Consider the following 55051-nt stretch of genomic DNA (forward strand, 5'->3'; position numbering starts at 1 on the left):
CCGGCTGACCGCGGTTCTGTGCGGACGGGACAGATTTGCATTTTCATGGAACAAAGAAGGTCAGGCGTCCTCAAAGTCGCGCAGGGCGGCCATCTCGAACGGGCGAAGCTCCCGATGTGACAGTTCGCGCGCGGGATGAGCGGGATCGGCCAGCTCGGGAAAGAGGGTGAGCAGCTCGTCATAGAGCGCTTTGTCCTTGGTCATGTGGTAGTCGCCCACGAACAGGCTTTCGCACGGCGTGCCCTCCGCAAAGATGATCTGGTGGCGATCGAACATCAGGTGGAAATAGGTCACCAGCGGGCGGGGAGAGCGGCGGATCTTGCCGCCGTCGCACAGGTGCACCGCGGCACAGAGGACGGCGTTGGTTTCAAACAGCATCTCGCAATTCGGGTCTTGCAGCAGCATGCGGTGGCGCGGCGAGACGTAGAGCGCGCGGTCATTGTCGAGGGCACCGGGCGCGAAGCGGATGGGGGCGAGCGGGCCGTCGCCCCGCACGGTTTTGTGGCCGACCCAGCGCAGGGTCTGGGCCCCATCTGTCATGGTCAGGACAGTGTCGCCGGGTTTGAGATGCTCAACAGCGACCGGCCCACGATCTGTTGCCACGCGCGTTCCGGCGGCGAGGCAGATGACCGAAATATTCTCGGTCGGGATGTTGAGGTAGGTGAATTGGCGGGTGGAGCCATCGGGCAAGGTGACAATGACTTGTCCGCCCGTGGGCGAGAACGGCGAGATGGTCGCGCCCTCGGGGATGATCATGGAGTTCACGCCCGACCCGCCTTGCACGAAGGTTGTGTTGACGGATGTGACGATCAGATCGTCCCCTTCGCCCCCGTCGAGATTGCCGGAGCCGTCCTCGCCGAACAGGGTATCGGCCCCCGCCCCGCCGGACAGATTGTTGTTGCCTTGCCCGCCCCGCAGGATGTCATCGCCTTCGCCGCCAGTGATGTTGTTGTTGCCGATGCCGCCGATGAGAGTGTCGTTGCCGCCCCCGCCGTCGATTTGGCCGCCATCGCTGCCGTCATCGGTGAAAGTGTCGTCGCCCGATCCACCGACATATCCGAAGCTGTCCAGACCGACGGAGCCGCCGATGATATTGTCGGCGTCATTGCCGCGGAAGGCGACGAAATTGCTGAAAGAGCCGCCCGCAAGGTTGCTGTCGGCGAACGTCGTGGCGGTGTTTGTGGTGGTGTCGATGAAGGTGATCGAGGTGCCATCCATGATGATCTGCACGGTATCCGGCACATCTACGGCGTTGATTGTGCTTTCTGCAGACACATCCTGGGCCGCCCAAAAGGACGGATCGAAGATATTTCCAGCGTTCAGATTCAAGAAAACAGGCATGGTCACATTACCCCTGTGTCATGCCCCCACCGATAGCGAAGGTAAGGGCATCTATCCCGGGGAATAATGTGGCGGGTGCTGCACGTGTGGGAGCGGCAGAGGATTGCCGAAGATCGCCGGGCCGGGCGGTGAACCGCCTAAATTGGTTAACAAGGTAGCGGGAGAACAGCTTAAATTATGTGCGTTTTCCCTGCTGAATGCCGATGAGCAGCACCGGTATCGCGCACGCGGCGACAGCGGACGAGAGTGGGACAATGGCCCGAAAGCGGTGAGTTCGGCGATGAGCCGGGACGTGCGCATCGAGGCGGGCGGTTGATCATCAAGGCGTTCCAGAGACGGTTGTGGCTTGCGTGTTCCGATGGAACGAAGAGGCTTGGGGCACACTTTTGCCCCAATCCTGGCGCATAGGCTGAGTCGAACGCTTGGAAACAATGCGCGAGGGTAGATTTGGCTTGGCGCGTTACACAGCGGACAGGTTAGGATCGCGACCACGGCGATTAGCGTGCATATCCTTAACGATGGATCAGGCTATCCGAGCGAACAGGCCAGATGTTGGGGCTATCGCCAGGATCTGCACCAGCGTTTTCACCCGAATCGCATCCGGATGCGAAGTCAAGTCAGGCCGACTTCTTGCACGAAGAAGAGCGGCAAGAACTTGCAGAGCTCATGGGCAATCGAGGCGCAGAAGATGAATGCGGCTGCGAACCAGAGGCCGTTGACGCGGAGCTTAAGTCAACGGGAGGTTTGGGCGGTGCGGGTGCCGTGATGTCTGGGGCAGGCCCACCCGCCAAACCAACGCCCATGTGACCGCGAGCGCACGGCCAGTTGAAGACTGCGTGCGGCCGATGCTGCCTGCGAGCGTGAAACTGGCAGCTGGGCCGATCATCCATGCGGCGGAGGTGGTCGCGCGCATCCAGGCGTTGAAGGTTTGGCGCGGAATGCCATGACATCTGTCAATATCACCCGTGGCGAACGTGCCGGCGCTTGAACGTGTCGCGGAGGCCGAAGCCGAGAACGTCGAGAGTGAGCATGACTGGCAGCGTCGGCGAGACAACCATGGACAGGCTGCGTCCAGCGCATACTGCCACGCGACAGCGATGCACGATGATCGGAAAGACGCCGCGCCTCGCCGTCGATGGCGTTTTGCGAAGTAGAGCGATTCGAGGGCTACGGCGAAGGAGACGGCGAGTCGCGGCATGGACGCTGAGCATCCGAGGGCGGCTGTCCCAGGCCTTCGACGCATGAGAAGGGCATGAAGGGCACGATTGCGGAATTGCAGAGTGTGCTGGTGAACGCTGCAGAAGGAATGCGGCGAGCGGCGCGCGGCGGGGCTCATGTGGCATCGCGCGGTCTGCTGACCGAGCGCAAAAAAGCCCCCGACCGCTGAGGGCCGGGGAGTTTGGGGACACGTCTGAGGGACAGAGATCTTCCCTTTCGGGAAGGAGGGGAGAGAGCGCCGGGGGAGGAGAGAGAGGGCAGGGAGGAGGATTTGGCGCTCTCTATTCTTGAAACTTTGTGGTCCGGACGCCCAACCTGCAGGGGAAACGGGGGCTAGGGTCGATTGGGCGTCCGGGGTTCCGGCCCCCAAGGAGTGTTCCCGTGGGGCCGAACTGAGGGCTGGGTGCGAGGGAAAACCGTTCGCTTTACCAGCCGAAGGTGAAGACGAGGTCGCCGTCGTTGCCGTTCTGGGCGATGGCGCCGTTGGTGTTGTTGCCGAACTGGAAGAGACCGCCGGCATTGCCGCCACCGCCCTGTACGAGGGAGCCGTTGTGGCCGTTGCCTTCCTGATGGACGACACCGATGTCACCACCCGAGGCTGCGTTGGTGAGAATCTCAACCGCGTCTCCGCCGTTGGCGATCTGGTATCCGATCAGACCCAGCGCGATCAGGTCACGCTCTTCCTGGGTCTGGGCCGAGATGCCGAAGCTGATCTGGCCTTGGGCGGCGGCAGGCAGGGCTGCAACGGCGGTGGTGGCGGCGAGAGTGGCGGCGATAATGACTTTCTTAAACATGGGCTTGGTTCCTTTGAAAAATGTGGTGTTTGAAAAATTGAAGGGGTTGGAAAAGGGTTTCGTGTTTAGAGGTCGGCGGGGCAGCGATATTCACGCCCGTCGATGGTGAGGGTCAGTTCCGCGTTGAGGCTGGAGGCCGAGCCGGAGGTCATCATGCGACCCAGCGTTACGGTCTCACCGGCGCGGGCCGAGAAGGGTCCACCCTGATTGAGGCGGGTGCCGGGGCCTTCAACGCGCAGGCTGTAGATGCCGGAGACGGCCTCGGATGCCTGAACGACGGGGGCCAGCGTGAGCATGGAGCCCTGGGCTTCGGCGGTGATCACGCATGCGACCGGTGCTGCGGCTTGGGCATGGGCGTCGCGGGTCAGGTCGGCGGGTTCTGCCGAGATCGCGGTGCAGCCCAGGACGGCCGAGCTGATTGCGGCGAGGCCCAGAGCGGTGCGGGATTTCGAAAACTTGGTCATTGGCCTGTCCTTTTCAAAAAATCTGGTTGGTCTTGGAATGAGGATCCGGGGGCGGGGTGAAGGGGAGAAGGGGATCCCGCCCCCGGAGGGTGTCGGCTTAGTTCTGGATGATCACGCCGACGTTGCCGTTGCCGATCTGAGTGGCAGTGGCGTTGTTGCCGTTGCCGACCTGGATGATGCCCAGAGCGTTGCCGTTGCCGGCCTGAACGGCGTCTGCCGTGTTGTTGAAGCCAAACTGGGCCGTGCCGACTGCGTTACCGGAGCCATACTGCTCGGTGTAGGAGCCGTTGCCGACGCCCTGCTGGCCGATAGCGGTCTGGTTGCCGAAGCCGTCGGTGAAGGCGATGGCTTCGTTGCCAATGCCGTCCTGGTAAACGCTGGTGTTGTTGCAAGCGCCAAGCTGCGTGATGCCTGCGCCGTTAACCCAACCAAACTGGGTCAGAGCAGCGTTGCTGCATGCGGAAGCGGAAGAAGCGGCGATAACCATCAGAGTGGCGGAAACGGCAGCGGTTTTGATGAGTGCGAATTTCATGGGTCGAAGTCCTTAAATAAAGTTTTGGTTCAGGTGTGTGTTTCAGGTTCAGGTGTTATTGGCCCGGTTGGGGGTGTGCCCCGTTGAGCCGATGACCAGAACATGGCCCCCAACCGCCCCGTCAGACAATTTCAGCGAAAAGAAAGGTCATAACAGGGGTATGTTATCGGATGTCATTGGATTAAGTAGCTGAAAAATAACAATTAAAAATACACCTCGACGCGGCTGACGTAACGTCGAAATACTTGCCCAATAGCACTCTGACAGGGCCATGAAATGGCGATGTTATCGGGTGTCATCGGCGCAGGTAAGGTTTCCCCGCAGTTCTTGGCCGACCATGTAAGGGGAAAGATTCGGATAAAGGGACCCTTAAGGTAAGGCTAGCCTTACCTCTGACGAATGATTCGAATCGACTTGGATTTTCGGCTTAGCCCGGAAAGGTCTCGTGGAGAATCCTCCAGGCGGGCAGAAGCGGTGGAATCATCGCATTGAGCGTCTTGAGAAGGCCGGCTTCTTGCCAGCCGCCCGGCAGATCGGCGGACAGGGCGAAGGCCTTGCGCTTGAGCAGCTCCGCATGGGGATGGTCCGGGTCGAACGGTTTAGGCACGCGCTTGAGCGGGTCCGGCCCCCAGTCGGAGAGCGTTGCACCGGATGCGTCCATCGCGTCAGTCAGGTTGTCGCCATGACGGTCAACCATATTGCGGTAGGCGGTGAGGCTGTCTTTTTCGAGATGCATTAGCCCCATGCCGAGGATGAGGTAGTCGGGCGAGGCACCGAAGAACCACGCGGGCGTGGGGGCTTGGCTGGGCTGGGACCAGAGCAGATGCAGGTGCGTGTTGTACGGCGTCTTGTCCTTGGAGAAGCGCACGTCACGGTGGATACGGAAGACTTTGGGCTTGTGGGCGCGGCCGGTGTGCTTGGCGAGGTCTTCGGCGAAGAGGTCTGCGAGAAGTTCGGCGGGCTTCTTGATCTCCGCAGTGTAGGTGGCTTTGTGGGCCTCGTAGAAGTCGCGGGTGTTGTTTGCGCGCAGGTCGGTGAAGAACCCGTTGGCGCGGGTGATCATCTCGGCGAAACCGTCAGACATATGGGGGCCTCCGTTTTGGGGGAGGGTAACGCGTGTGGCGAGACAAGTCCCGCCCTACGGTTCGGTCATGATGGCCATTGTGGGAGGCGCCGCGCGGTGATGGCTAGAAGTCGAGGTTCTCCACACTCAGCGCATTCGCCTGAATGAACTCCCGCCGGGGTTCCACCACGTCGCCCATCAGCTTGGTGAAGATGTCGTCCGCCTCGGCGAGGTCCTCGATCTTCACTTGCAGGAGGGTGCGTGCCTCTGGATCTAGGGTGGTTTCCCAAAGTTGGTCGGGGTTCATCTCACCCAGACCTTTGTAGCGCTGCATTTGCTGGCCCTTGGCGCCTTCGTCGAGGATGGCCTGCAGGAGTTCCGTGGGGCCGTGGATCAGTTGCTCGCGGTCTTTGCGGGCGAGGGTTGAGGGCTCGCGATAAACGCTGCGCGTGTCTTGGGAGACTTCGCTGAGTTTACGCGCCTCGCCGGAGCGGAGGACAGCCCCATCGAGGGTGCGGATTTCTTCCACGCCGCGCAGGACGCGGGACTGAGCCGGATGCCATGATCCTGGGTGATGCGCCCTTGCCAGCCGCGTTCATATTCAACGGCCACTAGATCGAGCCGTTTGGCCACGTCATCGGCCACGCCCTGCAAGTCGCTGTCGGCCTTGCCGGGGTCGAAGGCGCCCGCGATGGCGGCCTGTTCGACGATGTGGCGGGGGTAATGGGTGGGGAAGGCATCGAGGATGCGCTTGAAGTTGCGTGCGCCCTCGACGACGCGGGCGAGGTCTTGGCCTGCAATCTCCTCGCCGGAGGGCAGGCGTAGAGACGCGCCTTCGATGCCTTGGGCGACGAGGTAATCCTCTAGCGCGGCCTGATCCTTGAGGTAGACCTCGGACTTGCCGCGGCTGACTTTGTAGAGCGGCGGTTGCGCGATGTAGAGATTCCCGGCCTCGATGATCTGGGGCATTTGGCGGAAGAAGAACGTCAGCAGCAGCGTGCGGATATGTGCGCCGTCGACATCGGCATCCGTCATGATGACGATCTTGTGGTAACGCAGCTTCTCGATGTTGAACTCATCCCGGCCGATGCCGGTGCCGAGCGCGGTAATGAGCGTGCCGATTTCCTGCGATCCGAGCATCCGATCAAAGCGGGCGCGTTCGACGTTCAGGATCTTGCCGCGCAGAGGCAGGACAGCCTGATTGTGGCGCGAGCGGCCCTGTTTGGCGGAGCCACCGGCGCTGTCACCCTCCACCAGGAAGATTTCGGATTTGGCGGGGTCTTTCTCCTGACAATCGGCCAGTTTGCCGGGCAGCGAGGCGACATCCATCGCCGTCTTGCGCCGGGTGAGTTCGCGCGCCTTGCGGGCGGCTTCGCGGGCGACGGCGGCCTCGATGATCTTGGTGACGATCACGCGCGCCTCTTGCGGGTGCTCTTCAAACCATTCCTGAAGCTTCTCGTTTACAAGTCCTTCGACTGCGGGGCGAACCTCGGACGACACCAGCTTGTCTTTGGTCTGGGAGCTGAATTTCGGGTCGGGCACTTTCACGGACAACACGCAAGTCAGCCCCTCGCGCGCGTCGTCGCCGGTGAAATTCACCTTCTCTTTCTTCGCGATGCCAGAGGATTGCGCGTAGAGGTTGATCGTGCGGGTCAGCGCGCCGCGAAAGCCCGCCAGATGGGTCCCGCCATCGCGCTGCGGGATGTTGTTGGTGAAGGGCAGCACGGTCTCGTGGTAGCTGTCGTTCCACCACATGGCGACTTCGACGCCGATTTCGTCCTTTTCACCGGTAATGAAAATCGGCTCTTCCATGGCGGAGGTTTTGGAACGGTCGAGGTAGCGGACGAATTCGCGCACGCCGCCTTCGTAGAAGAGATCGCTTTCCAAAGCGTCCGCGGGTCGTTCATCGCGCAAGATGATGCGGACGCCGGAATTCAGGAAGGCCAGCTCACGCAGACGGTTTTCGAGCGTCTTGAAGACATAGTCGAGGTTCGAGAAGGTTGATGTGGAGGCCATGAAGCGCACTTCGGTGCCAGTTTTGCCGCCCGCGTCACCGACAACCTCCAGATGCTTGACGGTATCGCCACGCTCAAAGCGGGCGATGTGTTCCTTGCCGTCGCGCCAGATGCGCAGTTCCAGCCAATCGGAAAGCGCGTTGACGACCGAAACGCCCACGCCGTGCAGTCCGCCGGAGACTTTGTAGGAATTGCTGTCGAATTTCCCGCCCGCGTGCAGCTGGGTCATGATGACCTCGGCGGCGGAGACGCCTTCTTCCTCGTGAATGCCCACGGGAATACCGCGGCCATTGTCGCTGACGGATACGCTGCTATCGGCGTGGATCGTGACGGTTACGGCGTCGGCGTGGCCGGCCAAAGCCTCATCAATACCGTTGTCCACGACCTCATAGACCATGTGGTGCAGGCCCGAGCCATCGTCGGTGTCGCCGATATACATGCCTGGGCGCTTTCGAACCGCCTCCAAGCCTTTGAGAACCTTGATGGAATCGGCGCCGTAATCTTCCGGTGTCGGGGTTTGCTCTGCCATGTGATTTTTGTCCCGTTTTGTTGCGCAATATATACGCATTTCGGGGCAGGATGTCACGCGATTGGCACAAGATTTGGGGGAAGTGCAGCAGGCCCAGTGCAATAGGGAACCGGCCCCCTGCGGACACAAAAAAACGGGGCACGATGTGCACCGTTTTTTCCGCCTTCCGCGCTGGCTGCCATGTAGCCGGAAAGCCTACTGGAGTTCTGATATCAGTGTGCTGTTTCGGTCAGCGCCGGTTGTTCGAAGAAGGCCTGCGCCTTGGCCAGCATCTCGGCGTCTTCGCGGCGCACGGCTTCAAGTTTGGCGTTGTAATGGGCTGCAAGCGCCTCGAGGCGACGACGCCGCGCAATCCTTGCGAGGCGCTCCGTCGGGGACGCGGTCACTGCGGGGATGCAGAAATCGTCGAGGCTGGGTGCTTTCTGAAGCACATCCTGGAACATGGATTTGAGCTCAGACTGGGTGACCGAGGATTTGCGGTCATCGGCGATTGCGCTCGGTGACCATTCTTGGCGGTCGAAAGCAAGATCGAACATGTTGGGACCTTCGTTGGTACTATGCCGTGCAGACGGGGCAGCTGCAGATTGAGGCCACTTTCGCTGTTGAAGGCCGGGTGGGGTATTGCCCCCATGGTCGAAAAGAGCGGTTTACACCCTGGGTTGGTAAGCGGCCCGAACGGAGTGTCGAGATCGGCCTTGGCGCCCAAGTTCTGCCATATTGCGCCCTTTTCCGAGCCTGCATCTACACGGTCCACCCTAGGGTAGAAGGCGCTTATTTTTATGGTGAAAATTGTGTTTTATCGTGCGTTTTGGGGTCAACACAGATCCGCCATATCTCCGCCCAATTAGGATGCGAGTGTTTAACGGAAGATTAAGAAAATGTGCCGTCCATACAGAGATCCGGCAGATCTCCGGTGCCCGAAAGAATCGATGAGTGGAATGACGTTTGAGCACGACATTTTGCGGCGCAATGGCCGCGAATACACACAGCGGTCGAGGAGTCTGACCCCATGAATGCAGCTGCACATCGGTTGTTCATGTTCGCGATTCTCGGGTTTCAATTGGCCTGTTCGGCAATCTTCCTTGCCAGCCTTCTCCGTGGATCGCTGACCTCTGGCGCGCAGCACTTGCCATTTGTGGTTGAGGAGAGCGTCATGATCCTGGCCAGCATTAGCCTGACCTTGGGACCCGCGATCACGGTGCTGTTCATCCGCCGCAACCAAGCGGTGATCGAGCGGCTCGACCAGCAAATTGGCGCGGTTTCCGGAAACTACCAGCTTCAGGTGGAAGCGCTGTTCCGAGATTGGGACCTGTCCACATCGGAATCCGAGATTGCGATTTACGCCATGAAGGGCTTTTCGAACGCCGAGATTGGCGCGTTGCGCGGGACGTCAGCCGCCACGGTGAAAAGCCAGATGAATGCGATCTACCGCAAGTCGGGCTTTGCCAACCGCCAGCAATTGATTGCCTTCCTCGTCGAGGAGTTGCTGCAAGGTGTCGACGCAGTAAAGGACCGGCCGATGGAGCAGCCAACGGCCCCGCGCGCGCCCTTCGTATTGGCGCACGCGAGTTGAATCCTGGCCTTGGGTGGTTTCACGTCAAGCTGACTTCATCCACGCCACTGCCGTCGACCCCGTCGTAAACCGAAAAAGTCTGCGCACGCGGCCCAAGCTCGGTGAATAATTCTGGGCCAGTCCCGGTCATCCATGCCTGTGCCTCGAGCGCGCAGATCTCATCAAACAGTGAAGCGCGACGATCTGCGTCCAGATGCGCCGCGACCTCGTCCAGCAGAACCAAAGGCGCCGTTCCGGTCTCGGCCTTGAGGGCGCGGGCATTGGCAAGGATGAGCGAGATCAGCAGCGCCTTCTGCTCACCCGTTGAGCATTGTTTGGCAGCGACACCCTTGTCGCGATAGATGGCGGCCATATCCGCGCGGTGAGGGCCGACAAGGGTGCGCCCGGCGGCAATGTCGCGGGGGCGAGAGTCGGCGAAGGCGGCCTCAAAATCCGCCACGCTGCGGCAGGGTGTTTCGACCTCGATATTGAGGTCTGCGGCTGGAAAGGCGGTTGCGGCATCGTTCTGCGCGGCCGCGATGCGGTTCAGGGCGAGTTCACGGCCTTCCACAATCCGAATGCCGGTTTCGGCCATCTGAGCTTCCAGCGCGCGGTACCAGGCCGGGTCGCGGATATCGTCCTTGAGCAGGCGATTGCGTTCGCGCATCGCCTTTTCGTAGGTCAGCACAGCCTCGGCATGGTCAGGCAGAAAGCTGAGCGTAATGCGGTCAAGAAACCGTCGCCGCCCATCTGCCCCCTCCATCCAGAGCCGATCTTGTGAGGGCACCAGCCAAACGATGCGCAGCAGCTTTGCCAGCGCCACCTGCGGCGCGCTCTTTCCGTCGATCTGGGTGATACGCGCTTGGGAGGGTTCAGCGGTCAGCGCGATCTCGTGCCCTATGCCCGCGCCTTCGATTTCGGCGCTGATCTTCCAGCCGATCGCCTCTGGCCGCCGGATGATGTCGTCGGCGGAGGCGCGACGCAGACCGCGCCCGGGGGACAGCAGCGACACCGCTTCCATCAGATTGGTTTTGCCCGCCCCGTTGGGGCCGAACAAGGCCACAGGCCGCCCGTCCAACTCGAGACGTACCCTGCGATGGGAGCGGAAATGCGAGAGCGCTAGTGTTGCGACGAACACCCTGCTCATCGCGCCACCGTGCTCATCTTTGTTCTAAAAATATGCCCGCCGGAGGCGTCGGCCATTCGTCAAACGCGCATCGGCATGACGACGTAGATCGCGCTTTCGTCATTGCCTTCGCGCATCAGCGTGGGCTCAGCCGGGGAGGAGAACATGAAGACCGCATTCTCGCGGTCCACCTGGCTGGCGATTTCCAGCAGGTATTTCGCGTTGAAGCCGATCTCCAGCTTTTCGTCGCCGTAGGCCACGGCCAACTCTTCCTCTGCATTGCCAGCGTCGGGCGCATTAACGGACAGGACAAGACGGTCTTCGTCCAATGCCATCTTCACCGCGCGGGAGCGTTCGGATGAGACGGTCGCCACGCGGTCCACAGCCTTGGCGAAATCGCCCGCGTCGACTTCCATCCGGCGGGTGTTCCCCATGGGGATCACGCGCGTATAGTCGGGGAAGGTGCCGTCGATGACCTTGGAGGTCAGTGTAATGTCGGGTGTGGCGAAGCGGATCTTGGTCTCGGACACCGAGACGGCGATTTGCGTGTCGTCATCGTCGAGAAGCTTGCGCAGCTCACCCACGGTTTTGCGGGGAACAATGACGCCCGGCATGCTTTCCGCGCCGTCCGGCAGATCGCTGTCGATGCGCGCGAGGCGATGGCCGTCGGTTGCTACGGCGCGCAGGGCTTTTCCGTTGTCGCCATCTGCGATGTGAAAATACACGCCGTTGAGGTAGTAGCGAGTCTCTTCCGTCGAGATTGCGAATTTCGACTTGTCGAAAAGGCGTCGCAATACGGGTGCGGTGGACGAGAAATTCGCGGCGTATTCGGTCGATGCCATGACCGGGAAATCTTCGCGGGGCAGCGTCGCCAGCTGGAACGAGGAGCGGCCTGCTTCAATGGTCAGACGACCTGCGGCGCTGTCCTCAGACAGGCTCACCAATGCGCCGTCTGGCAGTTTGCGGACGATTTCGTGGAAGGTGACCGCCGAAACCGTCGTTGCGCCGGCGCGTTCGACTTGGGCGGGGGCTTTGTCGACCACCTCGATATCCAGGTCCGTGGCGCGGAAGCTGACACTGTCACCCTCGGCCTCGATCAGCACATTGGCGAGGATCGGAATGGTATTCCGACGCTCCACAACGGATTGCGCCTGAGAGACCGCGCGCAAAAGGGTGGCGCGTTCGATGGAAAGCTTCATGTCCCTGGCTCCGACAGATGGCGGGGCCGCGAGACTGACCCGGACCCCGTTCTATGGCAAGTTGTTTATGCAGAATTCGCCTTGCAAGCGGGCGGGGTCAACCCCGCTTCGCGTCAGGCTTCCAACATGCGGCGCAGAAGTTCCGCATCTTCGGCAATCTGGCTGTCGATTTGCATCAACTCTTCGATCTTGCGCACGCCGTAGAGGATCGTGGTGTGGTCGCGTCCACCGAACTTCTTCCCGATTTCGGGCAAAGAGCGCGTCGTAAGCTTCTTGCAGAGATACATGGCCATCTGGCGTGGGCGGGCGATGGCACGCTGGCGGTTCTGGCTGATGATGTCGACCTGGCGGATCTTGTAGTAGTCGCAGGTCTTCTTGAGAATCTCGTCCATCGTGACCTTTCGGTCGGAGGCGCGGAGGATGTCGGCGAGGTTATCGCGGGCAAAATCCTCGGTCACTTCGCGGCGCACGAGATCACCCGTGGCGTAGAGACGGTTCAGGGCGCCCTCGAGTTCGCGGATATTGGATGCGATCTTGCGGGCGAGGAATTCCAGCACGCCGTCTGCAAACTCAACATGCGGGTACTTCTGGCTGAGGATGGCCGCCTTGTGCTGAAGCACGGACAAGCGCAGTTCGTAGTCCGTTGGGTGGATGTCGACCACCAGCCCGCTTTGCAGACGGGATGCGATGCGGCTGTCGAGTTCTTCCATATCAACCGGCGCACGGTCGCCGGAGATGACGATCTGTTTGCCCATTTCCACCAGCGCATTGAACGTGTGGAAGAATTCCTGCTGGGTCGAAGTCTTGCCAGCGATGAACTGGACATCATCGACCATCAGCACATCAACGTTGCGGAAGGTTTCCTTGAAGTCGAAGGTGTTCTGCTCGCGCAAGGCGCGGACGAACAGGTGCATGAATTGCTCGGCCGACAGGTAGAGAACCTGCGCGTCAGGGAATCGTTCCTGTAGATCCCACGCGATGGCGTGCATCAGGTGCGTCTTACCAAGGCCAACCCCGCCGTAGAGGAAGAGCGGGTTGAACGTGACGTCGAGCGTTTCAGCCACGCGGCGGGCCGCAGCGTGGGCCAGTTCGTTCGGTTTGCCGACCACGAAGTTGGAAAATGTCAGCGCCGGGTTAAGCTTCGTTCCAGGCAGGTCAGTGGAACGAGCGGTTGCGATTTGCGGGCGTGGCGCTGGTGCGGGCTGAGGTGCTGGCACGGCGGCGGGTGCGGGGGCTGCTACGGCTGCGGTTGCAGAGGCCAACTCCAATTCCGGGGCAGGTGCGACGGGCTGTGGAGCTGGTGTATTGGCCGCGGCTGTAACCGGCTTGCGTGCGCCAACTGCGAATTCAACACGATCCGCGCTTACACCATGGGACGCGAGGTGGCGCAGGATCAGATCGCCGAAGTTGTTGGACACCCAAGAGCCAATAAAGCTGGTCGGCACGTTAAAGTGCGCCGTGCGCTCGTCCACGCGGTCAAAGGAAATCGGTTCAATCCAAGCTGAAAAGTTGTTCTTCCCGACAACTTGCAGCAATTCCTGACGAACTTGGCCCCATGTTTCGTTTGTCATTCCCTCGTCCAGTCCTTTTTGTCTCGCCCGAGTGTCTGGCTGCGCCCGGTGCATATCCACAATCCGCCTGCAAGCCCTCCGCCACGTGAGCAAACAGCACCGCCCGCCGCTGGATTCCCAACGGTTAAAGGTGTCGTTCGCGCTGTACGTGCACGTGGGAGGATGTTTAGGACGCGACTGGATTGCACGAGCATTTCCCCTCACGGGTTATGACGTGTTTCCCTACACTCCCTTTCCAAAGCGCCGGCCCTGTCCTGCCGGGACGTCTGAATGCTGTCCGTCATCCATACCGTCTTTGCTTTGAACCGGGGCATTGCGCCCCTCATCCGCCCCCCAAGGCGTCTGACTCGCTAGGAGAAGGTATCGGGAGTCGCGCGCGCCTCGCAACATCTCTTAATGCTTGACTCTGCCCCTTTCGAAAATCGAATCTCCCGGGCCGTATTAGACCCTTGTCTGCGTTACGATTTTCCAGAAGAAAAAAGGCGCCCCGGTGACGGAGCGCCTTCAAAATAAGGGTCATATGTGGGCGATTACGCGCCCATTGCCTTCACACGGGACGCAAGACGCGACATTTTCCGTGCGGCGGTGTTCTTGTGCAACACACCTTTGGTCACACCGCGCATCAGTTCGGGCTGGGCGGATTTCAGCGCTTCGGCGGCCGCAGCCTGATCGCCGGATGCGATAGATTCTTCAACCTTGCGGAGGTGGGTGCGGATGCGCGAACGGCGGGCTTTGTTTACGGCAAAACGACGCTCGTTCTGGCGGGCGCGTTTCTTTGCCTGGGGCGAATTTGCCATGGTGTTTGATCCTTCGTCGGAACGGTTGCAACGGTTTACGCGCGGGAGAGTCCCGACCCCGGGTTCACTACCGGGCAGAATCTGGCCGAAGCGGGCCTCACACGCATGTCTGGCGCGGCGTTTAAGGGAAACGGCGCGGGCTGCCAAGCCCTTACTTGTCGCGGAATTGCGGTTCGCGCTTTTCGATGAAGGCGGACATGCCCTCAGATTGGTCTTCCGTCGCGAAGAGCGAATGAAACATGCGGCGTTCGAACAGCAGGCCTTCGGAAAGGCTGAGTTCTTCGGCGCGGTTGACGGCTTCTTTCGCGGACATGGTCGCGATCATGGATTTTTCGGCGATCTTGGTGGCGGCACCCATCGCCTCTTCCATCAGCTTTTTGGCGGGTACAACGCGGCTGACGAGCCCGGAACGCTCGGCCTCTTCGGCAGCCATGAAGCGGCCGGTGAGGTGCATGTCCATGGATTTGGATTTGCCTACCAACCGGGTCAGGCGCTGCGTGCCCCCATTCCGGCAATGACGCCAAGGTTGATTTCAGGCTGCCCGAACTTCGCCGTTTCCGCTGCAATGATGAAATCGCAGGCCATGGCCAGTTCGCAGCCACCACCCAGGGCATAGCCCGCGACCGCCGCAATGACTGGCTTGCGGATACGTTCAATATTGTTGGCGGCCTCGGCAAAGAGGTTCTCGTACACCACATCCGTGTAGGACTTCTCGGCCATCTCGGTAATGTCTGCCCCGGCGGCGAACGCCTTCTCGGAGCCGGTGATGACGATGCAACGCACTTTGTCGTTAGCGTCAGCTTTCGCGAGCGCTTTGCCCAACTCGTCCAGCAACTGCGTGTTCAGCGCATTGAGGGCATCGGGACGGTTCAATTTGATGAGGCAGATATGATCTTCGACGTCGACGATCAGGGTCTCATAGGCCATGGATTGGTGCTCGGGCGCTGTTGAAACGAGCCTTGAGGCTTAGCACCAGTGGCGGTGGGTTCAACTACCTTTGACAGGCCGAGCAGTAGAAACTGGACCGCCCCGATTGGACCTTGCGTTTGATTTTCTCTTGGCAATCCGGGGTTTGGCAGGGTTCGCCTTCGCGTCCATAGACCGAAAAGGTGTGTTGAAAATATCCCAGTTCGCCATTTGCTTGCCGGTGATCGCGCAAGGAAGACCCACCTGCTTCGATAGCTTCAGCCAATACATCGCGGATGATTGGGACCAATTGGGCGACTCGGGCGGCTGAGATGCGGCCCGCGTGCCGAAGCGGCGAAATTCCTGCGCGATAGAGGGCTTCGCACACATAGATATTGCCCAATCCTGCGACGATGCGCTGATCGAGCAGAACGGACTTCACTGGCGACCGCTTTCCGTCGAACGCCGCAATAAGGTGCGCTTCGTTGAATGCGTTTCCAAGGGGCTCCGGCCCCAGATCGCGGATCAGCCAATGACTGTCCTGCTGAGCCGTTTCCATCAGATCCATTGCGCCAAATCGGCGGGCATCGTTGAAGGTGATACGCGCACCCGCTTCGGTGTCGAGCACGACATGATCGTGTTTCTCAGGCGTCGGGTGATGATGATGAAATTGTCCTATCGGATCACCCGATACTGTCATCCGACCCGACATACCCAAATGAATCAAAAGCGTCTCGCCGGTATCGAGGTCGGCAAGGATGTATTTCGATCTGCGACGGAGGGATTTGACGGTCGCGCCGGTCAACCGTTCGGCCATACGGTCGGGGAAAGGCCAACGAAGATCGGGGCGATTTATAGCTGCTTTCGTGATGCGGGCGCCTTCGAGCGCGGGCAGAAGGCCGCGACGGACTGTCTCTACCTCTGGAAGTTCAGGCAAATCGGGCTTTCCTTGTGTGGCATCAGGGTGCGTTGCAGGCCCCCGGCTGGCCTCTATAAGAAGGGGTGTTGAGGTAAAAGGACAAGACCCATGGCGGATGACAATCGGACCCATTTTGGCTTTCAGGATGTTGCCGAAGATCAGAAGGCCGGAATGGTCCATGGGGTCTTCACCAATGTGGCCTCAAAATACGACGTGATGAATGACGTGATGAGCGTTGGCATCCACCGCATCTGGAAGGATGCGATGATGGATTGGCTGGCCCCGCGCGATGGGCAGATGCTGCTGGATGTGGCGGGCGGCACTGGCGACATCTCGTTCCGGTTCCTGAAGCGTGCGCCGAATGCCCATGCGACTGTCTTCGATATGACGCAGAGCATGTTGGACGAAGGCGAAAAGCGCGCCGAGGCGGAGGCGATGGCCGACAAGCTGGATTGGGTGTGCGGAGACGCGATGGCGCTTCCCTTCGCGGACAACAGCTTTGACGTCTACACGATCAGCTTTGGCATCCGGAATGTGGTGCGGATCAATGAAGCACTGGCCGAGGCCTATCGCGTGCTTAAGCCCGGCGGGCGATTGATGGTCCTTGAGTTCTCGCAACTGCCCAATGACGGGATGCAGAAGCTTTATGATCTGTACTCCTTCAACGTGATCCCGCGCATGGGGCAGGTGATCGCCGGGGATCGGGACAGCTACCAATACCTGGTCGAATCGATCCGGAAGTTCCCTGATCAGGATAAGTTTGCCGGCATGATCGGCGATGCCGGGTTTGAACAGGTCAGATATCGTAACCTGTCGATGGGAATCGCGGCACTGCATTCGGGGTGGAAGCTCTAGGTGCGCGGCCCTCACAACATTTGGCGGCTGGCGCGGACGGGCGCCACATTTGAACGCACGGGCGCCATGGGCGCCGTACTGGAGGCGATGGAAGCCCCGCGTGCAATCCGCATTGCGGCGCGGGTGCTGGGTTGGCCCTTGAAGTGGTTTGGCTTGCGCGGTGATCCGTTGATGCCACCGGTGCCCCGCGCGCTGCAGGCGCTGGGGCCTGCGTACATCAAGTTCGGACAGATCCTATCGACCCGACCCGATGTGGTCGGCCCTGAAATGGCCTTGGAACTACAGGTTCTGCAAGACAAGTTGCCGCCCTTTCCCACCGCCGACGCACGGCGCGTTGTCGCCGCGGAGTTGGGGCAGCCGCTGGAAGAGGTGTTTAGCGATTTCTCCGAACCAGTGGCTGCGGCGTCCATCGCGCAGGTTCACCGGGCAACTCTGAGGGATTCTGGCCGTGATGTCGCAGTGAAGATCTTGAGGCCGGGAATTGACCGTGCGTTTCGCAAAGACGTGGACGCATTTCACCTGATGGCTACGCTGATCGAAACGCTTTCGCCGTCATCGCGGCGGCTGCGGCCACGGGATGTGATTGATCATTTCGAAGGCGTTGTCCTGCAGGAGCTGGATCTGCGTATTGAGGCCTCCGCCGCAGGCGAGTTCTATGCCAATACCGAAGCCGATGAAGGCTTCGTTGTTCCAAAGGTCGAATGGGGCATGTCCTCCCGGCGGATGATGGTGTTGGGGTGGGCTGAAGGCCTGCCGCTGAGCGATTTGGACGCGATTAACGCCGCGGGGCATGACAAAGCCGGGCTGGCCAGCACTGCATTGCAGATGTTTCTGCGACATGCGCTGCGCGACGGGTATTTTCACGCTGATATGCATCAGGGCAATCTGAAGGTTGCGCCGAACGGCGATCTGGTGGCGCTGGATTTCGGCATCATGGGCCGGCTGGATGAATATACGCGGAGGGTCTACGCGGAAATCCTGATGGGGTTCATCCGCAAGGACTACCGGCGTGTGGCGGAGGTCCATTTCGAGGCGGGCTATGTTCCCGCGGATCGGGATGTTGCCGAATTTGCGCAAGCGCTGCGGTCTGTGGGCGAGCCGATCTTTGGCATGGAGGCCAGCAAGATCTCCATGGGGCGGCTTTTGGCGTTTCTGTTTGAAGTAACGGAACGGTTCGGCATGGAGACGCGGACCGAGCTGATCCTGCTGCAGCGGACCATGGTGGTTGTCGAAGGTGTCGGTCGGTCGTTGGACCCCGATCTGAATATCTGGGCCGCCGCGCGTCCGGTGGTCGAGGAATATATTGCGCGCAACATCGGGCCGCAGGCCGTGGCGCGCGATCTGTGGCGCACGGCGCTTGTCCTGTCGCGCTTTGGCCCAAGACTTCCGCAACTGGCGGAGGCGGCCTTGATCGCGCAGGCTCATCCCGAGCGCCCGAAACGAAAGAACCGTTGGCCAGAGCGGGTTTTGATCGGCTCTGCGGGTCTGGCCCTCGGGTTGGCCGCCGCCCTGATTTGGGCGGCGTTCTGATTAATCTGGACTGCGCAGGCCTTGCACGGTTTCCGATGGAATGCTGACGCCGTTGGACATGGTCACCCAAACTTCACCGTTCAGCGTCTGCGCCTCGGTGATTTCGGCGAAAACGAAAGCGTAACGTTCTTCAAGCACCTCTTCACCGCGCCAACTCTGCGCTGACAGCGTGTAGGTGCCGTTGGGCAAAGGTTGGCCATTGTTGTCGAGGCCCGTCCATTCAAAGGGATCTTGGCCGAGGACGGCAGGCGTGTTTGCAACGACGGCGCCGGTTTGGTCCCGCACAATCAGTTCCACCCGGTCTGCCAGAGGCGAGGGCGCGAGTTGGACCGTCGTCGATTGACCGGCGAAATTCACGGGCATCTCGGCCCGCGCTTCCATCCCGATCCATCCAGAGAGTTGCCCCATATTCATGGCTGTGAATGCCCCCTGAAGTTCACGCAAGAGGTCGTTCGTCTGAACCTGTTGTTCCACGCCCGAAAAGGTCGCGAGTTGTGCCGTGTATTCGGTTGAGTCGGCGGGGTTCAACGGGTCCTGGTTGCGCATCTGGGTGGTAAGCAATTGCAGAAACATGTCGAAGTCAGACGTGATGGCGGATGCCGTTTCTGCGGCAGCTGCGTTTGCGCCAGACGTTGCGTTTGCGGGGAGTGATGAGAGTATTTCCATTGCGATATTCCTAGAGTCTCAAATCCATGGCACCGGTTGGTGTCACCGATTGCGAGTGTGGTGTTTCGGGGGAATGGGCTGCCGGTGTTTCGGATGCCTGTTTGCCTGGGCGTTCAGGATCATCTCCGCCAGATCGGCCGTTTGAGCGATCTTGAGAGATGCTGACGGAAGGCGCATCAATCCCGGCCTCCGAAAACTCCTGGTTCAGGAGATCAAGATGGCGACGCATCAGTTCGGCCGTCTCTGGCCGCTCGGCATGGATCGTCAGGGTGAGGACCCCCGCAAGCTCAACCAACTGCATCCGCACCCTACCCAATTCGGGTGGATCGAGAGCCAGTTCCAACGGTTGACCTGGTTCTGCGTTTCTATCGCTTAGGGCTGCAGCAATCTGTTGCGCCACCAGCATCGGCGTATGGTTTGGGCCATTCGGCGAAAGCGGGACGGCGGTTGCAGAAAAGCTTGAAGCTGTGGGCGCGTTCGCGCCAATCATCTGCGCATCCAGAGCGAGTGCGATTTCCTGTTCCGATGCGCCTTGGGGCATAGCCGTCTGCGCCGAAGACGATACCACTGTCCAGGTCATGGGCGGGACCTGCATGCGAGCCTGAGGAAGAGATGTGGGAATTCCCTCAGAACCTCTCGGGGCGATCGGTGAGGAAGTGAGGAAGGGTTTTTGCACGTCCGGCGGGTCGGCCAAAATCGGGAGGGCGGTCACCTGGATTTCCGGTTCCACAGTTTGCAAAACCGTCAGTGGGATGCCTGCCGGCGTTGGCCGAGCTGGCATGGGATTTTGCACGGGCGACGAAAGCCGAGCTGTTGCAGCCAGATCTCTGCTGGGCGGCACCGGCCTAGGCACATCCGACTTGGTGAATTGCTGTGGAATCTCGGCTTGGTCTGCGGGAGGCACGACCTGCGCTGCGCTTTGATCTTGAGTGCGGATCAGCTGTTCTGTGGGCTGACGCGTGGTGACTGGCGCGCCATTGCCTTCGACCATCGGACGCGTCGAATCTGGCCCGAGCAACATTCTGTTTGATGGCTGAGGGCGTTCTGTTTTGGGTTGCAGCGGCTCTGCGCCATCGGGCGTGGTTGCTGTCGGCGCGGTATACGCAGCGATCGGAATAGGGTCCGCAGAAGCAGGGTTGCCCATGCCGGGTCTCGTGGTTGAGGGCGCGTTAGCAGTCGTCTTGAGCGCATTGGGTGCCACTGGACGTTCTACAGCAAGCCGCGCTTCTGAGAGCGTCGCCGCCACACTAGTCTGCGGCATTGGAGGTGCCAGAACGCCCAAAGGGGACGACCCTGAGGCGGGCCTTGCCGTGGCTGCAGAAAAGACTTGTTTTGGCAGAGTCTCAAGCTCCCCTGCGGCGACTAGGAAAGCCTCAGGGGGCAGAACATTTCCAGTGCCTGAGGAATTCTGAGCGGGAATCTGTTGATCCGCCGACACCGCCGGTTCGGTGGAGGTCTGAGCCTGCGCGATTTGCGGTATCTGCGTCGGCTCATCAGCCAATCGGATTGTCTGCTTTGGCACTTCTTCCGATGGTGCTTGCGAGACAGTCACTGCCATTCGCGAGCTGGCGCTGTCTTGGATTCCAATTGGGAAGGGAATTGCTGCTGTGGCCGCGTTTTCGGCGCTGCTTGCGAATTCACCCTCTCCGAAAATCGCAATGAACGGGACTTCCGAAGGAAGCGCGTCCGCACTGGTCACGCGTGAGGCGTTAGACGAACCACGATTGGCGGTCATGAGGCTTTGAAACAGATCATCCATTCTGGTTGTCCGTCTGATTTCGGTTGCGCCATGCCTAGGGTTGCGACCCTTACGAATTCTTTACGTCCCTCTGGCAAGCTCGAAAAAAATCCATCGAATGTGAGAGAATTCCATGACGACGGACACCATGATTGTGACTGCGGGCGCACCCGCAACGACACACGCGACGCCACAGCACGATGCCCTGCGCGAAGTTGCGCAGGATCTGGAGGCCGCCTTTCTGGCTGAGATGCTGAAGCATGCGGGCTTCGGAGAGGCGCGCGATAGTTTTGGCGGCGGTGTTGGAGAAGAACAGATGACTTCGCTCATGCGGGCCGAACACGCGAATGCGTTGGCAGCACAGGGCGGAATTGGGTTGGCAGAAACGATCTTCCAGTCACTGGTGCGTCAGGCTGAGGCCGGGCAATGATGGGACTAAGCCGGCCTGCCTCCGATGTATTGACGGAATTGCTGGATGCGCAAAAAGCAGCGTTGCTGTCTGGCGACATAGCGGCGCTCACCAAACTTGAAGCACCTCTGGAACAGGCATTTGAACGGTTGAAAAGGCAGACGATTTCTGAACCGGTGATGTTGCGTATCAGGGAAGCGGCACGGCGCAATGCGGTGCTTTTGAAAGCTGCAAAATGCGGGCTTGCTACGGCCCGCCTGCGGGTTAGCAACCAGATGTCGTCTGGCCTGACGGTCTATGACGCGCAAGGAAACAGCCGATCGACGTCCGATGCTTCGTCGAGGTTGCTTGCCCGGCGTTAAGGCTCAGTTTTCGTTCAAATCCAACCGATTGAAATGGCCCTGATTAGGACCTTGTTCACATGTTTGGAGGCAAACCAGCATCGCACCAAATCGGTGGCGTAGGCTGACACACCCCAGCCCGCAGACGTCAGAAAGACGGTTCATCCAGCGCACGAAATCCTGCGCTGCCTGTAATCCGGCGTGAAAAGCACGCCCCGGAACTTCTAGGAAAGGGACACTATGTCCAGCATTCTGACGAACTCGAGCGCGATGGTCGCGCTTCAAACCCTCAAATCCGTAAACTCGAACCTGCAGCAGACCCAGTCCGAGATCTCGACGGGTAAGTCCGTGGCCTCGGCGAAGGACAATTCGGCTGTTTGGGCGATTTCCAAGGTCATGGAATCCGATGTCAAAGGTTTCAAAGGTATTCAGGAGAGCCTGAGCTTGGGCGAGTCGACCGTCGCCGTGGCGCGCAACGCGTCCGAGACCGTGACGGACCTTTTGACCGACATCAAAGGCAAGATCGTTGCCGCGCAGGAAGAGAACGTGGATCGTGAGAAGATCCAGACCGATATCAATGCCTTGCGTGATCAGATCGGTGCCGTTGTAGGCGCGGCTCAGTTCAACGGCCTGAATCTGGTACAGGGGACAGAAGAAGTTAATATCCTGTCGTCTCTGGACCGTAGCGGATCTGGTGACGTGTCGGCATCGAACATCCGCGTCGATCGCCAGGATCTGACCTCGACTGCGGGCGTAAACGGTGTGGGCACCGGCAATGACTTGTCGGCGCAGATCGTTGATGCGTCCGGTGGGTCGAGCGCATTTGGCGGCTCCACGCTAACGAATACCGGCAATTCAGCGGTCATTCAGTTTGCTCAGACGACCGGTTGGGACACGGGAGACGCGACTTCGATCACGATTGCTGGCCAGACCGTAACCTATACAGCGGCCGCGGATGACCAGACCGAGACCAACGCACGCGACGCGTTGCTGTCTAGCCTCCAGGCCCTGGACCTCGAAGGCATCACGTTTGCCTCTACCAGCACTAACCAGATCACCGTGACATCGACACGTTCGTTCGATGGCGTTGATCTGTCTATGACCGACACTGTCACGGGCGGGAATGGCAACAGCTTCATTCAGTCCATCAACGGGACACCCACGGGTAACACCACGACCGAGTCGGGCACGATCGAGCAGCGTGCGGAAGAAGTGTTCTTCACCACGGCGACAGCGCCTTCGGAAGGCAATTCCTATCAGGCTTCCATCGGTGGCACTGCCTATTTCTATACGGCAAGCGCCGGTGAAACGATGGAGGATGTTGCACGAGGCCTGAAGACGGCCATCGATGCTGCCGGCGTTGAAGGCGTGACCACGCAAGTTGCGATCAATGACAGCACCGGCGAAGTCAGCCTGAAGGTCGATAACTCGTCTTCAGCTAGCTTGGCCTTCGCAACTGCTGCCGCAGATGGCGGCGAAGCGTCTGGCGGATTGTTCGGTTTGGATGCCATCGACGTGACAACGAACGAAGGTGCAGATTCGGCACTCGATAACATCGAGACGCTGATCCAGAACTCGATCGATGCTGCAGCATCGTTTGGTTCGGCTCAAGGGCGGATTGAAACGCAATCTACTTTTGTTGGCTCACTGGTAGACTCGCTGAAGTCCGGCATCGGCACTCTTGTGGATGCTGACATGGAAGAAGCTTCGGCGCGACTGCAGGCCCTTCAGGTTCAGCAGCAGCTTGCGACGCAGTCGCTGTCGATTGCCAACCAGGCGCCGCAGAACATTCTGTCGTTGTTCCGGTAACAACACTCGGGTCGGGGCGAATGTTTTTGCGTCCCGACCCAAATCCAAACAATTGATCCCCAAGCGGCCCAATGCACGCAGACCAATGGAGCCGTGCCGACACGCCTTAAGGAGCATGTCCTGTGATTTCCACCTCGCTCGCCCAATCCGCCTACGCCGCAAGCTCTGCTCCGGTGCGCTCGGATCGCGGTACCGAATATGCGGCCTTTCAATCCGTCACAACCAAATTGAACAAAGCCACGCAGCCGGACGCCACAATGGCAGAACGTGCAGCGGCTTTGCACGAAAACCGAAAACTATGGACCATTCTGGCATCAGATCTTGCCGATGAAGGCAACGCATTGCCGCAGACCCTGCGTGCACAGTTGTTCTATCTTGCTGAATTCTCTCTTCTCCAGTCGCGGAAGGCCTTGGATGATGCTGATGCGCTAAAGGCTTTGGTGGACATCAACACCTCCGTCATGCGCGGTTTGGCAGGCCAGGAGGTCGCGACATGAGTGGTCTTGTTCTTAAACTCGGCCCGAAAGAACGGGTGCTTGTGAATGGCGCCGTCATCGAAAACGGTGACCGTCGGACGCGTCTGGCGATCATGACCCCGGGCGCGAATATCCTGCGTTTGCGTGATGCCATTCACCCTGAGGAAGCCAATACACCCGTCCGTCGTGTCTGTTACATCGCCCAACTCGTTTTATCCGGCGACGCGGACATTTCGGAAGCAAAAACACAGCTGTTGCGTGGCATCGAGCAATTGAGCCAAGTCTTCACAGACGCCGACAGTCGGGCGCTTTTGTCACGTGCAACGCAGCATCTGGTTGAGGATCAGGTGTACCAGGTTTTGAAGTCGTTACGCGGTTTGCTCGCGCGCGAGGAGCGCCTTCTGGCCGCGGGCCGGTCATGACCTTTCAACCTGTTCTTCCGTTTGGCGGCTATTCCGGGTGGAGGTTCCTTCAATCGAACCTGGAAAGCCAACAAGCACAATTTGCCCAATCGCCGGTGCAGGATAGGGATCGAGACTACTTCCGCGAAAATATTGGGAAAGTGACTTCAGCTGAAGAACTGGTGTCTGACTACAGGTTGTTGCGGGTTGCCCTTGGCGCTTATGGCTTGCAAGACGATCTTCCGAACCGCGCCTTTATCGAGAAGGTGTTATCCGATGGCGTAAGTGCGGGTGACGCCCTTTCAAATCGGTTGGCCGACAAGCGATATCGCGCATTTTCAGAGGCCTTCGGGTTTGGCGGCACCCTGCCGCCAAGCACGCAAAGTCCAACATTCGCGGATCGAGTCTTGTCGCGATTTGACCGGCAATCCTTTGAAGTTGCCGTTGGCGCAGTCGATAGCGATATGCGGTTGGCACTAACCGCGTCACGGGAAGTACCCGAAATCGTCGCGGCGGGTGGAAGTGACGCGACCGCGTGGTTGACTGTGATGGGCAATCCACCTTTGAGGCAAGTCTTCGAGACTGCGTTTGGGCTGCCATCAGCCATTGCTACGATTGACATCGACAAGCAGATTGAGGCCTTCCGCGAAGGTGCGGAGCGGACTTTACGCTCTGCTGATTTCTCTCAATTTGCAGAGCCTGAGGTGCTCGATGATCTTTTGAAAGCCTTTACGATCCGGGCACAGGTCAATGCAGGCATCTCGTTCACCACGCCGGGCGCTACGGCGATCACTTTGCTGCAAAATCTCGCGTAAAAAGCCCATAACGGAGGTCTTAGCCGGACGGCCGCGTCGCAGCGGCCATCGACAGGATTTTTTCGAGCTGAGAAAAGCTCTGCTCGATACCGTCTACAGTCCGTTCTGCGACGAATGCGTCCAGATCCGGCCAGATTTTTACGGCCGCATCCGTCGTCGGGTCAGCACCAGTCGTGTAGAGCCCGGCTTGAACCATCATCTCTGCTTTGTCGTAAGCTGCAATCAGTTGGCGAGCCCGTTGAATGGATTTGTTTTCGTCTTCTGTCGCGGCACCTGGCAAAGATCGGCTCACGGATCGCAAAACATCGATTGCGGGAAAACGCCCACGTTCTGCGATGTCCCGAGACAGCACAATATGACCATCGAGCACGCCACGTGTCACATCCGCAACGGGCCCCTCCATGTCTGATCCTGCAACGAGTACCGAGAATATTGCTGTAATATTCCCCTGAGCGCCTAGGCCGGGCCCCGCACGTTCCGCAAGGCCCATGACAGACTGTGCCATTGAAGCCGGAAAACCGGATGGTCCGAACGGTTCGCCCGCCGCCGCTGCAACGTCGCGCTGCGCTTCAGCAAAGCGCGTGATCGAATCCGCCAAGAGCAAAACGTTGCGACCCTGATCGCGGAAGTATTCGGCCACGGCCATCATTGCATAGGCTGCGCGGGCGCGTGTCGGTGCGGGCCGGTCGGACGTTGCTGCCACCACGACGGCGCGTGATAGGCCTTCAGGTCCGAGAGTATCAGTCACAAAATCACGAACCTCGCGCCCGCGTTCGCCAATTAAGCCGATAACCACAACGTCTGATTGCATCTGCTCTGCAAGTGCGGCGATCAGTCTGGATTTGCCAACACCTGATCCGGCGAACAGGCCGACGCGCTGGCCTTCCACGATCGGCAAAAGGGTATCAAAGACGGCATGTCCCGTTTCAAGCCGCTGGCCGAGGCCGCGGCGCCCTGTCGGTGAAGGGGGCGCGCATATCAGTGGATAGCGGCTTAGCCCGTGGTGCAGTGCCCGGCCGTCCAACGGTTGGCCGTCGGGATCAATGACGCGTCCAAGCCAACTTGAATCAGGAGAAATGATTTGTGGCCCGATATGCGAAACTCGTGCGCCAAGTCGGAGCCCGTCTGTTGGTCCTTCGGGCATAATCCGGGCGCGATCCCCCTCCATCGCAAGAATCTCACCTGTCAGATTTGCTCCGAAACGCACCCGATCACCGAGCGCGGCAACTCTGTTTAAACCAGTTACCGAGACACTCGATCGCCCCAGGGCCGTGACCTGACCAACGGCTTGAGACGCGGAAATACCTTTCAATTGCGTGCGTAAAAGGCTGATGGCGTCGGTGTCTTGCATGACGGTTTCTCCGGTCAGGTGGCGCAAAGCGACGCCTCAATTACGGAATGTAAAGGAATCAGTCTTAAGCCTTCGTGTAGCCGAGATGGGAGAAACCCGGATGTTCGATAGGCTTGAGATTTTTCAACTCGCGGGTGGCTTGGCCCGCCATTCCGCAGCACGTCAGGCTGTGGTTGCCCAGAATATCGCGAATGCCGATACGCCCGGATACCGCGCAAGGGACGTCGCGGATTTTTCCGAGACCTGGCGGAACATGACTGCCGAAAATCGCCTGGGTCGCGGTGAAATGCCGATGCGCGTGCTTGACGCCGGAACGCCGGCGTCGCCGAACGGAAATACAGTTTCTCTTGAATTCGAAATGCTTCGCGGGATCGAGGCGCAGCGCGCGCACGACCGCGCACTGCGCGTTTACGGATCGGCCCTGTCGATCCTCCGCACAAGTATTGGACGATAGGCGCAGCCATGACGGATTTCTCCAACGCATTATCGGTCGCCGCTTCTGGCATGAGGGCACAGGCGCAACGCCTGACCCACGTGTCTGAAAACATCGCAAATGCCGATACGCCTGGATATCGCAGAAAGGTCACCAGCTTTGAGGCAGAGCGTGCGATGGGCGCCACCGAAGGCGCTGTGCGCCCTGGTCCCGTAAGACTGGATCAAACCGCACTCCCCGTCATCTTTGACCCGACGCATCCCATGGCGGACGAGACCGGAAGTTACGAAGGGTCGAATGTCGATCTTGTCATCGAACTTGCCGATGCGCGCGAAGCGCAGCGGTCATATGAGGCCAATCTGCGGATCTTCGACCAGATCCGCCAGATGTCGTCTTCCCTAAACGAATTGCTCCGACGTTAACCCCCCAACATCTGAGGAGAATCCCGGATGGATATTCGCCAATCCCTTGCCGCGCAGGCCTATCAGCCCTTGCGCCAGACAACCCAGCCCGCTGAAGCGCCAGAGGGCAATGCGTTTACGCAAGCCGTTTCAGGTTTTGCCGAGACAGTGGCCCAAGGTGAGGCACAGGCTCACGCCGCGATGACGACAGGTGCTGATCCGCACTCTCTGGTCACCGCACTGGCGCAAACCGAGCTTGCCGTTGAAACGGCCGTCACCATCCGGGATCGGGTGGTCGAAGCCTACCAAGAAATCCTGCGGATGCCGGTGTGACCGCATGGATGAAATGATCTTCTTCGACACGATGCGCCAAGGTCTTTGGGTTTCGGTCGCAATCTCGACCCCGATCCTCGCTGCGGCGTTGGTTTCGGGCATTTTGGTTGGCCTTTTCCAGGCTCTCACAAGCGTTCAGGAAATGACGCTGACGTTTGTGCCGAAACTTGCAGCCATCGTGGTCGTGTTTTGGGTGTCGATGGGGTTCATGACCCAATCGCTCACCACCTATTTCGCCGACACACTCATTCCGATTATTGCGGGGATGTAGGCAATGGATAATCCTGGATATTCGTCGCTAACTCGGCTGTCTGGCCTTGCCCGTGAGATGGCGGTTGTGGCCAACAATATCGCCAATATCTCGACCACCGGCTTTCGTTCTGAGGGCTTGATATTCGCGGAACATATTGCGGCAACCGGTCGGAACGAACCATCGCTCAGTATGGGCACCGCGATTGGTCGATCCATCTCGGCACAACAGGGCGCCCTGGAGCAAACTGGCGGAACCTTTGACTTTGCCGTCGAAGGCGAAGGGTTCTTCATGGTGGAAAATGCAGCGGGGCAGGCGTTGACCCGTGCCGGTGCATTTATTCGAAACGACTTTGGAGAGCTGGTTACACCCGAAGGCGCCCGATTGCTCGACGCAGGGGGCGCACCGATATTCGTGCCACCCGATGCGCGCGGTGTTGCGTTGGCGCCGGACGGTACGATTTCTGCAGATGGTCAGCCGTTGACGGTGGTCGGACTCTACATGCCCATCGATCCGCTTGAATTGTCACGACAATCCGGCACGGCCTTCACAGCCGAAAGTGGGTATGTGCCCGCTGAAAACGCGCGGGTTGTGCAAGGCTTTCTTGAACGATCGAATGTGAACGCGGTCGCCCAGTTCTCACGCATGATCGAGGTGCAGCGTGCCTATGAACTCGGCCAGAGCTTCATGGAATCCGAAGATAGCCGCATCCGTGATTTCCTTCGCACCGCTGGTCAACGTGGCTAATCCAGAAAGGATTATTAAATGAGAGCTCTTGATATCGCCGCCACTGGCATGAGTGCGCAGCAACTGCGCGTTGACGTCATCTCAAACAATATCGCCAATATGTCGACGACCGGATATTCCGCTCGTCGCGCGGACTTTGCGGATCTGCACTATCAGCAGATGACCCGTGCCGGCGCGATCAATGCTGCAGATGGAACGGTGGTTCCGGCAGGAGTTCAAGTTGGGCTGGGAGTGCGTCCCACGGCGGTTACGGTGACGTGGCAGCAGGGTACCGTCGCCGCCACCGGTGGGGACCTTGACGTTGCCATTGAGGGACGCGGATATCTGGAAGTGACGCTTCCAAGTGGGGAAAGCGCCTACACGCGAGACGGGGCACTCCAAAGAACCGGCGATGGCCTGATCGTTACGGCAGATGGGTTCGAGGTTAATCCCGGTATCACAATTCCTGCAGACGCGCGTGCCATCGAAATCAACGCATCTGGTGAGGTGTACGCGAGTTTCTTGGGCGAAGTTGAACCGCAGCTTTTAGGGCAACTGAACCTCGTCGGATTTTCCAACGATAGCGGACTCGAAGCCATTGGATCAAATCTGTTTCTCGAAACGGGTGCCTCTGGCCCGCCCTTGGTCGGACAGCCGGGCGAGGATGGTCTAGGCACCCTGCGGCAGGGTTACGTGGAACAATCCTCAGTCGATTCTGTCCGTGAGATTACGGACCTTATCGAGGCGCAACGCGGCTATGAGTTGAATGCCAAAGTGCTGTCTGCGGCGGACCAGATGCTCGGCGCAACCACTCAGGTGCGTTGATGCGATGGCTGTCAATCATATTGGCCCTCGCAGGCCCGGTGAGCGCAGACGAAACCGTCATTGCCGCGGGCACCATCCGAGGTGCCACGCTGATCGGGCCCTCTGATGTTGCGACAGTCGAAGGCGCAACGCCAGGAGCCCTGTCCGATATGGCTGAAGCGGTCGGGATGGAGGCGCGGATTAACCTGTATCCGGGACGACCGATCCGGCCCGGCGATCTGCGTCCGCCCGCCATCGTTGAACGGAACGAAATCGTGTCGCTGCGCTACAACCACGGCGGCCTTCTTATCATCACCGACGGACGTGCCTTGGATCGAGCCGCGGAGGGCGAAAGCCTGCGCGTCATCAATCTGGCCTCCCGTCAGACAGTCACAGCCGTCGCTTCTGCGCCCGGCCTTGTAACCGTTGGACCAAGACAATGAAATTTGGATATTCAAAACTGCTTCTTATCGGATGCGCTAGCCTGGCCATCAGCGGATGCGCACGTTTGGGGCAGATTGGGCAGGAGCCCGAATTCACCTCACCGGCAAACGGAAACGAGGTGTTTGCAATGAATGTCGCGCCGATTCCCGATTCTGCGGATGTTCCCGACAGGGCCGAAGGGGCTTCCCTTTGGACGTCCGGGCGCGCGTCCCTTTTGGGTGATCGTCGTGCCGGGCGTCGCGGTGATATCTTGACGGTGGTCATCGAGATCAACGACAGCGCCGAATTCCAGAATTCTTCTGAGCGTGAACGCACCGGTTCTGAAGAGCTCGGAATTCCCAATCTTTTTGGTCTGCCGCAACGCTTGGATGGTTTGCTGACGCAGGGCGGCTCTCTCGGAGAAGCGGTAGAGTTCGACAGCAGTAGCCGTTCCGCTGGCGAAGGGTCGGTACGCCGGAATGAAGAATTAACGCTTCGGGTGGCGGCGACCGTGACGGAGGTCCTACAAAATGGTGTTTTGCGGATTGAAGGAAGCCAGGAAGTTCGCGTGAACAATGAAATTCGGGAACTTCTCGTGTCGGGCTATGTCCGACCCGAGGACATCTCGCGTCAGAATTCCATCGAATATGACCGCATCGCAGCTGCCCGTATTTCCTATGGCGGGCGGGGCCTTATCACCGAGGCTCAAAGACCGCGTTACGGCCAAGAAGTCGTCGACACGATTCTTCCTTTCTAACGCCGGAGAAGCAGCATGATGCGAAAATTACTTCCAATACTTTTGCTGCTGCTTGGTGCTGGTGGCGGAGTTGGTGCCGGGCTGGTCGTGGGGGAGGCGAAGAGGTTACCTCTGCCGAAGAGAACACCGAAGAAACCGACGAAGCGGCCCAAGAGGGCGAAGGCGATGAAGGCTCTGACGAAGAGCAGGAAGGTGAAGAAGATCAGGAGGCACCTGAACCTCCGCGGGTCGAACAGACTGGGGAAGGGACGGAATATGTTCGCCTGAACAACCAATTTGTCGTCCCAATTGTGCGCAATGGCGCCGTTCGATCATTGGTCGTTCTGGGGCTCACGATCGAAGTGACGACCGGCCAAAACAACTTGGTTTTCGACCAAGAACCCCGTCTGCGCGACAGTTTCCTGCGGGTATTATTTGCCCACGCCAATGCAGGCGGGTTTGACGGAGTCTTTACGGAAGCTGAGGCGATGGAACCATTGCGGGAAGGCCTTCGGGAAGCAGCGCAAGGCATCCTTGGGCGGGAAAACGCCTTTGATGTCCTCATCACCGACATAACGCGTCAGGACGCATAGGCGTTGGCTTAGCGACGATTTCAGCGGTCGAGCTCTGCCTTGGCCGCCGCTTCCTCGGTTTCAATCAACTTTTCCAATACCAAGTCGCGTCCGACCACACGTGCTGCGGTGGACTTTTCTCGTTCATAGACCGCCCTGGCCGAAGCAAGTTTGCGCAATTCGGCGGCTTGCTGGACCCGCAACCGCTCCGCCTGTCGCTGCATTGTGGCGGAAATTGCAGGGTCTGCTGTTGATCGCATCAACTGGTTGCGGTGTTCAGCCAGGCTTGCGGCTCTATTCTCCAACTCATGAACCTTGGCACCAGCCAATTTGACGGGCGCCAAGGCCCTGTCCGCAAGCAATGCCGTAATAGCTTTCAACCGTTTCAGTCTTTTCCCTGGTCGCTCATCGCGTTGCTTTCGCTTTTTTGCGTATCAGGTCGGCAAACCGGATCGCTGCCGCGACTGCGCGATACTGCTCAGGCAAGATGGGCCCGCCGATTTCGATACTGGCATGTAAGGCGCGTGCTGTGGGAGGATCTGAATAGATCGGGACGGCAGCTTCTGATGCGGCCTCCCGAATGCGCCGCGCGATTTCATCGGTGCCCTTGGCGACACATATAGGCACGCCGCCATCGCTGCGGTCCCACTTCAACGCCACTGCATAGTGGGTCGGGTTCACAACGATCACATCAGCATTGGGGACATCCGAGATCATCTGGTTCATCGCGATGGATTGCCCGCGTTGCCGCCGTTCTTGTTTGAAATGCGGATCGCCCTCCGAGCTTTTCGTTTCATCCATGAGTTCCTGCCGGGACATGCGGTTTCGCAGTTGCAGCTGGCTCCACTCCCAACCCCAATCGGCGACGCCGAATACGGCCGTCATGCCGGCAACCACAGCCAGAAAGTCCAACGACAATTGCCCCAGCATTTCAAGGATTTGGCCGGGCGAGGCGTAGATGGCGACCAAGATCGTCTCGGCCCTTGCCCAAAGGTAGATTGCCAGAAAGACTGAGACCAGGAACAGCTTTGTTGCAGACTTGGCGAACTGAAAAAGGCCCTGTCGGCCGAATTTTTGCTTTGCGTTTTCCAGGATGGAAATTCGGTTGGCTTTTGGGGCCAATTTTGAGGGTGTGAACAAAAGTGCTCTCTGCCCGAGAAGCGATGCCAGCAGAAGAACTGCCGGAACCAAGGTTAGAGCCGCGGCGGAAATCAGCGAACCACTGAGAAGTCCAGCGGCCTGCAAGGACGCACCAGGGCTCAATAGACTGGGCGCGAGCGTGTCTGCGCGGCCAAGGCTGGTCTGGGTCATCGCGCCGATTTCTTCCATCATCCAAGGCGCGATCAATACACCGGCCAGCAGGAAGCCACCGTAGACGATTGCGGTGTTCAAATCGGCCGATCTGACGATTTCACCCTTTTTGCGCGCTTCCTCTAGTTTTCGAGGTGTCGGGTCAAAGGGCTTATCGGATGCACTCTGATTTTCGTCCATCAGCGCGCTCCAAGCGGAGCGGCAACGGCGCCCTCGAATGCAGCGAGCCAAACCGGAAGAATGAAGGGGGTAGTGATCATGAGCAGGACCAACCCGCCCCAGGTAATCGCCGGCGCACCGACAAACGCGACCATCAATTGCGGCATCGCTTTGTTAATCACACCCAGAGCAACGTTGTAGAGTAGGGATGCGATCAAAAACGGCGCGGCGAGCGACATGGCCAAGGAAAAACTGTTGCGCACTTGGTCCACACCCCAGCCAGCAACATCACGCGGGCCCGGAAGGTTGCCGAACGGGAGGATCTCGTACGATTGGATGAAGGTTTCAACCAGATGGATATGAAAACCTGAAAGCACGGCCAATGTGATGCCGCCGAGCATGAGAATTGCGCCCATCGCGGGAAGGGGATCGGGTGTGGCCCCGCCCATGATCTGACTGAGTGACGTGGATTGCGCGGCGATGGTGCCGGCAATTTGAAGGGCATGAACAAGGAGTCGCAACGCTAGCCCCAAGAGGAGCCCCGCAATCGCCTCGGAGAGGAAAGCTGTGGCCGGTGGCACGATGCCATCTAGCACCAATACGCCATGTAACGCCGGTGTCAGAAAGAGCGTGATTGCCAACGCCGCGCCCAGGCGAACCCGGACCGGGATCATTTGTTCGCCGAAGCCGGGCAAGACGAGAAAGCACGCGCCTACTCTCAGAAAGATCGCAACAGCGGTGGCCAGCCAAGTTTGCGAAATAGACAGGATATCCGCAAGAAGGTCCGTCATGGAGCGGCCAAGCCCACAAGTGATGGTTTGGCTTCCAAACCGATTTCTTCGAACGACAGAACGGGGTTGGGAATGCCGCGCGCGATCAAGACGGTGCGCAAGAATCGCCGCCTGATCGCAGAGGTTACGATCGCCGGGTATGTCCCCTTCGCGCTTGCGGTCGCAACTTTCTCACTCACGGACTTTGCCAGAGCGTTGAATTCGTCGGGGGCAATGCGACCTCCGGCAACCCGGCCTCGCCGCCGATTTGATACCGCAAGAAGATGTCTTCCCACTCGTTGGCGAGTTGGACGAGCGGCAGCGTGCCATCGCTTCGTTTCATCTCGGCTATCAGTTGGAAGCCGAGGCGTTGGCGCACATGCTCGCAGATCATTTCCGGTTGCGCGGACGATCCACGCGACTCGGCGATCGCCTCAAGTATCAACGGCAGATTGCGGATCGAAACCTGTTCGGCCAATAGCAGCCTGAGAATGGTGTGCAGAAGGTCGAGTGGCACCTTGTCTGGCACCAACTCGTTCAAAAGGCGCCGGTTCTCTTCCGAGCGTGTTCCATCCGACAAGGTCACGAATGCGTCGAGTTGGCGTTGTAGCGTCTTGAACGTCATGAGCCGCGACAAATTCCGCTTTAGGACTTCCAGTAGATGCGTGGCCAGCACCTCTGATGGGGACACCACGGTCATGCCGGCAAGTGCCGCACGCTCGCGATCAGCGGGGTTAATCCAGCGAGCGGGGGCGCCATAAACAGGCTCGGACGTGTCCTGACCATCAGGAAGATCGATGGCACCATCCTGCGTAAGCATCAGAACCTGGGCTGGCTTGAGCGTCGTCGTGGCATGCTCAACCCCGAGAAGGCGGATAGAATATGTACCTGGTGGCAGATCGCCGCGATCGGTCAGCCGCATCTCGGGAAGCAGGACTCCAAATGCGCGCGCCACGTGTTCGCGCATGCTTTTTATGCGTGCGTCCAAACCGGTTGCCGGATCCAACGCCAAGCTGACGAGGTCGGGCGCGAATTCAATGTGGATGTCGTCCACGTCAAGAAGATCACCTGTCGAATTCGTTTGGTCTTCTTCGGGCAGTACTGGCGTCGCGTCCGGGACATTCTCTGCATCCAGGGTTTTTGGCGCCACCAAGCAGCGGTTCCAAGGGCTACAGCGCCCAAAAGGAATGGTGCGATCGGAAGTCCGGGGACCAGAGCAAAAATCCCCATGAGCACGCCCACTGTAGCCAGCGCGGAGGGGTATTTGCCCAACTGTGTGAGTAGCGCGGTGTCGGTTGCGCCTGTTGCGCCCCCGCGCGCCAGAAGTAGCGCTGAGGCAATGGCAATGATGACGGCCGGGATTTGGCTGACCAATCCATCACCAACTGTCAGGATCGTATAAGTCTCGAATGCTTGCCCGAGCGGCATACCGTGCATCGTCGTGCCGATGATCAACCCAACAACAAGGTTAAGGAGTGTGATCAAGAGCCCTGCAATCGCGTCGCCCTTCACGAACTTTGACGCACCGTCCAGGGAGCCGAAGAATGTCGTTTCAGCTTGCTCGCGTTCGCGCCTCTCCTTGGCTTCGGCATGGTCGATTGCGCCAGCGGCCATATCGCTGTCGATGGCCAATTGTTTGCCAGGCATTCCGTCCAGCGCAAATCGTGCGCCAACCTCCGCCATGCGGGCCGCGCCTTTGTTTATCACTATGAAATTGACGATCAGAAGGACACAGAAGATCACCAAACCCATAACCACGGAGCCACCGATAACGAACATTGCGAAACCTTCGATGACGCCACCGGCGGCATCGGTCCCCGTATGCCCTTGTCCGATTATCAATTTTGTCGACGATACATTCAGCGACAAACGAAGCATCAATGATGCCAGAAGCACGGTCGGGAACGCTGAGAAATCCAGTGGTCGCTGAATAAAGAGCGTGACCGTGAAAATCAGGATGGCCAGTCCAAATGATGCGGCCAGTCCCAGATCGAGAATGAAGGATGGCACTGGCAGAATCATCATCACGATCACGGCCATAAGCGCGAGCGCAAACAGAATGGTCGGCTGAAAGAGAGACCGTGCGGACATCAGGAAAGCACCCTTCGAATATGGGTCTGGCTAAAGTCAAACGTAGCTGAGCAAGGCACGGTGAACGGCATTCAGCGCTTCCCGTTGAGGTCTGTCATTCAGGGCGTGGTCGCGCCAATAATGCCCCAACCACTTCCCTTAACGTTTGGCTGTCAGCCAGCGTCGCGACGATTGCGTCCAGAGGCTCCAGCGCGCCGTCGGTCTGCTCGGCTGGGTTAGCTCGTGCGACCATTCGTGCGGCGATTGCGTTATGTGCGCCTGAAGCAATTTCGGAGAGATCTTCCCAATCTCCGGAATCCCAAGCCTCCTGAACCGGATCGGTGTCGATGGCTCCATCGTCGTTTCGTGCAGGAAGGATAAGCGGCCGCCGCACATCGCGCAGGATTTGGGCAGCTTCGAACAAACCCTCTTCGCGCAACAATGCGATTGCTGCGATCTGAGCGCGACCAGCATCTGAACCTTCTGGCCGCCACCTGGCCCCGAAGGAATGTGCGAGAACCAAGAGAGTTGCCGTGTCCTCGACTGTGACCCTATCGGCGATCAACGCAGTGAGTGCGTCCTCAAAAACCTCTTCGTCACGGTTGGAGTTGCTTAGTATGGCAAGTGCGGTGTCGATCGAGCCCAAGGCGGCGTGGCCCAGAAGCACCTCTCTCCAAAGAACGTTCGTTTCCGGTCCCGAGCCGTTTTCCCGAAGCAAGGCCTCGGCCGCCGTTAAGCGTTCTGGTGGAGGTCTGACCCCGACGCTTCTGTCGAAGGCGAGGGCTTGTGCCATCGTGGCGATGGCATCCGAGGCGTTTCCCATCAACATCTCAGCCAGTGCGTCTCGGGTGCCGTTAACTGACTCCGGCACCGAAATCCCGAGGTCAAGATCGAGAATGCGTAACTCGCCAATAGGGATGCGGCCACCACGATGGAGAATATCTCGGACGTTGCGAGCAGCAGGTCCGTGGCGATCACGATGCAGCGCGCGCGCCAGTCGCGGTCCCAAAAGATCTCTAAGTTGAACAGGTAGCTGTGCGTAGGCCCTTTGAATTGCAGCCAGATCTTCCGATGTAAGATCGACTGCGACCGCGCCGTCGATGTAGCGCCACAGCAATTCACCCTCGGAGCAATCCGCAGGAGAAGCCACTTCCGGAAAACTGGTTTCGTCTGACCCATCGACGAGAGCGGCTACATGCAACAAATCATCGGACGGTTCTTCAAGTTGCATTAACCAATGATGCGCTTCGGCACCAAATCCATAGTAGAGGTAGTACAGCGCCAAGGCCTCAACGCCATCTTCAACCAATGCGTCGCGATCATCGTAAAGGCCGAGGCGAAGTTCACCCAGACCCTGCTCAAAGCTCGTGGCATCGGCCCAATCGCGTGCATCAAATGCATCGGTCGAGCAGGATTCCTCAGTCATCGCCGGTGAAAGCGGTCTGTCGGGTTGGATACGCGGATCAAGAGCTGTTTGCGTTCTGATCGGGTAGTTGTCTGGTCCAGTACCTTGGTCGATTTCTTGATCGGCGGCTATGGCGCTTGGTTCCGCTTCCGGTGTTTCGACCTCATCGGGCTCCTCCACCGCGGGCTCGGAAACCTCGATCGGGTCCGCAAATGTTTGCGGCTGATCCAACGCCGCATCCAACAGGCCTGAGGCCGCTGCCCGGGCCAACTGTTCAGCCATGATTTGCGCCGCTTCCTCCAATTGCGGGTTTGGCCGTTCCTCAGCGACTTCAACGGTGCTGGCTGCCTCCAATGGAGCCGGTGCCTCGGGCGACGTATTCAGAATAGGTAGCTGATTGGACCCACTCAAAAGGGATGCGAGGTTTGGCAAGGCGTCGGCCGCACGTGTTCGTTCTTCTTGCCGGGCCGCGTCCGCTGTCTCGGCTTCTGGGATTTGCGGGTCTGGGAGATCGGGGGGTCCGATATGTCGACGACGAGATATTGCCCTTGATGCCGAAAACTGCTGATCGGGCAGTCGCACGACAGCAGAAGGGTCAGGTTGGTGTCCCCGTCCAGCGATGCCAATCTCGTCCTTTGGATCAGGTCGAACGCGCCACCGGTATCAAACCCATCTACGGCGGGATTGATTTCAATGTCCCAAGTGCGGCTGTTACGTTCAACGATATTCCAAGAACGATCCGCACCGATTGGGATGACCAGCCTGGTGAATCCAGCATGGTCACCCGATTGGACTCGGAGCGTTTGTGCATTGGCTGATTGTGCCAACGCCAAGACGCCAATTGCCAGAATGACCCCCTCATGCGGCTTGCTTGAGGCCACGCAATGCCTCCTCCAGAACGTTGAAGCCTGGTCGGACATGGTGCGGCGCGTTTTGGCGGCCGACTTCGATACAGATGTTGGTTGCGTGATTGTGGAGGTTCGCGATCAGCACTTCCCGGATCATCAAATAGAACTGGTGGTCCTCTTCTATGGCACCTTTCATTTTTGCGGCGAACGGTCCGACGAACCCGTATGCCAGAAAGACCCCCAAAAAGGTGCCGACCAAAGCGCCCCCGATCAGACCACCGAGCACTTCCGGCGGTTGGTCAATTGACGCCATCGTTTTGATCACGCCAAGCACCGCGGCCACGATACCCAAGGCCGGAAGGCCATCGGCAACAGTTTGCATTGCATGGCTGCCGTGCATCTGGTGATGGATGTTTTGCTCAAGCCGTTTGTCGAGCACTTCCTCCACTTGATGGGGATCGTTGTAGTTCATCGCAGCAGCGCGCAGCGTGTCACAAATCAATTCGACCGCCTCGTGGTCCTCAAGGATCTTGGGGTAACGCGAAAAAATCTCTGACTCGATCGGGTTCTCGATATGTTCTTCCACCGCAACAGCGTTCTGACGCTGCAAACGGATCAATTCGAAGAGAAGGCAGAGAAGCTGATGGTAGTCTTCATCTTTCCAGGTGGGACCCTTGAAGACCTTTTTCAGCCCACTCAACGTCGCTTTGATGGTGCCTTTGTCGTTTGAGATCAGGAACGCACCAAGCGCTGCGCCCATGATCATCATCATTTCGAATGGCAGAGCTTTGATGATGATGCCGAATTTGCCCCCGGCCAGCTTGTAGCCGCCGAACACCATTCCAAAAACGACGAGGATACCAACGATCCCAAGCATTGCGGATTCTCCTGCAGTTTTAGTTGAAGTGACAGCAAACCCTTAAGATTCGGTGTCGGTTTCAGGCTGATCGAGCGTAGGTGCGGTGGCGTTGCGAGTCGCGATCACCACTGAAACGGAATAGGCATAGGCTGGGTCAAGTTCGGCCATGATCGCAGCACTCGCTGCGGGCGACATCCTTGTCAGGAAACCGGCTGCAAAGTTCGGATCCATTTGGGAGAATAGAGCTGCTGTTTGATCTGGTCCCATCGTTTCATAGACTTCTGTCAGCCTTTGGAGATCGCTCTCTGCAGCAGTATCCGAGACCTGGATGAGTGCTTCCAGGCGGATCTCGGTGGCCTCCAGTTCCGCGAGCCGTTCTTCTACCAGAATTTGTGCGGCTTCGACCGCGCGCTCACGATCTGCCAACTCTTCTTCGCGAGCGAGCAAGCGATCACGCAGCATTGTGATCTCATCCATCGCTGACCGTATGGGCGAGGTTGGTCCGACGACTGTAGATTCGGGCACTGGATCTGATGCAGAGGCAGCCGATACGAGCTCAAAATCCATCATACTAAGGCGCAAGCCAATCGAGATCGCGAATACCGCTCCAAGCGTGACAAGAACGCCACCACGTTTGAGCCGCTTCATTTTTTTCGAATGCTCATGGTTAACTCGCCAGTGATTTACGGTGGCGAAACAGCGTTGGTGCGGCTGGTTCAGACCCCTTATCGGCCAAGGTCGGCGCGCGTCTGGTTCCAAAAATTGGCGTTACATCCGGCCGTTTTTCAGAGTCGGCAGCAAGGTGTTCAGTGCTTGGCTCGGGGTCACCTTCCGCCTCCGTCGCCAAAGTCACGGGCGGAAGACCCTGCGCGACGATAGCCTCTTCAGCAAAATCGTGGCAGGCGGCAATCATCATCTCTAGCTCTGTCGAAATGTCGCGAGCCTGATTCACCAACTCATACAGCTGTTGGCCCGCTCCGTCTGAACCTGCTTTCGCCTCGCGCAGTGCAGCTTTCATTTCATCGACTTGGCTGGACATGACCGCAATTGCGCCGCCAAGGCCCTTGTCGAAACTTGTCAATCGGTTGAGGCGTCGCGAAAGAACGATGCAATAGCCCATCGCACCCAAGCTTGCGAGAATTACGAGGATGTCAGCACCGTAGGTTAGGAAAATAGCCATTCAGTTCACCAGAAATTGTGTGACTAGTAAGTCTCTTACCCGGCCCGACCCCGTGACCACTTGGATGCGCCGCAGCATTTGTGCGCGCAAACGGGCCAAGCTTGCCGGTTCACTGAGTTCCGAGACGGAGATTACGCGGAGGTAAGAATTCAGTACATCCATGACACGTGGGCTGAGTTGGGTGATTTCTTCGAGGTGGTTTGGATCCACCTCAAGTGCCGCCGTAAAGATTAGGTTGCGCCCAGACTCTTCCGCGCCAAGCGAAACAACGAGCGTTTCAAGTTCCACGAATGCGACGTCGACTGTCGCGGGCCCATGACCCTCATCGCCATAGCCGTCATCTGCTTCTGCATGTTCGCCATCTTCATTTGAAGCGCTGCTGAGTGGCCCTTGGGTCACTGCCCAGAATCCCCCACCACCGCCCAAGGCAGCCAAAAGAACGCCAATGAGGAGGGGCACCAATAACCCCTTCTTCTTCTTGGGTTCTTCCGTTTCGTCGACTTCAGCCATGATTCTCACGATCTTGTTTCGTTCTCCCTCGTTTTAGCGCCAAGGCACTAACTGATTGTTAAGCCTGTGGAGGCTAAGACCGCTGCCAACGGGCCAGAATGGGTCGATGAAAATGGTGCTGCGGTGAACAGGCTGCTTGAGCTTTGGAATGAACTGGATGGACGTCGCCGAGGTTTCTTGGTCGGCGGTATCGCGGCGTTGGCAATTGCCCTGATAATCCTGACACGTATCGCGGCGCAGCCGTCATTGGCATTGCTTTACAGCGGGCTGGATCCGGCTGCGGCGGGCGAAGTTGTGGAAGCCATTTCTGCACGCGGAGTTGCCCACCGTGTCGAAGGCGATCTCTATCTTTGTCGACAGTACGGAGCGCGACGCACTTCGTTTGGCGCTTGCAAGTGAGGGTCTGCCTGCGAACGGCCCGCAAGGGTACGAACTTTTGGACACGCTCTCCGGCTTCGGAACCACTTCCCAGATGTTTGACGCGGCCTATTGGCGCGCAAAAGAAGGCGAGCTTTCGAGAACTATCGTTGCTTCGCCGGCGATCCGTGCTGCCCGCGTACACATCGCCAATCCTTCCGCTGATCCTTTTCAACCGACTCAGGAAGTAACGGCCTCTGTTGCCATTCGGCCTGCTGCGGGCGGTCTGGCTCCGGGCCATGCGCAAGCCCTGCGTTATCTTGTTGCGTCGTCGGTGCCGGGCTTGAGCCCTGAAAACGTAACGGTCATTGATGCTGATTCCGGACAGGTCCTTGGGGGCGGGAACAAATGACGCCAGCGGCTGATGCTGCCGGCCGCGCTGAGCAACTAAGGGCCAATGTTGAACGTCTACTGGCGGCTCGTGTTGGCCCTGGAAATGCTGTGGTTCAGGTGTCCGTTGAGTTGGAGATGGCGCGAGAAACAGTGATGGAACGCGTCATCGATCCGGACAGCCGCGTGATCGTCGCAACCGAAACCGAGGAGCTCGACAACGCCACGCGTGACGGTGCAAATGCCGGCATCACCGTGGCGTCGAACTTGCCCGATGGTGAGGGTGCCGCGGGGGAGGGGTCGTCCGCACAAACTACCGAGTCGCGCGAGCGTGTGACGTTCGATTTGTCCGAACTTCAGCGTGAGGTCGAACGCGAACCAGGCGCAGTGCGCCGAATAACCGTTGCCGTTCTTTTGAACGGTGTGGACGAGACTGGCTCAGACGGGATTGTTGAAACCGTCCCGAGAACAGACGAAGAGATCGCCGCGCTTACGGAATTAGTGCGGTCTGCCGTGGGATATGACGAAGCGCGTGGTGATCTTGTCACCATCCAATCAATGGCATTCGATGAAGCCGCAGTCGTCGATCTTAGCGAAGAAAGCTTTGTAGATCGGTTCAATGTCGACATAGGGCGGATCGTACAGACTGGGCTATTGTCGCTGGTCGCGCTTGCCATCGTCTTCGGATTATTGCGCCCATTGCTTGCTTCACCACGAAGTGGGAACGACGCTGATTTGGAACTGCCACCTCTTGAACCGACCCAGGGACTACCGGCGCTTTCTTCAAGTGAGCCGTTCGATCCCGAAGCAATCTCAATGCCTGTCGACCCTGCCTTTGCAGAGGGCGATGCTGACGCGTCGGATGGATCCGTGACCGGCGAGGGCAGTAACTTCGGCGCCCCCGAAAATATCGGCGACGCGTTTGACCGGGCGCTTCCGATGATGATGGCCGGGGCAGTGTCAGAGGAAACTGCACAGCACCTAAATCAAATGGACCCTGTCGAACGTTTACGTCTCCTCATTCAAGAGAGGGAAGAGGAAACAGTAGAAATCTTGCGCAATTGGATGAATGAAGATGACGGGGCCCCGCAATGATCAAGTCTCTGATTCTGGATGATTTTTCTGCGAATTCCACAAGAGGCGCGGATATTGCGCAGCCGCTCCCGCCGGTGGGCGCACAGGACGAAACTGCATCACTGGACGCATATGAAGCGGGATATAAAAACGGATGGGCCGATTGCGCGGCTGCAGAGGCCGAAGAACGGAAATCAATCGGCGCTCATCTCGCGCAGAAATTGCGCGACGCGGAGCTGACATACGACTCGGCGCGCAGCGACATTCTTGGGTCGCTCGCGCCCTTCTTCGAAGAGTTGGTTGAAACACTGCTTCCGCGCCTTGCCGCAGAGGCGTTGGCACCAATTGCTGTCGACGAGTTAAGCAGACTTATTGAGCAAGAAACCGTTTCTGAAATCGAGATCTGCGCAGCACCTAGCGCGTGCGAACAGCTTCAACACTTGCTGGATGCGCAGGGCTTTCAAAATGCCCATGTGCGCGCCGAACCGGCCTTTTCAGAAAGCCAGATTTCCCTACAGGTCGGGTCCGAACGCAGAGAAATCGAGCTTTCTGAAGTGACAGAAAAGATCGCGACCGCGCTTCGAGCGTTTCAAAACCAGATCGATCAACCCTCTCTTTCAAAAGGAGCTGCCTAGTGACGGAAACTTCCGCGACCGGCCGCGCATCGGCCCTTCATTCCGTACCGATTGAAATCCGGGTCTGTGTTGGGAAGGCCCGTCCAAAGCTGTCCGACATGCTCGCGATGGATCCTGAAACCGTCCTTCCGCTCGACTCCCGCGTCGAGGACAAAGTTGGTCTTTGGGTTGGCGATAAGCTGATTGCGGAGGGTGAGCTCATCGAACTGGAAGGAGAGCGAGAAGGTCAGTTGGCCGTACGGGTGACCGAGCTCGTGGATCGTAGTGATGCCACGACCTAATCCTCTCTTCGTTGCCGGATTATTTTGTACGTTTGCGCTTCTGCCTAGCGTAGCGGGTGCGCAGGAAATCACGCTTGATCTTGGCGACAGCGGCAGCCTAACGGCCCGAACGTTCCAACTTATTGCGTTGATTACCTTGCTAAGCCTCGCGCCCGGCCTGGCGATCATGGTGACCTGTTTCCCGTTCGTGGTGACTGTGCTTTCCATTTTGCGCCAAGCGATCGGACTGCAGCAATCGCCCCCGAATATGCTGATCGTCAGCCTGGCACTTTTTTTGACGTACTTCGTCATGGCGCCAGTGTTTGACGAGGCCTATCAGGTGGGTATTGCGCCTTTGATTGCAGGCGAACTTTCCGTTGAAGATGCAATGCCACTCATCTACGAGCCGTTTCGAGGTTTCATGATGAATCGGGTCGATGCTTCCACATTGGCAAGCCTGGCGGAACTGCGACCGGGGACTGAACTTGGCGATCCCGAAGCCTCGGTTTTGATCCCGGCGTTTATGCTCAGCGAAGTGGAACGCGCTTTTCAGATCGGTTTCCTGATCTTCCTCCCCTTTCTGGTGATCGATCTCGTGGTTGCGGCGATTCTTATGTCGATGGGCATGATGATGGTGCCGCCGGCCATCGTGTCGCTTCCATTCAAGCTGGCATTCTTTGTGGTCGCTGATGGATGGGCACTTATCACTGGTGCGCTCGTCCGCAGCTATTTCTAGGCAACCCCTGCACATAGGAATTTTCTCATGACCGCCCCAAGAAAACCGGCCGCTAGTCGGACATCTTCCAAACAAGAAAAGCTGAGTATTCTGGCGACAATTCTGGGGCCAGACGCCATGGCCAAGCTGGACACCGGACAGAGTGGCACAAAGTCCGTTCGAGAAAGCGCTTCACCGGAACTGGACCCGGAACGAGTGAAATGGCACAGGAATCGACTGTTGGCACGGTTTCGGGCGAGCAACGCCTCTGACCAATCTGCCGTTGGGCCAGCGCAACTGCCATCGGACCAAGAAGGGGCCGCGCTGCTTCGAGGAAAAAAGCAAGGCAAATTAGATGATAGGGTTGTCGCTTTATCCGATCCAACCTCACTCGCGCACGAACATCCTGCAATCATCGCGCGGATTGTGTCTGGTTTGCAGCGGGCCGAACGAGTGGAGGCCCTGAGAGCCTTGCCGGGGCCGCTGGCACGCTCGGTGATCAAACGGATCCGCTAGGAACTGAGCCAGCAACGGTCCAGAAAAAACGCGCGGTAACACTTTGGACTGTGTAGATCAATGTCACTGATTTGTCGTAGTGAACAGCGTTTGCCTCAAACGGTTCAAAGGATGGTCGGGCCATGTGAGTTTTCTTGGCCAAAAATGATCCTGACGGATACTTCGGTGCATTGAGTGCGTAATCGGAGCTGCGGTTGTGTGGCCCTCGCCAGCAGTTCAGCTATCGGCACAGTTAGTGTCACGAACAGTATCACGGCCTCCCAAACGCGATATCTGCCGATCACGTCCTTAGGCAGCCCCAGCTCGCGCCCGATCAGCGCACGATGAATTCCGCGTGCAAGGCGCCGGCCGCCTCTATGCTGGATAGGATGTCGATCATGTCTCGGGGAGATACGCCCAATGCGTTAAGCGCGCCTACGACCTCAGACAAAGACGTGCCGCCTGAAACCTCAGCAAGCCCTAGTCCAGGCTCCTCGATCAACTCGGCGTCGGTCCTTGGAAGGATCAGAGTCTCCCCTTCAGAGAATGGGTTTGGTTGAACAGCAATCGGCTGTTCTTCGATTCGCAGTGTTAGATTCCCTTGAGCCACGGCAACGCGGCTGATGCGTACGTCTTCTCCCATGACGATGGTTCCGGACCTTTGATCCACGACCACGCGTGCGCGTGTTTCTGGTTCAACGAGGATGTTCTCCACCCGTGTGATCGCATGAGCGGGAGAAGGCGCTTGCGTACGATCGATGTCCAGCAGCACGGTTCCCGCGTCGAGCATCGCAGCGACCCCGCGACCAAACTCAACATTGATCGCTGCTTCGATCCGAGCGGCAGTTGTAAAGTCGGGGGTCCTGAGTGCCAGCCTGATCTGACCCAAAGATGTAAAATCGAAGTCAACTTCGCGTTCGACCCGCGCCCCGGTCGGGATGACGCCGGCTGTCGGTACGCCTTGGGTGACTTGGGCACCGTCCCCTTCAACCACGGCCCCGCCTGCAATCACGGCCCCTTGCGCGACGGCGTAGATCTCACCGTCCGCTGCCGTCAAAGGGGTCATCACCAAAGTACCGCCAAGAAGACTGTCTGCATCACCGATAGCCGAGACGGTTACATCGATCTGCCCGCCTTGCCGCGCGAAGGCGGGCAGACTTGCAGTAACAATCACAGCGGCGACGTTTTGGGGGCGAAATTGTTCGCCGGTCACATTCACACCGAGGCGCTCCAAAATGTTCACCATGATCTCCTCGGTGAATGGGGCGTTTCTCAATCCATCACCGGTACCGTTTAGGCCAACGACAAGCCCATAGCCGACAAGATCATTGCCCCGCACGCCGTCAAATTCGACCAAGTCCTTGATCCGAATGGGCGTCGCCGAACAGACCGTCGCGAACAAAGAAGCGGCGAGAAGCGTGAGAAAAAATCGGATCACCTGAGGAACTCCGTCAGACTAAGGCGCGACATTCGCGCGGTCAGAATATAAAGGCTCTCCAGCTGGAGATTTGTGGCCTCTAGCTCCGTGGCCGTACGGTAAGGGTCAGCCTCTATAAGGCGCCCATATTCCATTTCTAGCGCGCTACGGGTCGTTTCGGCGGAAACGCGCGCTTCTTCTATGCGCGCCTGCTCGGCGCCGAGTCTTGCGCGGAGGCCAATCAGGTCGGATTCGCTGCTCAGGACCTGATGACCTGCTCGGGAAATCAATTCACCGCGCTCTTCGGGAGGCAAAGGAGTGGGCTCGTCAGTAGCGAGAACGGCCATAGCCAAGCCAGCTAGTGTTTCGCGGATAGCGGGTTCCAAAGCAGAAACACCGGCAGAGGCAGATTGGCCTTCTGCAAGAAGTGTATCGGGCGGTGTTCCATCACCACCCTGCCAGGCGAAAACTTCGTAGGCCCCACCAAGATCGTTGAACCAGGCAAGAACTGCTGTTTCAACGCTGGCTGCATCGGTTTCACCGGCGGTCACGGTCCTGAGCTCGGCCAAAATGTCTTCCGCGGGGATTAAGGGAACGTTTTCCGGAGCGTCTGCTGCAAAGAGGCTTTGTCCAGCGAATTGGGTGTTGAGGGCGGCAACCGCTGCCACAAACCTGTTGGGCGCATTCAACAATTCCAGCTCTCGACCTTCTGTCTGTCCGGTGCCTGCGAGGGACAGCAAAGACGCCCCGAATCCCTCTAGTTCGGTGGCGACTTGACCAAGTGCTGTTTGGCGGCCGTCGGCGGAGATCTCTGCTTTTGCGATGGACGTCTTGAACGCTTCATTCAGCCGCAGCCCTCGGGTTAAGTCGGCAAGTGCCGAGAAATCGCCGCCCAAAGCCTTCCCTTTGTCCATAACTTGTCCGGACGACAATTCTGCGGTTAGGCGCGCGATGTCAGAACGGAGTTCCGACCCCTGTTTTCGGAGAGATTGAAATTGCGCCATGTCACCGAAAGTTGTCAGGCTCATTGCGCGATCCTCAACAGTTCGTCCATCATTTCTTCCGCGACGTTGATTACGCGTGCATTGGCTGAGTAGTGCTGTTCAATCTTCAGCAAGCGCTGCAGTTCATCGTCGGTATCGACGCCATCTGCCAATTCTGAGGTTTTCAACACGGAATGCAGGTTCGCCGTATGACTCAGAGAGGTTTCTGCGTTGATCCGCGATATGCTGGCCAACGAGAGCGTTTCGGCAGCAAGCTCCGACATGGTTCGATTTGTCGATGAAAAACCGCCGGAAGCTGTTGTGCGAGCTTCAGTCAGAGCGTCGACCTGCCCAGACAGGATGGATGTGTTTCCAGATGGTCCCTCGGTGATTGCACCCAATCCGTCACGAAGCCGCCAAACGGCGCCGCCCATACTCGGTAGGACAAGGTCATTGATTTGCAATCGTCCCGCCAGCCCAACTTCGTTGATTGGGTCAACCAGGTTGCCTGCGTCGGTGAAAAGGCCCGGATCGCCGGGCGCGATCGTTGGATCTAACCCAGGCTGGTCGAAGCGTTCTGCAAGGTCGCGCGCGACTGCATCGATCCGTGCCTGTGCCTCTGGAGCCAGTTGATCCCGGACTTGGAACAGCGCGCTCAGTTCACCGCCGCTGAAGGCTGGATTCGAACCTTCAAGCCGTAATGGTCTTCCATCCAATGTGAGGCCAGAGATATTTCCGTTCGCAATCGAAAGGAACGGGTCCATTCCTGGCGATGGATCAAACCCTAACTCCATCGCTCGATGGCTCAACAGCATGTGCCCGTCATTGCTGTAGAGTTGAAGCGTTCCGTTTGTTTCCCGGCGTGATTGAAGCGGGATATAAGGAGCGATTTCGTCGACTAGCTGCGCCTGAGCATCGTAGAGTGATGCGATTTCCCCGCCATTTGCCTGAGCCGACAAAATGCGTTTGTTGAGATCCGACAAGCCTTCAAGGGCCGTGTTAATCCGATCAACCGCAGTCCCTACTGCGGCGTCTGCCCTTTGCCGCTCGGCTTGGATGCCTGAACTGATCTGATTGATATTTGTGGTGAGGTTTTGTGCGGCGTCCACTGCGTTTACCAAATAGGTGGTGTTCGCCGGATCATTTGAAGCGGAGATCAGCTTTGCTTCTAGATCGGCCATTTGCCCGGACAGGCTCCCAGGTTGGTCGGGAGTGCCGATCAGAGCCTCTAACCGTTCTCCAAAATCCACCGCCACTTGGCTGGCACCCAATTGAGCGTCGGCCAGACGACGCTGCCCGATCAAAATTGCGTCTTCTTGCCGCGTGATCCCGACAACTCTGACGCCAGACCCATCGTTCCCGACGACACGGCTTGTCGTTTCAAGCCGTCGGGTCCCATAGCCTTCCGTCATCGCGTTTGCGATGTTTGAGGACACAATGTCGGCGCGGCGAGCTGACGTGGTCAACCCGCTCAACGCACTGGAAAGGGCCGAGGAGATACTCATGCCAATGGCCTGGGTTTGGGCATTCTGCCTTCAATCATCGAATGATATTGGTTGTTTCCTGCAGCATCTCATCCACAGTTTGGATGATCTTTGCGTTTGAGGAATAGGCACGTTGGGTTTGGATCAGTTGGGTAAGCTCGGCCGCCACATCCGTCGCGGATTCTTCGAGTGCATAAGACACAACGTCACCGGTTGGGCCATCACCCGCGTCCCAAAGGAAGAACGACCCACTTTCCGCTGAAGTTGAATAGAGTTGATTATCATGTGCCATCAAACCGTTGGGGTTTGGAAGGTCGATCAATGGGATTTGGTAAACGGTTCGTGTGATCCCAACATCGAAGTTCGCGTGCACAAAGCCGTTCGCGTCAACTTCGACTGAAACGAGATTACCGACGGGAGAGCCATCCTTCGAGATGGCTGTCGGTGCGAAGTTGTCGGACAATTGGGTCAGACCAGATCCGGTCCCCTGCGCGCCAATGTCGATTTCGATTGGTCCGCCGAGCACATCAACTGTGAAAGCGCCTGTTGTTGAGCTCCAACCGCCACCTACTGGTGGCACGCCTTGGGTCACGTTTTGAATTGTACCGCCACCTGTACGACTATCGTCAAACTCGACCGTGTACTCGCCAATGATAGCGCCGTTTTGTGCCGAATCCCTCAGCACCATCGTCCAGGTATTCGAGGCCGGATCGCCAGATGGCGGAACCGTCGGTGTGAAGGCTACATCTATGGATTGGGACGTGCCGAGATTGTCAAAATATTCAATCGAAAGCTGACGCGTGTCGCCCGCAGATCCAGAAGTAGTGTCAGTCCCCGGCAGGTTCACACCCATCGAGATGCGCGTGGTCGGCTCAGACGTGAATTGGTTCACGTTGACCTGAACAGGCTCTAGCCCCGCACCGGTATCGCGCGGGAATGAAGGGATTGTTCCGTCTGCATTGGCGGGCCATCCCATTAGGGTCACGCCAGTGGACGTACGAAGATAACCTTCGGCGTCGGTACGAAAAGATCCGGTAGTTGCAAGAAACAGCGGGAGGTCTCCCGCGCCTTCTACGCCAACCGCTGAGCCTGTTGTCACAGGCAAAAATCCTCGCCCTCGTACGGCGAGATCTGTGGGATTGTTGGTTGTCGCAAGGGCGCCGGGCTGATCAATAAGCCGTTGTGTTGTCACCCGGACGCCGCCAGCGGAGTAAATGCCGCTACCGGATTCGATGACCATGGAGTGGAAATCGGCGACCGCACGTTTGTAACCGTTGGTGCCTGAGTTCGCGATGTTGTCTGCAATGGTAGCCAAGCGGCTCGCATTGACCGATAGGCCAGCAACTCCCGCGTTAAGCGAAGAAGAAATCGTCATCACATGCACCTTTCTGCTGCATCTGGGATTTGCCCCAAGGTGGACGATGAAGGCTTAAGGCCGTCCTAACAGATAAAATGCGACGCGTTTTCAGTAGGAATTGCGCAGCAAGATGATCTCAAGTCGGTCATTGCGCGGTGCAATTGCCGGCTCAACGACAGGCTCACGGTCGGAATGGCCTGTGACCCGCGCGACCCTCAGGGCATTCAGGCCACCCGCCTCCAGAAGTGCCCGCATGGTTTGCGCCCGCTCAGTCGTGCGCTGCCATCCACTGACGCTTGCGCGTACCAACGGTTCAGCGGCGATATGCGCCTCAACAGCAACACCGTTGTTCACAGTTCCGAAAAGGTCGGCCATCGTGACCGCTAGATCGGTCAGCCAAGGCTGAGGCGACCCAGTCTCAGGATCAAATAGCGGCCGTCCTGGGCGCGAGAAAATCTCGATCAGAAGCCCCTCATCCGTCAGACGTGTTTCGATATGTTGACGGGCCAGGTCGCTCACCAAGCTGTCACCGCCTTCGCCAGTCAGGGAGCTTTCGATTTCGGCCAGTTCCGCGGCTTCACGCTCTGCGTCGTGATCTGTTCCTTGAAGGCCAAGCGCTTGTCGTCCCTCGGTGGGCTGCGCGGCTGAGGCTCCGGTGCCATTTTGAGTGAGAACTTCTTCGGAAAAAGGGCTTTCACCGCCGAACGCGCCATCCCCCCGCCGGATACACGAGCCACCGGGACGCTTGGGCTGAAGTAGTCAGCCAATCCCTTGCGCTGGTTCTCAGTTGTCGCGTTCAGCAGCCACATCAACATGAAAAAGGCCATCATCGCTGTCACAAAATCGGCGTACGCGACTTTCCATGCGCCGCCATGATGCCCGCCACCGCCGGATACCTTCTTGCGTTTGATGATTAGAGGGCGCAGTTCGTTTCCGGCCATCCCGACACTCCTGAAAGTCGCGGGTTGTTTTAGCCAAAAGCCGTGAACAGAGGTTTAATCAGCGCCAACGGTTTCGGCGAACGCGGTCCTCAAGGGGCATCCGATCGAAATAGTCTTGCAAATCCAAAACCATTGGAACGGAGAGGCCGTTCTCATAATGCAGGAAATCAGGTGCTGAGCGCACAAACCCCATGGTTGCGTAGAAGCGCGCAAGTTTGGGATTGCAGTCGATGAAAATCGACTTTGCGCCGGTTGTGTGGACGAAACCTGCGATAGCCGCGAAAAGTCGCAAATAGGCGCTCCCACCGCGGAAGGCTTCGCGGATCGCAAACTTTGTCACGATCGACGCGTCTTCAAGATCAAATTGGCTGTCGGCGATCCCATAAATCTCGGCCATCGGCCCGAAATCGCTTTCGCGCCCCAGGTTGATCCGAACAGTGCCTATTGCGACGCCATCGTGGATAGCAAGAAAGCTGGTCCCAGCCTTATCAAGATCATCGATAATTGTGCCTTCGTCTGCATCGGCGTACGGAGACGAGCGTCCGAATTCAAGACAGTAGACATCGTACCGAATTTTTTGAGCGGTCCGAAGTTGGTCTAGAGTTGAACAGCGAAGGATATCAAACGCACCTGAATCGCTTGGGTCTGACACTGGGAGCAGGTCTTCATTTTCTTCGATGCGATCCCGCATCAGAAGGGCGAGATGCCTCAGCACCTCGGCCGCATTTTTGGATCATTGCGCTGCAGTTGCCCCAATGCAGAACCGTCGATCGATAATGCTGAGACTGCGCCTATCGCCCTCAGGGTCGCATTGGCTCCCTTCCCGGTGAGAAACCCGATCTCTCCTACAATGTCGCCGGCGCCAACCGTGATGTGCGTTTCGCTGTCTTCAGACAAAATGCACTCAACAACACCTTCGGTGATCAGAAGAATATCGGAGGCGAAAACCCCCTTCATTCGCAGCGCTTCGCCGTCTTCGAACGCAGCGGGCCTGGCGACCTTGGCCAACGCATCCATCAACGCAGCATCCATCAACTGTCTCCCGTTGGCTCAACTCGATCCCTGAGTGCCGCTAGTGGCTGTTTGTCGGAGACGACACGGTCGTACACTGCTTCGACATCGGGCCATTCTGTTCCAAGTATCCGGTCGAGGACACGAGTGCCCAACCCATAGTTCCCTGTATAGCGGCTGTGATGAAGAGCATGGTAAACTGTCGATGTTAGGACCGTGCCCTTCAATTTCATGAAGGTCTCGCCGCGGATTTCGTAGTTCGCGTGGCCGAAAGAATTGACGATCAGATAGGCCGCGAACCAGGCGGCCACGCCGAACCAATTTAGCGGCAGAAACAACCCAAGTAGTGCCATGCCACCGATCATTCCAATGTCGAACACTAGCTTTTCGGTGAACGAAAACGAAAGCGCCGTAAACGGGCTGGAGAGGCGGCTTTTGTGGTGCTCTGCATGGATCCAATGCAGTGATTGAAGGTGGAACGCGCGATGTGACGCGTAGTGCCAAACCTCAGCCCAAAGTGCCGTGAATACGAAAGTATACAGGAAAGCGCCCATGCTGCGCTCTTCGAATAGCCCAATCATCAATGCAGCCAACAAGAGGATGGCGTGCATTGGGGTGTGCAGCGAGTTCTTGAGCTCTCTTCGAACCTGTGGATCTTTGATCTCGAGATCGTAGATCTGATCCCGTGACAGGTCGACCTCATATTCTTCGACACACAGCCAGAACAATGCCATCAAATGGCCAATCACGGCCACCAAACAAAGAACCGCAGCTTCCAACGCCGTCATTTCTTGCCCCCGCCTTAAGTACCCGTAAATGGGCAATAAGTGTCCGATTCGTGCAAGTTCGTTGTTTGGCGAACGGCCTTTGTGGGCAGGCGCGCATAGCCCTTTGAGCCGTTTAAGGTGACCGCAGTTCCAAGCGACCAAAATGGCGTTTGAAGCTTGCGACAGCACGACCTGGAAGGCTTGTGTCTAGGACAGGCCGTCCATTTCGGAAAACGTGGCCTTCGCCAGTTTGATGGCGTGGTTCGCCTTTGGCACACCCGCATAGATGGCCACATGTAAAAAGGCCTGCATGATCTCATCCCGCGTCGCACCCGTTTGCGCCGTAGCACGGATATGCATTGGGATCTCATCGAAGTTTCCGCACGCGGCAAGAAGAGCCAAGGTCAAAAGCGAACGGTCCCTTTGCGAAATTGTATCATCGGCCCAAACTGTGCCCCAGGCGCCTTCGGTGATCAGCGTTTGGAACGGTTCGTCAAAGGCCGTTTTCGCCGCTTCGGCTTGATCAACATGCGCTTCACCAAGAACTGCTCGGCGGACTTCCATGCCTTTCGTGAACTTTTCAGACATCTTCCCGTCCCTCCTAATAAGGCAAGCCGACGTAATTTTCCGCCATGGCCTTTTGCGCGCTCGCGCTTGAGCGCAGGAATTCCAGGTCGGCGACCTGCATCTTCAAATCAAATTCCGATTGTCCTGGAAAACGATGCATCAGGGTGGTGAACCACCACGAAAATCGTTCGGCTTTCCAGACGCGCGCAAGTGCCTTGGCAGAATACTCATCAAGCCCGGTTTCCGAGCCGGTTTTGTAGAATGCGGCCAAGGCGCGATACAGGTAGTTCACGTCTGAGGCAGCTGTATTCAGCCCCTTGGCACCGGTCGGTGGCACGATATGGGCCGCGTCACCACACAGGAAAAGACGGCCCCATCGCATGGGTTCCGTCACGAAAGATCGCAACGGCGCAATGGATTTTTCAACCGATGGTCCCGTGACAAGAGCGGATGCCTGATCAGGAGGGATGCGGCATCTCAGTTCATGCCAGAAAGCCTCGTCGCTCCAATTATCCGGCGATTCGTCCAGATCACACTGAATATAGTACCGGCTAAGATTGGCGTTGCGCATCGAGCAAAGGGCGAAACCCCGCGGAGAATTGGCGTAAATCAACTCATGATTTACCGGCGGAGTTTCTGACAATATCCCGAGCCAGCCAAACGGATACACTTTCTCGTAGTCCCGCCGTACCGTCTCAGGGATTGTTTTGCGGCTGACGCCGTGAAAGCCGTCGCAACCAGCGACGAAATCGCATTCGATGATGCTGGCCTCGCCGTCCACTTCAAATACAACGGTGGGGGAGGCGGTATTTGCACCCTTAATGACCACGTTCTCGACAGAGTGGATTGTTTGACCACCGCTGGCGTCTCGCGCGGCATAAAGATCGCGGGTCACCTCTGTTTGGCCGTAGACAACAACTGGCTTGCCCACATGTTCCGTAAAGTCGACGCGGAACATCTCATCACCGAAGGAGATCAGGGTTCCGTCATGGGTAAATCCTTCGGCGTGCAATCGGTTGCCGCAGCCTACTTCTTCCAGTAACCCAACCAATCCCTGTTCCAGAACGCCTGCGCGAATGCGGCTAAGTACGTGATCGCGTGTCTGACGCTCAAGCACGATGGAAGATATGCCCTGGCCATGCAAAAGCTGGGCAAGAAGCAGGCCGGATGGGCCGCCGCCAATGATTGCGACTTGGGTGCGCACGTCTAGTCTCCCTTTCACGGGACGATAGCGAGTCACCTTGAAACGGCAACAGAATTTGGGGTCGCGTCAGGCCTGCTTGGGTAGGAAAGCCTCTACAGCGGCGGATGCGATAACCAGGGTTTTCCCAGTGTCCGGGTTGGTTACGTCCAGCCCTCCGAAGACGGCCTTAACCTCGGCCCGTCCGCGCGGAAGGTTCGCTTTTAGCCTTGCGCAATCCACCTCGCTCGGGGCCTGAACGCCAATCGTGACTTGAACGCGCATTTGATCATGCGAAACGCCTGTGGCCTCGAACAGTGGGATGGCGGAATGCCGGATCGCATCCTCAATCGCGCGCGCAGCGGCCTTGGTGTAGTCCTGACCATATTGGTCATTACCCATGCCCATTTCGATGATGAAACGTTGGTCGGTCATGCTTCGCTTTCCAGATCAAGTGCGACCGAAATTGCAACATTGGCGATAACGGTCGGATTGCCACCATCCTCACGCGGGACGTCCAATCCGCCCTTCCGCGGAACGACGGTGATTTGGCCGTAAGGGAAGATTGAGGCGATCTTGTCTTTATCAAGGGCCTCCGGCGCTTGGACGCCAACTTCGACTGTGATCTGCATCTCAGTCTTATCCTTGCCGTAAAGCTCAGCCAGATTGATCGAGTTGTGCCACAGCGCGTCCTTTACAGCGCGCGTGGCGGCTTCTGTATAATCCTGTCGGCGCAAGGACGACCCCATGCCGAATTCTGTCAACAGTCGTTTTACGGGCATGCCTGGTTCTCCTTTTCAAGTCAGCTCTAACCGATTGTTTATCAACAGACAAACGCCGCCCATGCCGGGCGGCGCTGCAATTGATACAAGTTGGCTTCAGAGCGAGATTCTGAACCGTGCAAATCCGTCAGGACCATCGCCCGCGGGCTCGATCACTACGCCCGGCACATCTTCAGCATAGGTTGTGCCAGCGGGCCCCGTGTCGAACAGAACGGTGGTCCCTTCCATGGGTGCGAAGGTCCAGTTTGCGTCGGCCGAGGGGCTAACCGTGCCCTGCTCAACGATATATCGGACAATCACATCACGATTGGTGTCGGGACCTTCAAAGATGATCGTTTCAGGAGAAGCGCCAGGGAAGTTGCCACCGCCGCCGGCTCGATAATTATTGGTGGCCACGATGAATTCTTGCGCGTCCTCGATCGGCGCGCC

General features: G+C 58.2%; 61 protein-coding genes and 4 pseudogenes (1 of these 65 cut by a window edge). 26 read left to right on the plus strand and 39 right to left on the minus strand.

Annotated elements, in window-relative coordinates; genetic code table 11:
- Positions 1-60 precede the first annotated feature (60 nt).
- Positions 61-1341, minus strand: a complete 1281-nt coding sequence (locus ACZ1HK_RS14490; RefSeq protein ID WP_472629285.1) for a Hint domain-containing protein — start codon at positions 1339-1341, stop codon at positions 61-63.
- A gap of 103 nt (positions 1342-1444) precedes the next feature.
- On the opposite strand from ACZ1HK_RS14490, the gene ACZ1HK_RS14495 reads away from it, so the two are divergent.
- Together ACZ1HK_RS14495 and ACZ1HK_RS14500 are read left to right on the plus strand one after the other, a co-directional pair.
- On the plus strand, positions 1445-1657 hold the full coding sequence (locus tag ACZ1HK_RS14495; protein ID WP_472629286.1) for a hypothetical protein: 213 nt from the start codon (positions 1445-1447) through the stop codon (positions 1655-1657).
- A 936-nt stretch (positions 1658-2593) separates the two neighbouring features.
- Positions 2594-2728: a hypothetical protein gene (locus tag ACZ1HK_RS14500; RefSeq protein ID WP_472629287.1), complete on the plus strand. Its 135-nt coding sequence runs from the start codon at positions 2594-2596 to the stop codon at positions 2726-2728.
- A gap of 256 nt (positions 2729-2984) precedes the next feature.
- On the opposite strand, the gene ACZ1HK_RS14505 is transcribed toward ACZ1HK_RS14500, so the two are convergent.
- From ACZ1HK_RS14505 to ACZ1HK_RS14530, 6 genes and pseudogenes are all read right to left on the minus strand, one after another.
- Complete coding sequence (locus ACZ1HK_RS14505) at positions 2985-3353, minus strand: hypothetical protein (protein ID WP_472629288.1); 369 nt, start codon at positions 3351-3353, stop codon at positions 2985-2987.
- 65 nt (positions 3354-3418) lie between these two features.
- Positions 3419-3817 (minus strand): curli-like amyloid fiber formation chaperone CsgH, encoded by a 399-nt coding sequence (csgH, locus tag ACZ1HK_RS14510; protein WP_472629289.1) that lies wholly within the window; start codon positions 3815-3817, stop codon positions 3419-3421.
- 97 nt (positions 3818-3914) lie between these two features.
- A complete protein-coding gene (locus ACZ1HK_RS14515) occupies positions 3915-4349 on the minus strand; it encodes a hypothetical protein (protein ID WP_472629290.1) in 435 nt (144 codons plus the stop codon).
- Positions 4350-4776: 427 nt separating this feature from the next.
- The gene (locus ACZ1HK_RS14520) at positions 4777-5433 is read right to left on the minus strand and encodes a DUF2461 domain-containing protein (protein ID WP_472629291.1); all 657 of its coding nucleotides are present in this window, start codon (positions 5431-5433) and stop codon (positions 4777-4779) included.
- A gap of 103 nt (positions 5434-5536) precedes the next feature.
- A pseudogene (gyrB, locus tag ACZ1HK_RS14525) lies at positions 5537-7956 on the minus strand (DNA topoisomerase (ATP-hydrolyzing) subunit B).
- A gap of 212 nt (positions 7957-8168) precedes the next feature.
- Positions 8169-8492, minus strand: coding sequence for a hypothetical protein (locus ACZ1HK_RS14530; protein WP_472629292.1), 324 nt, complete (start codon positions 8490-8492; stop codon positions 8169-8171).
- Between the two features lie 473 nt (positions 8493-8965).
- On the opposite strand from ACZ1HK_RS14530, the gene ACZ1HK_RS14535 reads away from it, so the two are divergent.
- Positions 8966-9529, plus strand: a complete 564-nt coding sequence (locus tag ACZ1HK_RS14535; RefSeq protein ID WP_472629293.1) for a helix-turn-helix transcriptional regulator — start codon at positions 8966-8968, stop codon at positions 9527-9529.
- Between the two features lie 19 nt (positions 9530-9548).
- On the opposite strand, the gene recF is transcribed toward ACZ1HK_RS14535, so the two are convergent.
- From recF to mutM, 6 genes and pseudogenes are all read right to left on the minus strand, one after another.
- A complete protein-coding gene (gene recF, locus ACZ1HK_RS14540) occupies positions 9549-10655 on the minus strand; it encodes a DNA replication/repair protein RecF (protein WP_472629294.1) in 1107 nt (368 codons plus the stop codon).
- A 59-nt stretch (positions 10656-10714) separates the two neighbouring features.
- Positions 10715-11833 carry a DNA polymerase III subunit beta gene (dnaN, locus tag ACZ1HK_RS14545; RefSeq protein ID WP_472629295.1) on the minus strand — a complete coding sequence of 373 codons (1119 nt, stop codon included), beginning with the start codon at positions 11831-11833 and terminating at the stop codon, positions 10715-10717.
- 113 nt (positions 11834-11946) lie between these two features.
- Positions 11947-13404 carry a chromosomal replication initiator protein DnaA gene (gene dnaA / locus ACZ1HK_RS14550; protein WP_472629296.1) on the minus strand — a complete coding sequence of 486 codons (1458 nt, stop codon included), beginning with the start codon at positions 13402-13404 and terminating at the stop codon, positions 11947-11949.
- Positions 13405-13934: 530 nt separating this feature from the next.
- Entirely contained in the window at positions 13935-14201 is a 267-nt protein-coding gene (gene rpsT, locus ACZ1HK_RS14555; RefSeq protein ID WP_472629297.1) for a 30S ribosomal protein S20, read from the minus strand.
- A gap of 151 nt (positions 14202-14352) precedes the next feature.
- A pseudogene (locus ACZ1HK_RS14560) lies at positions 14353-15128 on the minus strand (enoyl-CoA hydratase).
- Positions 15129-15192: 64 nt separating this feature from the next.
- Positions 15193-16044 carry a bifunctional DNA-formamidopyrimidine glycosylase/DNA-(apurinic or apyrimidinic site) lyase gene (mutM, locus tag ACZ1HK_RS14565; protein ID WP_472629298.1) on the minus strand — a complete coding sequence of 284 codons (852 nt, stop codon included), beginning with the start codon at positions 16042-16044 and terminating at the stop codon, positions 15193-15195.
- Between the two features lie 90 nt (positions 16045-16134).
- Here mutM and ubiE point away from each other — a divergent pair, with 90 nt between their 5' ends.
- Positions 16135-16881 (plus strand): bifunctional demethylmenaquinone methyltransferase/2-methoxy-6-polyprenyl-1,4-benzoquinol methylase UbiE, encoded by a 747-nt coding sequence (gene ubiE / locus ACZ1HK_RS14570; RefSeq protein WP_472629299.1) that lies wholly within the window; start codon positions 16135-16137, stop codon positions 16879-16881.
- Positions 16882-18411, plus strand: a complete 1530-nt coding sequence (ubiB, locus tag ACZ1HK_RS14575) for a 2-polyprenylphenol 6-hydroxylase (RefSeq protein WP_472629300.1) — start codon at positions 16882-16884, stop codon at positions 18409-18411.
- Here ubiB and ACZ1HK_RS14580 read toward each other — a convergent pair whose 3' ends face one another.
- Together ACZ1HK_RS14580 and ACZ1HK_RS14585 are read right to left on the minus strand one after the other, a co-directional pair.
- Positions 18412-19077 carry a flagellar hook capping FlgD N-terminal domain-containing protein gene (locus tag ACZ1HK_RS14580; protein ID WP_472629301.1) on the minus strand — a complete coding sequence of 222 codons (666 nt, stop codon included), beginning with the start codon at positions 19075-19077 and terminating at the stop codon, positions 18412-18414.
- A gap of 10 nt (positions 19078-19087) precedes the next feature.
- Complete coding sequence (locus ACZ1HK_RS14585; RefSeq protein WP_472629302.1) at positions 19088-20221, minus strand: flagellar hook-length control protein FliK; 1134 nt, start codon at positions 20219-20221, stop codon at positions 19088-19090.
- A gap of 727 nt (positions 20222-20948) precedes the next feature.
- Here ACZ1HK_RS14585 and ACZ1HK_RS14590 point away from each other — a divergent pair.
- The 6 genes from ACZ1HK_RS14590 (at position 20949) to ACZ1HK_RS14615 (ending at position 25066) form a co-directional block, all read left to right on the plus strand.
- Positions 20949-21245 (plus strand): rod-binding protein, encoded by a 297-nt coding sequence (locus ACZ1HK_RS14590; RefSeq protein WP_472629303.1) that lies wholly within the window; start codon positions 20949-20951, stop codon positions 21243-21245.
- Positions 21242-21586 carry a hypothetical protein gene (locus ACZ1HK_RS14595; protein WP_472629304.1) on the plus strand — a complete coding sequence of 115 codons (345 nt, stop codon included), beginning with the start codon at positions 21242-21244 and terminating at the stop codon, positions 21584-21586. The genes ACZ1HK_RS14590 and ACZ1HK_RS14595 overlap by 4 nt, the downstream gene beginning before the upstream one ends.
- Before the next feature lie 219 nt (positions 21587-21805).
- Positions 21806-23374: a flagellin N-terminal helical domain-containing protein gene (locus ACZ1HK_RS14600; protein WP_472629305.1), complete on the plus strand. Its 1569-nt coding sequence runs from the start codon at positions 21806-21808 to the stop codon at positions 23372-23374.
- Between the two features lie 122 nt (positions 23375-23496).
- Positions 23497-23871, plus strand: a complete 375-nt coding sequence (gene flaF / locus ACZ1HK_RS14605) for a flagellar biosynthesis regulator FlaF (protein WP_472629306.1) — start codon at positions 23497-23499, stop codon at positions 23869-23871.
- Positions 23868-24272: a flagellar biosynthesis repressor FlbT gene (flbT, locus tag ACZ1HK_RS14610; RefSeq protein WP_472629307.1), complete on the plus strand. Its 405-nt coding sequence runs from the start codon at positions 23868-23870 to the stop codon at positions 24270-24272. Before flaF ends, flbT begins: the two co-directional genes overlap by 4 nt.
- Positions 24269-25066, plus strand: a complete 798-nt coding sequence (locus ACZ1HK_RS14615; protein ID WP_472629308.1) for a DUF1217 domain-containing protein — start codon at positions 24269-24271, stop codon at positions 25064-25066. Before flbT ends, ACZ1HK_RS14615 begins: the two co-directional genes overlap by 4 nt.
- A 19-nt stretch (positions 25067-25085) precedes the next feature.
- Here ACZ1HK_RS14615 and ACZ1HK_RS14620 read toward each other — a convergent pair whose 3' ends face one another.
- Positions 25086-26417 carry a FliI/YscN family ATPase gene (locus tag ACZ1HK_RS14620; protein ID WP_472630842.1) on the minus strand — a complete coding sequence of 444 codons (1332 nt, stop codon included), beginning with the start codon at positions 26415-26417 and terminating at the stop codon, positions 25086-25088.
- Positions 26418-26517: 100 nt separating this feature from the next.
- Between ACZ1HK_RS14620 and ACZ1HK_RS14625 the strand changes: the two genes are divergently transcribed.
- Genes ACZ1HK_RS14625 through ACZ1HK_RS14670 form a run of 10 tightly spaced genes read left to right on the plus strand, consistent with a single transcriptional unit; the run spans position 26518 to position 31116 of the window.
- Complete coding sequence (locus ACZ1HK_RS14625) at positions 26518-26871, plus strand: FlgB family protein (RefSeq protein WP_472629309.1); 354 nt, start codon at positions 26518-26520, stop codon at positions 26869-26871.
- Positions 26872-26879: 8 nt separating this feature from the next.
- Positions 26880-27272 carry a flagellar basal body rod protein FlgC gene (gene flgC / locus ACZ1HK_RS14630; protein ID WP_472629310.1) on the plus strand — a complete coding sequence of 131 codons (393 nt, stop codon included), beginning with the start codon at positions 26880-26882 and terminating at the stop codon, positions 27270-27272.
- Positions 27273-27299: 27 nt separating this feature from the next.
- Entirely contained in the window at positions 27300-27584 is a 285-nt protein-coding gene (fliE, locus tag ACZ1HK_RS14635; protein WP_472629311.1) for a flagellar hook-basal body complex protein FliE, read from the plus strand.
- 4 nt (positions 27585-27588) lie between these two features.
- Positions 27589-27855: a flagellar biosynthetic protein FliQ gene (locus tag ACZ1HK_RS14640; protein ID WP_368477166.1), complete on the plus strand. Its 267-nt coding sequence runs from the start codon at positions 27589-27591 to the stop codon at positions 27853-27855.
- A 3-nt stretch (positions 27856-27858) separates the two neighbouring features.
- Entirely contained in the window at positions 27859-28581 is a 723-nt protein-coding gene (locus ACZ1HK_RS14645) for a flagellar hook-basal body complex protein (protein WP_472629312.1), read from the plus strand.
- Positions 28582-28599: 18 nt separating this feature from the next.
- Complete coding sequence (gene flgG, locus ACZ1HK_RS14650) at positions 28600-29385, plus strand: flagellar basal-body rod protein FlgG (RefSeq protein WP_472629313.1); 786 nt, start codon at positions 28600-28602, stop codon at positions 29383-29385.
- On the plus strand, positions 29385-29807 hold the full coding sequence (gene flgA, locus ACZ1HK_RS14655; RefSeq protein WP_472629314.1) for a flagellar basal body P-ring formation chaperone FlgA: 423 nt from the start codon (positions 29385-29387) through the stop codon (positions 29805-29807). The genes flgG and flgA overlap by 1 nt, the downstream gene beginning before the upstream one ends.
- The gene (flgH, locus tag ACZ1HK_RS14660) at positions 29804-30544 is read left to right on the plus strand and encodes a flagellar basal body L-ring protein FlgH (protein ID WP_472629315.1); all 741 of its coding nucleotides are present in this window, start codon (positions 29804-29806) and stop codon (positions 30542-30544) included. The genes flgA and flgH overlap by 4 nt, the downstream gene beginning before the upstream one ends.
- A 15-nt stretch (positions 30545-30559) precedes the next feature.
- The gene (locus tag ACZ1HK_RS14665) at positions 30560-30811 is read left to right on the plus strand and encodes a hypothetical protein (RefSeq protein WP_472629316.1); all 252 of its coding nucleotides are present in this window, start codon (positions 30560-30562) and stop codon (positions 30809-30811) included.
- A 23-nt stretch (positions 30812-30834) separates the two neighbouring features.
- Positions 30835-31116: a flagellar basal body-associated FliL family protein gene (locus ACZ1HK_RS14670; RefSeq protein ID WP_472629317.1), complete on the plus strand. Its 282-nt coding sequence runs from the start codon at positions 30835-30837 to the stop codon at positions 31114-31116.
- A gap of 20 nt (positions 31117-31136) precedes the next feature.
- Here ACZ1HK_RS14670 and ACZ1HK_RS14675 read toward each other — a convergent pair whose 3' ends face one another.
- The 10 genes and pseudogenes from ACZ1HK_RS14675 to ACZ1HK_RS14720 form a co-directional block, all read right to left on the minus strand.
- Positions 31137-31475 carry a hypothetical protein gene (locus ACZ1HK_RS14675; protein WP_472629318.1) on the minus strand — a complete coding sequence of 113 codons (339 nt, stop codon included), beginning with the start codon at positions 31473-31475 and terminating at the stop codon, positions 31137-31139.
- A gap of 25 nt (positions 31476-31500) precedes the next feature.
- Complete coding sequence (gene flhB, locus ACZ1HK_RS14680; RefSeq protein ID WP_472629319.1) at positions 31501-32586, minus strand: flagellar type III secretion system protein FlhB; 1086 nt, start codon at positions 32584-32586, stop codon at positions 31501-31503.
- The gene (locus tag ACZ1HK_RS14685) at positions 32586-33356 is read right to left on the minus strand and encodes a flagellar biosynthetic protein FliR (protein ID WP_472629320.1); all 771 of its coding nucleotides are present in this window, start codon (positions 33354-33356) and stop codon (positions 32586-32588) included. The genes flhB and ACZ1HK_RS14685 overlap by 1 nt, the downstream gene beginning before the upstream one ends.
- A pseudogene (flhA, locus tag ACZ1HK_RS14690) lies at positions 33353-35426 on the minus strand (flagellar biosynthesis protein FlhA). The gene ACZ1HK_RS14685 and the pseudogene flhA overlap by 4 nt, the downstream one beginning before the upstream one ends.
- Positions 35427-35520: 94 nt before the next feature.
- Positions 35521-37164, minus strand: coding sequence for a hypothetical protein (locus tag ACZ1HK_RS14695; protein WP_472629321.1), 1644 nt, complete (start codon positions 37162-37164; stop codon positions 35521-35523).
- Positions 37165-37217: 53 nt separating this feature from the next.
- Positions 37218-37691: a hypothetical protein gene (locus tag ACZ1HK_RS14700; protein WP_472630931.1), complete on the minus strand. Its 474-nt coding sequence runs from the start codon at positions 37689-37691 to the stop codon at positions 37218-37220.
- Entirely contained in the window at positions 37669-38535 is an 867-nt protein-coding gene (gene motA, locus ACZ1HK_RS14705; RefSeq protein WP_472629322.1) for a flagellar motor stator protein MotA, read from the minus strand. Before motA ends, ACZ1HK_RS14700 begins: the two co-directional genes overlap by 23 nt.
- A 42-nt stretch (positions 38536-38577) precedes the next feature.
- Complete coding sequence (locus ACZ1HK_RS14710; RefSeq protein WP_472629323.1) at positions 38578-39165, minus strand: MotE family protein; 588 nt, start codon at positions 39163-39165, stop codon at positions 38578-38580.
- A 19-nt stretch (positions 39166-39184) separates the two neighbouring features.
- Positions 39185-39637 (minus strand): DUF6468 domain-containing protein, encoded by a 453-nt coding sequence (locus tag ACZ1HK_RS14715; RefSeq protein WP_472629324.1) that lies wholly within the window; start codon positions 39635-39637, stop codon positions 39185-39187.
- Between the two features lie 60 nt (positions 39638-39697).
- Positions 39698-40207, minus strand: a complete 510-nt coding sequence (locus ACZ1HK_RS14720; protein ID WP_472629325.1) for a flagellar basal body-associated FliL family protein — start codon at positions 40205-40207, stop codon at positions 39698-39700.
- A gap of 328 nt (positions 40208-40535) precedes the next feature.
- Between ACZ1HK_RS14720 and ACZ1HK_RS14725 the strand changes: the two genes are divergently transcribed.
- The 5 genes from ACZ1HK_RS14725 to fliP are packed head-to-tail and all read left to right on the plus strand — an operon-like array spanning position 40536 to position 43659.
- Positions 40536-40976, plus strand: coding sequence for a hypothetical protein (locus tag ACZ1HK_RS14725; RefSeq protein ID WP_472629326.1), 441 nt, complete (start codon positions 40536-40538; stop codon positions 40974-40976).
- Positions 40973-42049, plus strand: coding sequence for a flagellar M-ring protein FliF C-terminal domain-containing protein (locus ACZ1HK_RS14730; RefSeq protein WP_472629327.1), 1077 nt, complete (start codon positions 40973-40975; stop codon positions 42047-42049). The genes ACZ1HK_RS14725 and ACZ1HK_RS14730 overlap by 4 nt, the downstream gene beginning before the upstream one ends.
- The gene (locus tag ACZ1HK_RS14735) at positions 42046-42663 is read left to right on the plus strand and encodes a hypothetical protein (protein WP_472629328.1); all 618 of its coding nucleotides are present in this window, start codon (positions 42046-42048) and stop codon (positions 42661-42663) included. The genes ACZ1HK_RS14730 and ACZ1HK_RS14735 overlap by 4 nt, the downstream gene beginning before the upstream one ends.
- The gene (locus tag ACZ1HK_RS14740; protein WP_472629329.1) at positions 42663-42944 is read left to right on the plus strand and encodes a FliM/FliN family flagellar motor switch protein; all 282 of its coding nucleotides are present in this window, start codon (positions 42663-42665) and stop codon (positions 42942-42944) included. Before ACZ1HK_RS14735 ends, ACZ1HK_RS14740 begins: the two co-directional genes overlap by 1 nt.
- Positions 42931-43659, plus strand: coding sequence for a flagellar type III secretion system pore protein FliP (gene fliP / locus ACZ1HK_RS14745; protein ID WP_472629330.1), 729 nt, complete (start codon positions 42931-42933; stop codon positions 43657-43659). Before ACZ1HK_RS14740 ends, fliP begins: the two co-directional genes overlap by 14 nt.
- An 808-nt stretch (positions 43660-44467) precedes the next feature.
- Here the strand turns inward: fliP and ACZ1HK_RS14750 are convergent.
- From ACZ1HK_RS14750 to ACZ1HK_RS14810, 13 genes and pseudogenes are all read right to left on the minus strand, one after another.
- On the minus strand, positions 44468-45568 hold the full coding sequence (locus ACZ1HK_RS14750; RefSeq protein ID WP_472630843.1) for a flagellar basal body P-ring protein FlgI: 1101 nt from the start codon (positions 45566-45568) through the stop codon (positions 44468-44470).
- The gene (locus ACZ1HK_RS14755; RefSeq protein WP_472629331.1) at positions 45568-46578 is read right to left on the minus strand and encodes a flagellin; all 1011 of its coding nucleotides are present in this window, start codon (positions 46576-46578) and stop codon (positions 45568-45570) included. The genes ACZ1HK_RS14750 and ACZ1HK_RS14755 overlap by 1 nt, the downstream gene beginning before the upstream one ends.
- A complete protein-coding gene (gene flgK / locus ACZ1HK_RS14760) occupies positions 46575-48038 on the minus strand; it encodes a flagellar hook-associated protein FlgK (protein ID WP_472629332.1) in 1464 nt (487 codons plus the stop codon). The genes ACZ1HK_RS14755 and flgK overlap by 4 nt, the downstream gene beginning before the upstream one ends.
- 34 nt (positions 48039-48072) lie before the next feature.
- Positions 48073-49392, minus strand: coding sequence for a flagellar hook protein FlgE (locus ACZ1HK_RS14765; protein ID WP_472629333.1), 1320 nt, complete (start codon positions 49390-49392; stop codon positions 48073-48075).
- 90 nt (positions 49393-49482) lie between these two features.
- Positions 49483-50315 (minus strand): annotated as a pseudogene (locus tag ACZ1HK_RS14770) (flagellar motor protein MotB).
- Between the two features lie 58 nt (positions 50316-50373).
- A complete protein-coding gene (locus tag ACZ1HK_RS14775; protein WP_472629334.1) occupies positions 50374-51030 on the minus strand; it encodes a GNAT family N-acetyltransferase in 657 nt (218 codons plus the stop codon).
- Positions 51024-51347, minus strand: a complete 324-nt coding sequence (locus tag ACZ1HK_RS14780; protein ID WP_472629335.1) for a Crp/Fnr family transcriptional regulator — start codon at positions 51345-51347, stop codon at positions 51024-51026. Before ACZ1HK_RS14780 ends, ACZ1HK_RS14775 begins: the two co-directional genes overlap by 7 nt.
- Positions 51347-52114 (minus strand): sterol desaturase family protein, encoded by a 768-nt coding sequence (locus tag ACZ1HK_RS14785; protein WP_472629336.1) that lies wholly within the window; start codon positions 52112-52114, stop codon positions 51347-51349. Before ACZ1HK_RS14785 ends, ACZ1HK_RS14780 begins: the two co-directional genes overlap by 1 nt.
- Positions 52115-52300: 186 nt before the next feature.
- Positions 52301-52681 (minus strand): 4-carboxymuconolactone decarboxylase, encoded by a 381-nt coding sequence (gene pcaC, locus ACZ1HK_RS14790; protein WP_472629337.1) that lies wholly within the window; start codon positions 52679-52681, stop codon positions 52301-52303.
- A 13-nt stretch (positions 52682-52694) separates the two neighbouring features.
- Positions 52695-53864 carry a 4-hydroxybenzoate 3-monooxygenase gene (gene pobA, locus ACZ1HK_RS14795; RefSeq protein WP_472629338.1) on the minus strand — a complete coding sequence of 390 codons (1170 nt, stop codon included), beginning with the start codon at positions 53862-53864 and terminating at the stop codon, positions 52695-52697.
- A gap of 66 nt (positions 53865-53930) precedes the next feature.
- On the minus strand, positions 53931-54275 hold the full coding sequence (locus ACZ1HK_RS14800; protein WP_472629339.1) for a Lin0512 family protein: 345 nt from the start codon (positions 54273-54275) through the stop codon (positions 53931-53933).
- The gene (locus ACZ1HK_RS14805; protein ID WP_472629340.1) at positions 54272-54622 is read right to left on the minus strand and encodes a Lin0512 family protein; all 351 of its coding nucleotides are present in this window, start codon (positions 54620-54622) and stop codon (positions 54272-54274) included. Before ACZ1HK_RS14805 ends, ACZ1HK_RS14800 begins: the two co-directional genes overlap by 4 nt.
- Positions 54623-54718: 96 nt before the next feature.
- Positions 54719-55051, minus strand: partial view of a bifunctional 2',3'-cyclic-nucleotide 2'-phosphodiesterase/3'-nucleotidase gene (locus tag ACZ1HK_RS14810; protein ID WP_472629341.1) — the 3' portion only. The gene runs 1623 nt beyond the window's last position; 333 of the gene's 1956 nt are visible here — the last part of the coding sequence; the start codon falls outside the window, past its right edge; the stop codon is at positions 54719-54721.

Source organism: Gymnodinialimonas sp. JB5-7 (assembly GCF_055693405.1).

Bases quoted from the DNA above. Each gene is read 5' to 3' on its own strand.
- ACZ1HK_RS14490 (WP_472629285.1), bottom strand. From the start codon at position 1,341: ATGCCTGTTTTCTTGAATCTGAACGCTGGAAATATCTTCGATCCGTCC.
- ACZ1HK_RS14500 (WP_472629287.1), top strand. From the start codon at position 2,594: ATGAAGGGCACGATTGCGGAATTGCAGAGTGTGCTGGTGAACGCTGCA.
- ACZ1HK_RS14505 (WP_472629288.1), bottom strand. From the start codon at position 3,353: ATGTTTAAGAAAGTCATTATCGCCGCCACTCTCGCCGCCACCACCGCC.
- csgH (WP_472629289.1), bottom strand. From the start codon at position 3,817: ATGACCAAGTTTTCGAAATCCCGCACCGCTCTGGGCCTCGCCGCAATC.
- ACZ1HK_RS14515 (WP_472629290.1), bottom strand. From the start codon at position 4,349: ATGAAATTCGCACTCATCAAAACCGCTGCCGTTTCCGCCACTCTGATG.
- ACZ1HK_RS14520 (WP_472629291.1), bottom strand. From the start codon at position 5,433: ATGTCTGACGGTTTCGCCGAGATGATCACCCGCGCCAACGGGTTCTTC.
- ACZ1HK_RS14530 (WP_472629292.1), bottom strand. From the start codon at position 8,492: ATGTTCGATCTTGCTTTCGACCGCCAAGAATGGTCACCGAGCGCAATC.
- ACZ1HK_RS14535 (WP_472629293.1), top strand. From the start codon at position 8,966: ATGAATGCAGCTGCACATCGGTTGTTCATGTTCGCGATTCTCGGGTTT.
- recF (WP_472629294.1), bottom strand. From the start codon at position 10,655: ATGAGCAGGGTGTTCGTCGCAACACTAGCGCTCTCGCATTTCCGCTCC.
- dnaN (WP_472629295.1), bottom strand. From the start codon at position 11,833: ATGAAGCTTTCCATCGAACGCGCCACCCTTTTGCGCGCGGTCTCTCAG.
- dnaA (WP_472629296.1), bottom strand. From the start codon at position 13,404: ATGACAAACGAAACATGGGGCCAAGTTCGTCAGGAATTGCTGCAAGTT.
- rpsT (WP_472629297.1), bottom strand. From the start codon at position 14,201: ATGGCAAATTCGCCCCAGGCAAAGAAACGCGCCCGCCAGAACGAGCGT.
- ubiE (WP_472629299.1), top strand. From the start codon at position 16,135: ATGGCGGATGACAATCGGACCCATTTTGGCTTTCAGGATGTTGCCGAA.
- ACZ1HK_RS14580 (WP_472629301.1), bottom strand. From the start codon at position 19,077: ATGGAAATACTCTCATCACTCCCCGCAAACGCAACGTCTGGCGCAAAC.
- ACZ1HK_RS14585 (WP_472629302.1), bottom strand. From the start codon at position 20,221: ATGGGCAACCCTGCTTCTGCGGACCCTATTCCGATCGCTGCGTATACC.
- ACZ1HK_RS14590 (WP_472629303.1), top strand. From the start codon at position 20,949: ATGACGACGGACACCATGATTGTGACTGCGGGCGCACCCGCAACGACA.
- ACZ1HK_RS14595 (WP_472629304.1), top strand. From the start codon at position 21,242: ATGATGGGACTAAGCCGGCCTGCCTCCGATGTATTGACGGAATTGCTG.
- ACZ1HK_RS14600 (WP_472629305.1), top strand. From the start codon at position 21,806: ATGTCCAGCATTCTGACGAACTCGAGCGCGATGGTCGCGCTTCAAACC.
- flbT (WP_472629307.1), top strand. From the start codon at position 23,868: ATGAGTGGTCTTGTTCTTAAACTCGGCCCGAAAGAACGGGTGCTTGTG.
- ACZ1HK_RS14615 (WP_472629308.1), top strand. From the start codon at position 24,269: ATGACCTTTCAACCTGTTCTTCCGTTTGGCGGCTATTCCGGGTGGAGG.
- ACZ1HK_RS14620 (WP_472630842.1), bottom strand. From the start codon at position 26,417: ATGCAAGACACCGACGCCATCAGCCTTTTACGCACGCAATTGAAAGGT.
- ACZ1HK_RS14625 (WP_472629309.1), top strand. From the start codon at position 26,518: ATGTTCGATAGGCTTGAGATTTTTCAACTCGCGGGTGGCTTGGCCCGC.
- flgC (WP_472629310.1), top strand. From the start codon at position 26,880: ATGACGGATTTCTCCAACGCATTATCGGTCGCCGCTTCTGGCATGAGG.
- fliE (WP_472629311.1), top strand. From the start codon at position 27,300: ATGGATATTCGCCAATCCCTTGCCGCGCAGGCCTATCAGCCCTTGCGC.
- ACZ1HK_RS14640 (WP_368477166.1), top strand. From the start codon at position 27,589: ATGGATGAAATGATCTTCTTCGACACGATGCGCCAAGGTCTTTGGGTT.
- ACZ1HK_RS14645 (WP_472629312.1), top strand. From the start codon at position 27,859: ATGGATAATCCTGGATATTCGTCGCTAACTCGGCTGTCTGGCCTTGCC.
- flgG (WP_472629313.1), top strand. From the start codon at position 28,600: ATGAGAGCTCTTGATATCGCCGCCACTGGCATGAGTGCGCAGCAACTG.
- flgA (WP_472629314.1), top strand. From the start codon at position 29,385: ATGCGATGGCTGTCAATCATATTGGCCCTCGCAGGCCCGGTGAGCGCA.
- flgH (WP_472629315.1), top strand. From the start codon at position 29,804: ATGAAATTTGGATATTCAAAACTGCTTCTTATCGGATGCGCTAGCCTG.
- ACZ1HK_RS14665 (WP_472629316.1), top strand. From the start codon at position 30,560: ATGATGCGAAAATTACTTCCAATACTTTTGCTGCTGCTTGGTGCTGGT.
- flhB (WP_472629319.1), bottom strand. From the start codon at position 32,586: ATGGACGAAAATCAGAGTGCATCCGATAAGCCCTTTGACCCGACACCT.
- ACZ1HK_RS14685 (WP_472629320.1), bottom strand. From the start codon at position 33,356: ATGACGGACCTTCTTGCGGATATCCTGTCTATTTCGCAAACTTGGCTG.
- motA (WP_472629322.1), bottom strand. From the start codon at position 38,535: ATGCTTGGGATCGTTGGTATCCTCGTCGTTTTTGGAATGGTGTTCGGC.
- ACZ1HK_RS14710 (WP_472629323.1), bottom strand. From the start codon at position 39,165: ATGAAGCGGCTCAAACGTGGTGGCGTTCTTGTCACGCTTGGAGCGGTA.
- ACZ1HK_RS14715 (WP_472629324.1), bottom strand. From the start codon at position 39,637: ATGGGCTATTGCATCGTTCTTTCGCGACGCCTCAACCGATTGACAAGT.
- ACZ1HK_RS14720 (WP_472629325.1), bottom strand. From the start codon at position 40,207: ATGGCTGAAGTCGACGAAACGGAAGAACCCAAGAAGAAGAAGGGGTTA.
- ACZ1HK_RS14730 (WP_472629327.1), top strand. From the start codon at position 40,973: ATGACGCCAGCGGCTGATGCTGCCGGCCGCGCTGAGCAACTAAGGGCC.
- ACZ1HK_RS14735 (WP_472629328.1), top strand. From the start codon at position 42,046: ATGATCAAGTCTCTGATTCTGGATGATTTTTCTGCGAATTCCACAAGA.
- fliP (WP_472629330.1), top strand. From the start codon at position 42,931: ATGCCACGACCTAATCCTCTCTTCGTTGCCGGATTATTTTGTACGTTT.
- ACZ1HK_RS14755 (WP_472629331.1), bottom strand. From the start codon at position 46,578: ATGAGCCTGACAACTTTCGGTGACATGGCGCAATTTCAATCTCTCCGA.
- flgK (WP_472629332.1), bottom strand. From the start codon at position 48,038: ATGAGTATCTCCTCGGCCCTTTCCAGTGCGTTGAGCGGGTTGACCACG.
- ACZ1HK_RS14765 (WP_472629333.1), bottom strand. From the start codon at position 49,392: ATGACGATTTCTTCTTCGCTTAACGCGGGAGTTGCTGGCCTATCGGTC.
- ACZ1HK_RS14780 (WP_472629335.1), bottom strand. From the start codon at position 51,347: ATGGATGCTGCGTTGATGGATGCGTTGGCCAAGGTCGCCAGGCCCGCT.
- ACZ1HK_RS14785 (WP_472629336.1), bottom strand. From the start codon at position 52,114: ATGACGGCGTTGGAAGCTGCGGTTCTTTGTTTGGTGGCCGTGATTGGC.
- pcaC (WP_472629337.1), bottom strand. From the start codon at position 52,681: ATGTCTGAAAAGTTCACGAAAGGCATGGAAGTCCGCCGAGCAGTTCTT.
- ACZ1HK_RS14800 (WP_472629339.1), bottom strand. From the start codon at position 54,275: ATGACCGACCAACGTTTCATCATCGAAATGGGCATGGGTAATGACCAA.
- ACZ1HK_RS14805 (WP_472629340.1), bottom strand. From the start codon at position 54,622: ATGCCCGTAAAACGACTGTTGACAGAATTCGGCATGGGGTCGTCCTTG.